A 57,671-nucleotide genomic window follows, 5' to 3' on the forward strand; every position below is an offset into this window, starting at 1 on the left:
TATAGCTCTTTAAAAATGACGAAGCTTGCGCTTCATTCAAAAATTGTAAAACTTATTTTTGCCTCATCGTTCAGTTTTCAAAGTTCGTCTGCCGCTCTTAGCGACTCATTAATAATAGCACCTGCTCTACTATTCGTCAACTATAAAAATAAAATATTTTAAAAGAATAAAAACGTGGTGTGTTCTCGGTCGCCACTATATAGAAGAAACACACCACAGATCATTGGAATGCAATGATTCGAACTTCATCTAAACGAGTCAAATCGTACATTTCTTGCGTCGGTTCAGATATGACAATCGGTTGTTCGACGTTCGGTGTATAGTTACGGATTGTACCTCGAACCCCACTACTCAACAACACGGTTCGACCGACTTCATAAAATCCAAGCAATGTCGCCAAAAGGGTAAGTGCTTCCCCATCGTAAGCTTCATTTTGCCACATATAGAAATATGCCTCTTCCGGTGTCAAAGCGTCTCGAAACGTTCGTGGGGCTGTCAACTGACAAAATCGATCTGCCACAATGAACAGCGGCGAGGCCGGATGGAGCGACCGCTCCTCGAGACGATTCGGAAAGCCAGAACCATCAAGACGCTCATGGTGTTCCGCAACCAATTTACTGACGCGCTGGCGCAACGTCTGATCTTGAGGCAACATCGCCATCGATACGAGTGGATGTTGATACAATAACTCTCGTTCCATTTTTGTGAAATAACGCATATGCGACCATTTTCGAATTTTTGCGTAGCTGGCGTCTGCAAAATACGAGGCGATGCCGTAGTCGAACTGGAGTCGATGTTCATCCCCCCGATACTTGGACAAGGTCCTTGCAACGAGTGCACGATAAATCGCATGATGAATGACGTGATTTTTTCGAAGTGGTTGTTTCGTGAAAAATGTAACGATAGCTGATAATGGATAATCACGACGAAACAATTGATGGATAAACTCTAAGGCTTCATAGGGATTCGGAGCAATCCGTTCCTCCCATTGATTATAGTGACGTTCATATTGGAGGATCTTCTCACACAAATCGCGTTCTTCTTCTTGCGTGAAGCGACGACGTTCCACAGGAGCAACTTCAATCGTCTCCACCTTTAAAAACCGAAGCAAGCGTAAATGTTCATTCGTCAGTCTAATGCCAGCCTCTAATGAAGAGACCGCTGTTTTTAGGACCATCCCTACGTGAACGTTTGAAATAGCGAGTCGCATGCTCATCCCTCCTGATCGTATGAAAACAGGTCGAACGGAAGCCCCGTTCGACCTGTTTCGCCTTATTCGGTCACTTCAGACGATAGGTCGGTTTCTGGTGCTTCACCATCAAATCCATTCTCCATCTCATCTGCTGATTCCTCTTCTAGCTCATCTTTTTTCAATTTTGCGATGGTCGCTAAGCGATCGCCGTCCTCGATGTTCATGACTTTCACGCCGCGCGTACTGCGACCCATTTGTGAAATCGTCTGTGCGTCAATTCGAATGGCGACACCAAGCTCGGTCATGAGCATGATATCGTCGTCCTCATCCACGACTCGCATACCGACGACGGTACCGCGGTCGGTCTTGATTCCGATGATTCCAGAACCACCTCGACCTTGCGTACGGAATTGCTCCATTGCGGTACGTTTTCCGTAACCTTTTTCCGTGATGATCAATACGTCTTGTGTCGGTCGTACGATTTCCATCGAGACAACTTGATCATCGTCCTTTTTCAATCGGATGGCACGAACGCCGCGAGCTGTACGGCCCATCGAACGCACTTCCCCTTCAAGTGGGAAACGAATCGACATCCCTTCACGCGTCACAATCAACATTTCGTCGTCGCTCTTCGCGAGACGAACGGTGACGAGTTCATCGGTGTCATTCAAACTGATGGCACGAAGTCCATTTTTATTGATGCGGGCATACGCCGAGAGCGGTGAACGTTTAACGAGTCCTTGTTTCGTAATGAATACGAGCGACAATTGCTCATCCGCCACTTCCGCTTCCGAGTCTTCAGTGCCATCCTCGACGATGGCCTTGTCCGCCAAGTAACTCTGGAAATCGACCGGAATCATCGTTTCGACTTTCTCGCCTTTATCGACTTGGAGCAAGTTGATAATCGGCATCCCTTTCGCAGTCCGGCTCATCTCAGGAATCTCATAGCCTTTCAAGCGGAAGACACGGCCGAAATTCGTAAAGAAGAGAATCGTATCATGCGTAGATGCAGACAAAAGACGTAACACGAAGTCTTCATCGTTCGTGCCCATTCCTTGTTTCCCTCGTCCACCACGGCGTTGCGTACGATATGAGTCACTCGGGATCGACTTGATGTATCCTTCACTCGTAAGTGTGATCATCATGTCACGGACCGGAATCAAATCTTCATCTTCGAGTTCGATGATGTCCGTACGGATTACCGTCCGACGTGGATCGCCGTAACGCTCTTTGATTTCTGTCAATTCGTTGCGGATGATTTGGAGCAAGAGCTCTTCGTCCCCTAAAATGGCACGAAGTTCTTCGATCAAGGCACGAATCTCACGATACTCGCCTTCGATTTTCTCACGCTCAAGTCCAGTCAAACGTTGAAGACGCATATCGAGAATCGCTTGTGTCTGCTCGGTCGATAACCCGAAACGGGCAATCAACTTCTCGCGAGCCTCGTCACCGGTCCGTGTACTACGGATGATGGCGATGACTTCGTCCAAATGATCGAGTGCCACGCGCAATCCTTCAAGGATGTGCGCACGTGCCTCAGCCTTGTCGAGGTCGAATTGTGTCCGGCGACGAACGACTTCTTTTTGGTGCTCGATATAGTAATAAATCGCCTGCTTCAAGTTGAGTGTCTTCGGTCGACCGCCGACGAGGGCGAGCATGTTGACACCAAACGTCGTTTGCATCGGCGTCTGTTTGTACAAGTTGTTCAAAATGACGCTGGCATTCGCATCGCGGCGTACTTCGATGACGACACGCATCCCGTTACGGTCTGATTCGTCACGAAGGTCGGTGATGCCTTCGATTTTCTTGTCGCGTACCAAATCGGCAATCTTTTCGACGAGGCGCGCTTTGTTCACTTGATACGGGATTTCATGAACGAGAATGCGCTCACGGCCATTTTTCAACACTTCGATCTCAGCTTTGGCACGCATCGTGATCGATCCACGACCCGTCTCATAGGCACGGCGAATTCCGCTACGTCCTAAAATCTCACCAGCTGTCGGGAAATCAGGACCAGGAATATGCTGCATCAACTCAGAAATCGTGATATCCGGATTATGCGTCAATGCAAGCACCCCATCAATCACTTCGTTCAAGTTATGCGGCGGTACGTTCGTGGCCATCCCGACTGCAATCCCGCTCGTCCCGTTGACCAAGAAGTTCGGGAACCGGGCAGGCATGACGACCGGTTCTTTCTCTTCCCCGTCAAAGTTCGGTTGGTAATCGATTGTATTCTTCCCGATATCACGGACGAGTTCCATCGCGATTTTCGACATCCGCGCTTCTGTGTAACGCATCGCTGCCGCCGAGTCACCGTCGACAGAACCAAAGTTTCCGTGGCCATCTACGAGTTCGTAACGGTAACTAAAGTCTTGCGCCATCCGAACCATCGTCTCGTAAACGGCAGAGTCACCGTGTGGGTGATACTTACCGATAACGTCACCGACAACACGCGCCGACTTCTTATGAGGCTTATCGGCACGAATCCCAAGCTCGTTCATCGCATAAAGAATGCGGCGGTGAACCGGCTTCAGACCGTCTCGTACATCTGGGAGGGCACGTGATACGATTACGCTCATCGCATAGTCCATGAACGAGGTGCGCATCTCTTGGCTAATATTTATATCCTTGATATTTTCTTGTTCTGCCATTCGTTATTGCCTACCCTTCTTTTTAAATATCGAGGTTTTTCACGTAATGCGCATGTGATTGGATGAAGTCACGTCGCGGCTCGACATTGTCACCCATGAGTGTTTCAAAGATCTCATCCGCCTCAATGGCGTCTTGAAGGTCGACACGAAGCATCGAGCGTGTCTCTGGATTCATCGTCGTGCTCCACAGTTGTTCAGGGTCCATCTCACCGAGACCTTTGTAACGCTGTACACTGTAACGAGCATTTTCTGGAAGCTGTTTAATCGCTTCTTGCAGTTCCCGTTCATTTTGGACGTAGGTGACGTCTTTTCCGTGCTTCAAGCCGTAAAGTGGCGGTTGCGCGATATACACATAGCCGCTTTCAACGAGCGGACGCATGTAACGGTAGAAGAACGTCAAGAGCAGTGTCCGAATGTGGGCTCCATCGACGTCGGCATCGGTCATGATAATCAATTTATGGTACCGCGCCTTCGCGAGATCGAACTCTTCCGCGATCCCAGTCCCGAGCGCCGTAATAATTGTACGAACTTCTTGGTTGGCTAAAATCTTATCGAGTCTCGCTTTTTCGACGTTGATGATTTTACCTCGAATCGGCAAGATCGCTTGGAAGTGACGATCGCGACCTGATTTTGCAGAGCCACCGGCCGAGTCACCCTCAACGATGTACAATTCAGACTTCGATGCATCTTTCGATGAACAGTCTGCTAGTTTCCCAGGCAATGAACTGACTTCGAGGATTCCTTTTCGGCGAGTCATTTCACGAGCACGTTTCGCTGCGAGACGAGCACGTGCCGCCATTAAACCTTTGTCGACAATCAATCGCCCGACAGACGGGTTCTCAAGCAAGAACTGCTCAAACGTGTCTGTGAAGAGCGAGTCTGTCGCTGTACGAGCGTCAGCGTTGCCGAGCTTTGTCTTCGTTTGACCCTCGAACTGTGGCGATGGGTGTTTGACCGAGACAATCGCCGTCAATCCTTCACGTACGTCATCCCCTGACAAGCTACCATCGGCTTCTTTCATGAGACCGAAGCGTTTTGCATAGTCGTTGATCGAACGAGTGAGTGCCGTTTTGAACCCTGTCTCGTGCGTTCCGCCCTCGTGGGTCGGAATGTTGTTCGTGAATGAATAGATGTTGCTCGCAAATCCTTCGTTGTACTGAAGCGCGATCTCAACTTCAATCCCATCCTTCGTGCCATGTACATAGACAGGCTCATCGTGGATTGAGGCTTTTGAGCGGTTCAAGTGTTCAACGTATGACTTGATCCCGCCCTCATAATGATAGTTGCGTTCAATCGTCTCATCACTGCGCTCGTCTTTTGCGACGATGCGAAGCCCTTTGTTCAGGAAGGCAAGTTCGCGCAGACGTGTGGCGAGTAAATCAAAATCGTATTCGAGCGTCTCCTCAAAGATATCGCCGTCCGGGAAGAAACGGACAGTCGTACCCGTCGTATCAGTCGTACCAACAATTTCGAGTTCTCCTTGTGGAACACCGCGTTTGAATGATTGGTAGTAGACGTTGCCGTTACGGCGAACGAACACTTCAAGTTTCGTCGACAAGGCGTTAACGACCGAGGCCCCGACGCCGTGCAAACCGCCTGAGACTTTATATCCGCCACCACCGAATTTACCTCCGGCGTGAAGGACCGTGAAAATGACTTCAACGGCTGGACGTCCCGTTTTCTTTTGAACATCGACCGGGATGCCTCGCCCGTTGTCTTCAACGACGACTGAGTTACCCGGCTCGACCGTGACCGTAATCGTGTCACAGTGTCCCGCGAGTGCTTCGTCAATCGAGTTATCGACGATTTCCCATACTAAGTGATGGAGTCCTCGTGAGCTCGTCGAACCGATATACATCCCCGGGCGTTTGCGAACAGCTTCTAACCCTTCAAGTACTTGAATCTGATCGGCACCATAATCTTGCATTTGTTTTTCGTTTTCGTTACTCATCGGTTTCATTCACCTACTATACATGAATTGGTGTTCATATGGATTGGTCTTACTTCATACAGATTCTGTTTCAACTTCGCCCTGTTTCACGTGAAACACCTTTGCTTGTTGAATCGTTTCGTGAGCGATCCCATCAATATTGGTTGTCGTGATAATCGTTTGGACTTTTTGGCCCATCGTATCGAGCAGATGGGTTTGGCGATGGTCGTCTAATTCAGATAACACGTCATCTAACAAGAGCAGCGGATATTCCCCGACCTCTTCGTGAATCAGTTCAATCTCCGCTAGCTTTAAAGACAAAGCCGCTGTGCGCTGCTGACCTTGCGAACCGAACGTTTGGACATTGCGATTGTTGACGTACAACTCAAAATCATCTCGATGCGGACCAAATAACGTCACACCTCGTCTTCGTTCGTTCTCTCTTATTTTATCAAACTTTCGACGATACGTTTCAAACATCGCATCTTTTGGGTAACGTTCTTTTTGGAATGTATCCGATACGTACTGAATCGTCAGTGTCTCCAAGTTTCGCGTGATGCCGGCGTGAATCGGCCCGGCCCATTTTTCGAGTTGATCGATGAAACGATGGCGCCGTGAAACGATTTTCACCGCAAGTTCAATCATTTGATCGGTGAGTACCTCGAGCAGTGTCTCATCCCCGCCTTTGATTGAGAGCTGTTTCAACAGGGCGTTTCGTTGCTTTAGCGTCTTCAAGTACTGGTTTAATTCATGTAGATAAACAGGACTCACTTGCCCGATCTCCATATCTAAAAACCGACGTCGTCCTTGCGGGCTGCCTTTGACGATGGCGAGGTCTTCTGGTGCGAACAGTACGACGTTGAAGGCCCCGACGTAGTCGCTGAGACGACGTTGTTCGAGATGGTTCAATTTCGCTTTTTTCCCTTTCGGTGAAAACGTGAGCGATTGGACCGTCTCACCGGTCCGTTTATGAATCCGCCCTTCGACCATCGCAGCATCCGCTTCCCAGCCGATCAGTTCACGGTCTTGCGTCGTCCGATGTGACTTCGCGAGCGCAAGTACGTAAATCGATTCGAGTAGATTCGTTTTCCCTTGGGCATTTTCCCCGATGAGAACGTTCGTCTGTTCTGAAAAATCTAGCTCGAGGGTTTCGTAGTTGCGGTAGTTTTGCAATCGGATCGACTTTAAGTGCACGTTAGTTCCCCTCGATTTGGAAGTCTCCGAAGCCTTCGACTTCGATCGTATCCCCATCCCGTAGTTTCCGTCCGCGACGTTGATCGACCTCGCCGTTCACTTTAATCTGAACGTCCTCTAAAAAGAACTTCGCTTGGCCTCCGCTTGAAATAATATCAGCCAACTTCAAAAATTGTCCGAGTGTTACATACTCGGTTGTAATCGACACTTTTTGCATGTCGTCACTTCCTTTCTTTCATACTTAGTACAAAAAATCGCCATACTTATTAGTTTATCGAAAAACGTCGAATAAGGCAAAAACGGGGATGATAAGGTGAAACACCTCATCATCCCCGAATCCGCTCCGTCAGATTTAAGACGTACGGACTGGCAAGATCAACTGAAGGACGCTATCCTGTTCGACCGGACGCAAGATGAACGGTCGCATCGAACCCGTAAACTGGATTTCGATTTCTGAAGCATCAAGCGCACGGAGTGCATCCATCACAAATTTAGAGTTGAATGAAATTTTTAACTCTTCTCCTTCAAGCGACAGGATGCTGACGCGTTCTGACACTTTCCCGACTTCTGGAGAGTGGGACGAAACTTCAACCGTCGTCGCTTCTTCCGCGACAAATTTAATGACGTTGTTGCGGTCGGCCCGGGCGAGCAGCGAGGCTCGGTCAATTGCCTGCAAGAAATCTTTAGCGTTCAAACGGACCGCTGTCCGGTATTCTTCCGGAATCAAACGTGATGTGTCCGGGTACGCCCCGTCTAAGAGACGTGAGAAGAACGAGATGTTTTTCATTCGGAATAAAATTTGTTGATCCGTCAAAACAATCTCGACTGGCAATTCTTCGCGGTCGAGCAATTTAGCGAGCTCGTTCAATGAGCGGCCCGGTACGACAACGTTTTGGAACGTCAAATCGTTGTCGGTCTCGAACCGTGCCCGACGGAGGGCTAAACGGTGGCTATCCGTGGCGACACAAGTCAAAAATCCTTTTTCAGCTGAGAAGTTGACCCCTGTAAGAACGGGACGTGTCTCTTGAGCTGATACAGCGAAGCTCGTCTGGCGGATGATTGTCTTCAACAAATCAGCCGGCAAGTAAAAACGACGCTCGCTTGAAAGCTCAGGAAGACGTGGGTATTCATCTGGGTCGAGTCCGTTCAAGTGGAATTCGGCTTGTCCTGACTCAATCCGCGTCATAAAGTTTGGAGACACTTCAAGTGTCACTTCATTCGTCGGCAACTTTTTAACAATTTCGCCAAGGAAGCGTGCATTGAGCACGACGCTGCCTGCTCGTTGGATTTGAATGAGTTCGATTCCGCCTTCTTCAATCGGGATTAAGCGTTCGATTGAAATCTCGGTATCACTTCCTGTGAGTGTCAACCCATCGGCATGAGCCTCAAGCTTTAAACCTGTGAGGATTGGAATCGTCGTTCTAGAAGCAACGGCCTTCGATACGTCTTGTACGGCTTGCATGAATACATCTCGCTGAATCGTTAAGTGCATGTGGATAATTCCTCCTAAGTGAACTGAGTCATATAGTTTAATAATAATAGTATTATTTAAGTCATAATAGTAATAAGGGCTGTGGATACTGGGGATAAGTCACTTGAACCACTGGTGTTGAGCCATTCTGCCTGTGAATAACATGTGGATAACTATGTGGGTTTATCCACAGGATATCCACAGCGAAACACAAGACGTTAGGACAAAGCCTTCTTTAGTGTCTGAATCGTCTCTTGCATCTCTGGATCATGCTTGAGTAACGTACTAATTTTCTCATGAGCGTGGATAACTGTCGTATGATCACGTCCGCCGAACTCTTCTCCTATCTTAGGAAGCGAGCTTTCCGTCATCTCACGGGACAAGTACATCGCGATTTGACGAGGGAATGCGAGCGTCTTCGTCCGTTTCTTCGCTTTCAGCTCGTCTACTTCAATATTAAAGTGACGACCGACGATCTCTTGAATGTCACGAATGACGATTTTCTTCGCTTCTTGGACCGGCATGATATTGTGCAACGCTTCGGCAGCGACATCCGGATCAATCGGACGACCGACGAGTTTGGCGTAGGCGACGACGCGCGTCAACGCCCCTTCGAGCTCACGAATGTTCGTGTCGATTTGATTGGCGATGTACAGCATGACGTCGTTCGCGATATCAAGCCCTTCTGCTGTCGCCTTCTTACGTAAGATGGCAATCCGCGTTTCGAGGTCAGGCGGTGTGATATCTGTGATAAGACCCCATTCGAACCGCGAACGAAGACGATCTTCGAGCGTCGGGATCTCTTTAGGCGGTCGGTCGCTAGAAATCACAATCTGTTTCTGGTCGTTATGAAGCGCATTGAACGTATGGAAGAACTCTTCCTGCGTCTGCTCTTTACCGGCCAAGAACTGAATGTCATCAATCAAGAGGACATCGATGTTCCGATAACGGTTACGGAACTCTTCGGTCTTATTGTCACGAATCGAGTTGATGAACTCATTTGTGAACTTTTCAGATGATACGTAAGCAATTCGTGCGCCAGGCTTTTGCCCTTTCACGTAATGCCCAATCGCATGCATCAAATGTGTCTTGCCGAGTCCGACTCCCCCATAAATGAAGAGCGGGTTATAGGCACGGGCCGGAGCTTCCGCCACGGCGAGCGAGGCGGCATGGGCAAACCGGTTTCCGGAGCCGATGACAAATGTCTCGAAAATGTATTTGTCATTCAGTTGTCCGAGGTTCCCTTCCTCTTTTGGCAGTACTGGAAGCGGCTGTTCTTTCATTTCTGTGGCAGCAATCGTTTCTTTCGATCCATCCGCAGGTGCATACTTGTGTGCTTGCGACTCCTCGATAAAATGAATCTCAAGCTTGTTGTTTGTCACTTCTTCAATCGTATCTTGTAACAATGACAAGTACTGACGTTCAAGCCAAGTCACAATGAAACTGGCTGGCGCGGATACGACGAGCGTCGTCCCCATCAACGAAATTCCTTCTGTTGATTTCAACCACATATCAAAGCTGGCTTTTGGCGTTCGTTCCTCTTCTTCAATCAGAGATAAAACATTTCTCCAAATCTCGCGAGCATTCTTCAATGAAAGACCTCCTTTACTCACATGTTGGCGAAACTTATTCACACGATATACACATTCACTATTCTATAGTAGATACTAGGGTTATCCCCAGAGAACAAAAACTGTGGATAACGTTATCCACATGGTGTTGATGTTGGGGATAACAGTTATCCACAGCCTGTGTATATCTTGGAATTGCTAAAAGTTCATCCACAAGTTTGTGCACATTCAGTTTATCAAAATAAAATAGACGTGGCAACGGTTTTTGATATTTATCCACAGACGACCAAAAGAATCCACAGGCAGTTATCCACATGCTGTGTACAGTGTGGATAAACTGTGGATATGTTGTGGATAATTGTTAGTAAGGAAAGTTGTGGTCAGAAAAGTTATACACAAAAGAGGAAGAAGGAATGGAGAAAAATATTTTTTTAAGAGAAGAAAATGAAAAATTAAAAAACGGTATGCTTAATTTGTTGAAAAAGAAGGAGTTATTCACATATAAGTGTGGATAACTCTTGGGATATGTGGATAAAATGGCTTAAGACAGCTGTTTGTAAAAAAGTCACTGTAAGATTGTTAATTCTCGATGTTACTTAACGCTTCCGTTTCTTCTAAATCGTGCCATCAAGAGATCGTCTTCTCCTCCCCTGGCAATTGATTTCGCCCTAATGGAAAACCTAACGAAAATTCATTGACAATCTGGGGAACTGTTTATATAATCTTAAAGACTGCCTTAAATGAAACTATAACTTGCTAATAGAGCGTTAACCTTGAGGAGGTGCTTTAACCATGAAACCAACTTTCAATCCTAACAACCGTAAGCGTAAGAAAGTCCACGGATTCCGTGCTCGCATGGCGACTAAAAACGGCCGCAACATTCTTGCAGCTCGCCGTCGTAAAGGCCGCAAAGCCTTGACTGTCTAATAAAGATCATGAGATTGCCCGAGGATTTTTCCTTGGGCAATCTTTTTTTATATCGTCACAGAAGTCACACAAACGGACGGAAAAAGCTGATTCGCCCTCGTTGAAACGAATGGGATATGGTATGATGTTAGTTGACGATTTTTGAAGTGAAGGATGGAGTGAGAATTTTGAAAAAAGAATACCGCCTGCAAAAGAATGAAGAGTTCCAAGCGGTGTTTCGTGAAGGACGCTCCGTGGCCAATCGTCAGTTTGTCGTCTACACGCAAAAAGCGGATCAAGCGCACTTCCGGGTCGGACTTTCGGTCAGTAAAAAGCTTGGAAATGCCGTGGAACGAAACCGGATGAAACGATTGATGCGTGAATCACTTCGCTTGCTCGAACCAAACGTGGCTCCGCACAATTACGTCATCATTGCGCGCAAACCTGCGACGTCCCTTACACAAGATGAAGTGACAGAAAGCTTGAAACACGTCTTTAAACGGGCTAAAGTTTGGAAGCAGAGACAAGTCGATCGATCGTAACAATCCGAGCTCGTTCTTTCATATATAACGCGAACTAATTAGGATTGACCGATAGACGTGTGATGAAACAAAAGAATCGATAAAGAAAGCGTAGGAGGAACTATGAGCAAAAAGCTAAAATTAGGATTGTTGGCCGTCATGACCGGCGTCATCATGTTGATGGCTGGTTGTGTCGACCCATCGACGATCCAAGGAGAGCCGATCACGGCTGAGACGGAAGGCTTCTGGTCGAAATACTTTGTTTGGCCATTGGCATGGTTGTTGAAAGAAGCGGCTTACTTAATCGGTGGGACGTGGCAGTACGGATACTCGATCATCGTTGCGACGATTATCGTTCGTCTCTTGATTTTACCGCTTATGATCAAGCAGACGAAGAGCATGGGTGCGATGCAAGTGTTGCAACCGGAAATGCTCAAGCTTCGTGAGAAGTACAGCTCGAAAGACCAAGAGACGCAACGCAAGCTTCAAGAAGAAATGATGAAGATGTATCAAGAGTATCAAATCAACCCGCTCGCGGGCTGCTTGCCAATCTTGATTCAAATGCCGATCCTCTTCGCGTTCTACGATGCGATCCGTCGGACACCTGAAATCTTTGAAGCGCAGTTCCTTTGGTTCGACCTCGGAGCACCAGATCCGACGTTCATCTTGCCGATTCTCGCGGCAATCTTGACGTTTGCACAGCAAAAAATTTCAATGGCGGGCCAAGAACAAAACCCACAATTGAAAATGATGCTCTACATCTTCCCGGTGATGATCTTCGTCATGTCGATTACCCTTCCGGCTGCCCTCTCGATGTACTGGGTCGTCGGTTACATCATCTCGATCATCGTGACGATGGCAATCATGCTCCCGATGCGTGAGAAGATGAAAGTTCAAGCTGAAGCGAAGATTGCGGCGAAAGAAGCAGAACGTGCCGCGCTTGCTGAAGAAGAGAAGAAGACGAAAAAGAAAAAACGTAAATAAATCCTAAGGCTGTGGATAACCAATCCACAGCCTTTTTTTGTCGCTTCGGATGGATAAGGGCCGAATACGGGAATAAAGGAAGAAGTGGTCTACTTCGTTACATCGGAAAGGGGTCTTTCAAATGGAGACGCTTATCAAACGGTTGGAACGGTCGACATTCATTCAGGCAGCACTTTATGTCATCATCGGTTTACTCATCATCTTATATCCACGTTTCTTTTTTGATGCGATTGTCTATGTGGTCGCTGCTTATTTTGCCATCATCGGTCTAATCGCCATCGTTCAAGGGTTGCGCCACAAACGAAACGGCCTCCCACCCGGCTTTTTTATGGGAATCATCTATCTATTGATCGCCTTGATCGTCTTTTTCTTCGCCGAGACGTTAGCGAGCCTGCTTCCAATCTTCATCGGTGCCCTCTTCTTGTTCGGGGGGATCATCCGGTTGATTCAAGCCGTCGGATTTCGCCGGACGATCGCCAATCGGTGGATGTACTTCATGCTGAGCAGTCTATTGTGGATTGGGATTGGCCTGCTCATGTTGGCGAACCCGTTCGATAGCCTGCTCGTCTTGTTCCAATTGTTCGGCGGTTTTCTCATCGCCGTCGGGGTGATCGAATGGGTGCTCTATTTCACGCTCCGCTCGTCGAGACGTCAGCAAGCATAAACGAAAGCCGCTCACATCAGGAGCGGCTTTTTTCACGGATGACGAGTCGGTCCAAAAACGGACGAATCACTTCGAACGCAACGGTCGTCTCGAAGAAGGGACGCTCGGCTTCGAGACGGGAGATATACCAGCGAGCGGCTGTCGCATGATGGTCGGGTGTCAACGCTTCATAAAAGGTCCGGATTTCAATCCGCTGCCGGGCGGCCACGTCTTTCAACCCGAGTGCGGCCCGTTCGGGTTCGTAATGAGCGGCAAGTGCGTAAGCGAAATGACTCATGCCTTGCCGGAGCATCTCGACGGCCCAGACATCGTTGCCGCGGTCACGGGCTTTCGTATATTGGAAAAAGAACCAAATCGCATCAAACACGTGTCCGCTCAAATCTTCAACCGATAAAGTGAGCGAACTCGGGTGATGTTGCAGTCGGTGTTCCGGATCGTACAGCACCGTAATTGTGTCTTGATGGTTCAACGTGTCCGCCGTCACCGTGAAGAAGTCGAGATGCAAGAAATCATCATAGACGACGATCAGTTGCGGGGCCACGATATCGATTTCGTCCTCGAGCAGGATCGGGCGATATGTGGCCAGATGGTCGCGGCGGCGCGGCAAGAACTCATTCAGGCTGTCAGGGGCGACCATGACGTACAAGTCGACATCGGAATGTTCGTCCGCTTCACCACGTCCGAACGATCCTTTCAAGAAAATGGCCTGCACATCCTTGTCGGAGATGAGGCTGTCGGTCAATGTGGCGATGGCATCTTGCTGTCGCATTTCATCACGTCCTCCATGGAAATATATTCCTTTATTGTACTAAAGTAATTCCTTGAAATGCAACCGTTGCTCGAGAGGTCGGACTCTTTCGTTCGAGACAAATATCGTGTATAGTAGGTGCGTTATGCATAAGATAGAGGAAGTAGTAAGAAGTATGGGAGGGAAAGATGATGCTAGAGTTTGACACGATTACGGCGATTTCGACGCCGATGGGTGAAGGGGCAATCGGAATCGTCCGCTTGTCCGGTGACCGCGCCGTCGAGACGGTGGGCCGTGTGTTTTCTGGAAAAGATTTGACGAAAGTGGAGTCACATACGATCCATTACGGAAAATTGAAACGTCCTGGCACGGACGAGGTCGTCGATGAAGTCATGGTGAGCATCATGCGCGCACCGAAGACGTTCACGCGAGAAGACGTCGTCGAAATCAATTGCCACGGAGGAATCGTCGCGGTCAATCGTGTCCTCGAACTGATTCTTGAACAACCGGACATCCGCTTGGCAGAACCGGGCGAGTTCACGAAACGCGCCTTTTTAAATGGACGCATCGATTTGTCGCAAGCCGAGGCCGTCATGGATTTGATTCGTGCCAAAACGGATCGGGCCATGAACGTCGCCATGTCACAAATGGAAGGACGTTTGTCACGGCTTGTCCGCGAGTTGCGTCAATTGTTGCTTGAGACGATTGCGGCGGTCGAGGTCAATATCGACTACCCGGAATACGACGCCGAAGAGATGACCCAGGCCATCGTCGAAGACAAGGCGGGCGAAGTGAAGCGTGTGCTCGAGCAACTGCTTGAGACGGCGCGACAAGGGAAAATCTTGCGGGAAGGTCTCGCGACAGCGATTATCGGTCGGCCGAACGTCGGCAAGTCATCGCTCATGAACACGCTCGTTCAAGAGACGAAAGCGATTGTCACGGAAATCGCCGGCACGACGCGCGATACGATTGAAGAGTATGTGAACGTCAAAGGCGTTCCGCTCAAATTGATTGATACAGCAGGGATTCGAGAGACGGAAGACATCGTCGAGCGGATCGGTGTCGAGAAGTCACGCAAGGCGCTCACGGGCGCGGACTTGATTTTGCTCGTCTTGAACGGGCACGAAGGTCTGACTGTCGAGGATGAGGCCTTGTTTGAGGCGATTGCTGGTATGAATGCGATCATCATCATCAATAAGACGGACTTGCCACAAAGTATGGATTCTTCTAAGCTGGAGAAACTAGCGGCAGGTCGCCCAATCGTGGCGACGTCTCTCTTATTAGAAGAGGGAATCGATGCATTGGAGAATGCAATCTCGAACTTGTTCTTCGCTAAAGGCGTCGAATCACAGGATATGACATATATCTCGAACGCACGACACATTCAACTCATCAAACGGACGATCGAACAAATCGATGAGGCGCTCGGAAGTGCCGTCATGAATTTGCCGATCGATATGGTCCAAATCGATTTACGACGGGCGTGGGACACGCTCGGCGAGATCAACGGGGACACCGTTCAAGAAAGTTTGATTGATCAACTCTTTTCACAGTTTTGTCTTGGGAAATAATAAGGAGGAACAACTATGGCTTACACGGCAGGCGAGTTTGATGTCATCGTCATCGGAGCCGGTCATGCAGGGATCGAGGCCGCACTGGCGTCGGCACGCATGGGCGCGAAAACGGCGATGCTCACGATGAATCCGGATATGGTCGGATTCATGTACTGCAACCCATCGATCGGTGGTCCCGCGAAAGGGATCGTCGTTCGCGAAATCGATGCCCTCGGCGGCGAGATGGCGAAGGCGATCGATGCGACGTACATTCAAATGAAGATGCTCAACACATCAAAAGGTCCAGCAGTGCGCGCATTACGGGCGCAAGCGGACAAATTCCAATACCAAAATCATATGAAGAAAGTGCTTGAAGACGAACCGAACCTATTGCTTCGTCAAGCGCTCGTCGAACGACTTCTCATCGAAGACGGGAAAGTCGCCGGTGTCGTCACGAATACCGGTTCGGAGTACCGCTCGAAAGCGGTCATCGTCACGACGGGTACGTTCATGCGCGGTCAAATCATCATCGGCGAATTGTCGTATGAGAGCGGTCCGAACAACCAGATGCCTTCGGTCGAATTGTCGAAGCATTTAGAAGAGCTCGGGCTCGAACTCGTCCGTTTCAAAACGGGGACACCACCACGCATCGACGGCAAGACGATCGATTACTCGAAGACGGAGATTCAACCAGGGGACGACAATCCGTCGCTCTTCTCTTACACGTCGAAAGACCTCGACCCGATCGAGCAAATCCCGTGCTGGCTCACCTACACGAGCGAGCGGACACACCAATTGATCGACGAGAACTTGCACCGTTCGCCGATGTACTCGGGTGCCATCAAAGGGACGGGCCCGCGTTACTGCCCATCGATTGAAGATAAAGTCGTCCGGTTTAACGATAAACCACGTCACCAAATCTTCCTCGAGCCAGAAGGTCGCGATACGGAAGAGATTTACGTTCAAGGCTTCTCGACGAGTATGCCGGAAGACGTTCAGCATCAAATGCTCCGGACGATTCCTGGACTTGAGAACTCAGAGATGATGCGCCCTGGATATGCGATCGAGTACGATGCGGTCGTGCCGACGCAACTTTGGCCGACACTCGAAACAAAGACGGTCGGCGGATTGTTCACGGCAGGTCAAATCAACGGGACGAGCGGCTATGAAGAAGCGGCCGGACAAGGAATCATGGCCGGAATCAACGCCGCATGCCAAGTGCTCGGCAAAGAGCCAGTCATCTTGGACCGCTCACAGGCGTATATCGGCGTCTTGATTGACGACCTCGTGACGAAAGGGACGAACGAGCCGTATCGCTTGCTCACATCCCGCGCCGAGTATCGGTTGCTTTTGCGTCACGACAATGCGGACCTTCGCTTGAGCGATATCGGTCACGAAGTCGGTCTATTGTCACCAGAGCGTCATGCCCACCTTGAAGACAAACGAGTCGCGATTGCGGCAGAAGTAAAACGTCTCAACGGACTCGTCATCAAACCGTCGGCTGACGTGAACGCTGTGCTCGAAGAAGTGGGCGCGAACCCGCTCAAAGAAGCGACGCATGCCAGCATTTTATTGAAGCGGCCAGAAGTGACGTACGCGACGCTCATGCGCTTGGCACCGGCCCCGATCGAAGTGCCGTTTGAAGTGGCGGAGCAAGTCGAGATTCAAGTGAAATACGAAGGCTACATCTCGAAGCAGCTCGAGCAAGTCGAGAAGATGCGTCGGATGGAAGAAAAACGGATTCCGGAGAAACTCGATTACGATGCAATCGGTGGTCTTGCGACGGAAGCGAAACAAAAACTAAAACAAGTTCGTCCGCTCTCGATTGGACAAGCGTCACGTATTTCCGGGGTAAACCCGGCGGACGTCTCGATCCTCCTTGTCTATATCGAGCAAGGACAATACGCGACAGTGGAGTGAAACGATGAACCAATCCCAATTTATTGAGGCGCTGCAGGCAGAAGGGTTTGAATTGAGCGAGAAACAACTCGCTCAGTTCGAACTGTATTTCGAGATGCTCGTCGAGTGGAATGAGAAGATGAATTTGACGGCGATCACAGATAAGGAAGAAGTGTATTTGAAGCATTTCTATGACTCGCTCAGTGCGGCGTTCCATTTCGACTTCGCAAACGTGGATACCGTCTGTGATGTCGGTGCCGGGGCTGGATTCCCGAGTTTGCCGCTCAAAATCCTATTCCCGCACCTTCATGTAACGATTATCGACTCGCTTAACAAGCGGATCACGTTCTTGAACGAACTCGCGCTCACGCTCGGGCTAGAAGGTGTCGCGTTCCATCATGGACGCGCCGAAGAGTTTGGAAAAAATAAAAAGTTTCGTGAACAATTTGATGTCGTAACCGCCCGTGCGGTTGCCCGGATGACGGTGCTCGCCGAGTACTGTTTACCGCTCGCAAAAGTCGGCGGAGCGTTCGTAGCGCTCAAAGCAGCGAAGGTTTCTGACGAGCTTGTCGATGCGAAAAACGCCTTGGCCGTGCTCGGTGGGGAAGTAAAAACGACACACCAGTTCCTATTGCCAGGAGAGATGAGTGAGCGTAATATCGTAATTGTAGATAAATTACGAAAAACGCCTGGGAAATATCCACGTAAAGCGGGTACTCCGGCGAAAGAGCCGCTAATCTGAGCAATAGTGTTTCACGTGAAACGAAAAGCAGATTCCGGTAGTGGAATCTGCTTATTTTTTACATAGAGGGGTGCCGACGTTGAAGAAAACATTTGCTAAACTGTTCGGAAGTCGTCCAGAAGTAGCCGTCACGGAACTGGCAGAAGTCAAATCGAATGATGCTGTCCAAGAAATTGCCTTATCGTTGCTTCTACCGAACCGTTATCAACCGCGTAAAGTATTCGAGCCGGCTAAAATTGAAGAATTGGCCGTCACGATTGACGAACATGGTCTTTTGCAGCCGATTGTCGTTCGCAAGGCGGAAGGGGATCGCTACGAGATTATCGCTGGGGAGCGTCGTTTCCGGGCCGTCAAGTCGCTCGGATGGTCTGTCATTCCGGCTATCGTCCGGGAGATGGATGACGATACGACAGCCGCCTTGGCGCTAATCGAAAACTTGCAACGGGAACAGCTCAGTCCAATCGAGGAAGCGGAAGCATATGATCGTTTGCTCGCCATGAACAGATTGACACAAGCCGCACTTGCGAAGAGTCTTGGCAAAAGTCAGTCGACAATCGCCAATAAATTGCGTCTATTAAAATTACCGGAAGATGTGAAGCAATGTTTGCGTGATCGTCAAATCAACGAACGACATGCCCGTGCACTCTTGCCACTCAAAGAGTCCGGTCTTCAAATCCAAGTGCTCATGGAAATTTTAGAGCAAGACTTCAACGTCAAAGAGACGGAAGAACGCGTCGAGTTTTTGACGACACCGATTGAGGAAGAAAAACGGAAACCGAAAAAACAGCGCCGTCGGACGAAAAGTTTCGCCAGAGATACACGAATCGCTATCAACACGATCCGGGACTCGGTCAGTTTGATCGGCAAAACCGGAATCGAAGTCCAAACCGAGGAAGTCGAAGAAGATGAATTTGTTGAAATTCGGATTCGAATCCCGAAAGCACGGCCACAAAAGTGAGCCCGTGCTTTTTTTGTAGCAATCAGATGGAATGGAGGAATCAGGATGGAACGGTTACCGATCAATCATATTCGCCCGAACCCGAACCAGCCCCGCAAACAGTTTGAGCCGGAAAAGTTAGACGAACTCAGGCAGTCGATTGAGCGTTACGGTGTGTTGCAACCAATCGTCGTCCGTAAAGCGAGTGGATTTTATGAAATCATCGCCGGCGAGCGCCGGTTTCAAGCTGCGAAGTTAGCCGGCAAGACGGATATCCCGGCGCTGATTGTTACAGCCGACTCGGACCGCGTCATGGAGCTGGCCTTGATTGAGAATATTCAACGCGCCGACTTGAACGCAATCGAAGAGGCACTCGCCTACGAACAGTTGATGCAGACACTCGGTCTGACGCAACAACAGCTCGCTGAACGTGTCGGCAAGAGTCGGAGCCATGTGACGAACAGCCTCAGACTGCTTCGGTTACCGAGTGCGGTCCAGCATGCGGTCATGGTCGGTGAGTTGACGATGGGCCACGCCCGGGCCATCACCGGCATGAAATCGGTTCAGGCGATGGAACAGATTGCCCGTCGCGTCATCGCCGAGCAATGGACGGTCCGACGGCTCGAGCGCTATTTACAAAAAGAGCGCATTGAAAAAAAGACGCTCAAGCGCTCGGACGCCGACGTGGAAGCCGTCGAGGCGGTGCTAGCGGAACGTCTTCAAATGGATGTATCGATTCGCCCGCGTCGAAAAGGGGGCGTCCTCGAGCTGAAGTATTTCTCGCAAGACGATTTGGAGCATTTGTTGACGCTTTTATCGCCTCAAGATTTCGATTCGTCGCGAGATTGACGAAGCCGGGTAATGGCTGCCTCTTCTTGATGGAGCCGTCCGATTCGTAAGTCGAATTCGGCAAAGCCATCGGTGATGAAACGGGCCAACTCGTAGACGAGATGTAAGCGTGTGTTCTGCAAAATCATCATCTCCATAAAGCCGCTCACGTTGACGACAGCTTTGATGTTGTATTCACCGACCGAAGGGAGCTCTTTTTGGACGCCGGCGCCAGGAGCGAGCGGCCCTTCCGAAAAGAAGATATACCCGACACTCGACAATCGGCCGAGACAGGCGTCGATTGCAATGATGAGGGGGCGGTGAAATCGTGTCTGAATCTCGTGGAGCGTCTCGACGAGGTTCAAGGCATGGACCGGTTTTGTCAGCGTCCCGTAAACATGGATATTGCGAACGGACCGTTCTTCGAGGAAGGTACCGACGAGCGGTCCGAGTGAATCCCCCGTGGAACGGTCGGAGCCGATACACACGAGGACGATGGGACGATGCGTCTCTTTCGCCAACTGGTCGTGCAGTTGATCGGCAAAGAGCTTGGATCCACTCCGTTCGGTATGTTCGATGAAGAAAGAGTATGGTTTATGAGGTTTTAGGCGAAACGGCATGAATCTCATCCTCTCTTCTAAGCTGCCTGCGTCTAGTTGCAATTGCGGAATGAAACCGTATTATCCCATTCCCGGAACACCGAAACTTATAACGTCCGGATGTAGGGTTTGAGAAAAGTCGTCAATTATGGTTTGATGAGTTAGAATCTATAACTTTAGAGGTGACAACATGGCTTCACAAAATACAGATACAGACTTGAGCACAGTGGCCGATGAGACGATTGATAACGTCAATCGGTTCGTCGCTTATTTCCAAGACACGGAGATGTGGATTGGGCTCGGCATTAAATTGACAGGTGTCGCGCTCATCATCTTGGCGCTTTATGTGGCGTCACGCATTTTGACGTCGATGGTGCAGCGCGTGTTCGCCTTGCGCAAAATCAAAGAAGATAATATCGTGGCCCAGCGCCAAAATGAGACGCTGTCAAAACTGGCTCAAAACACGATTCGGTACGTCCTTGGCTTGATTATGATTTTGACGGTGCTAGGCCAGTTCGGCGTCAACATCGCTGGTTTGATCGCATCGGCCGGGGTCGCCGGTCTCGCCATCTCGTTCGGGGCGCAGAACTTGGTGAAAGACGTCATCACGGGCGCCTTCATCATCTTTGAAAATCAATACAAGAACGGGGATTACGTCAATTTGAATCAACAAGTCGACGGGACCGTCATCGAAGTCGGGATTCGGACGACGAAGTTGAAGGGATTGAACGGGCAAGTGACGATCATCCCGAACGGACAGATCATGCAAGTGACGAACTACTCGCTCGAGAACAGCGTCGCGGTCGTCGATATCGGTGTCGCCTATGAAGAAGACATGGGCAAAGTCGAGAAGGCGTTGAAAGAGATCGCGAAGACGGTCGAAGAGAAGTATCACGACTTGTTCATCGAGCCGATCACGCTCGCCGGGGTCCAGTCGCTCGGACCATCGGAAGTCGTCTATCGTCTCATGGCCGAAGTGCCACCGACGCAACACTTCGCGGCCGGACGGATTTTGCATAAAGAGTTGAAAACCGGACTTGATGAGCGCGGAATCGAGATCCCGTATCCGCGGACCGTCATGATGCCGCCAACCACATCGACTAAAGGAGCGCCCGAAAATGCAGGCTAAATCGTATGAGTTGAACGATTTTGTAGAAATGAAGAAACCACACGCCTGTCAGACGAACCGTTGGCAGGTGACTCGGGTCGGGATGGACATTCGTATCAAGTGTCAAGGCTGCGGGGCGAGTGTACTCATGCCGCGCCGCGACTTTGATAAGCGATTGAAAAAAGTGCTTCCACAAGAGAACGCCGCTGAATAAGTGGCGTTCTTCTCTATGTTACAACCGTGAGTTGCGGTTTAATCGAGGACTAACTATAATTGTGAAGGATGTGACGGTGTGGTGTACTGAACGTACCCACTCCACAGACGGATCAACATTTCCCGGGAAAGCCGGATGAGGAGGAAATACAAGTGGGATTAACAGCAGGAATCGTCGGATTACCGAACGTCGGGAAATCGACATTATTTAACGCCATCACGCAAGCCGGTGTAGAGGCAGCCAACTATCCGTTCGCCACGATCGACCCGAACGTTGGGGTCGTCGAAGTACCGGACGCGCGTCTTGACCGGTTGACGGAACTCGTCAAACCGAAGAAGACCGTACCGACCGCATTTGAGTTTACAGACATCGCCGGAATCGTAAAAGGTGCGTCAAAAGGGGAAGGGCTCGGAAACAAATTCCTGGCTAACATCCGTGAAGTCGACGCGATTTCCCAAGTCGTCCGTTGCTTTGAAGATGACAACATCACACACGTCGCGGGTAAAGTCTCACCGATCGATGACATCACGACCATCAACCTCGAATTGATTTTGGCCGACCTTGAATTGGTCGAGAAACGCATCACACGCGTTCAAAAAATGGTCAAGTCGAAAGACAAAGGCGCAGCTCAAGAGCTCGAAGCACTTGAAATCGTTCAAGCAGTCCTCGAATCGGAGCGCCCGGCTCGTGTTGCTGAATTGACAGAGGATCAACTCGCTATCGTCAAACATTTCCAGTTGCTCACGATGAAGCCGATGCTTTACGTCGCGAACGTGAGTGAGGACGAAGTGGCTGACGCGGACCAAAATCCTTACGTCCAAGCAGTTCGTGAACACGCCGCGACAGAAGAGGCGAAAGTAATCGTCATCTGTGCTCGCATCGAGGAAGAAATCTCAGAACTCGAGCCAGAAGAGCGCCTTGAGTTCTTGCAAGACCTCGGCATCGAAGAGTCGGGGCTCGATCAATTGATTCGTGCCGCCTACTCGACGCTCGGTCTCGCCACATACTTCACGGCTGGTGAGAAAGAAGTGCGCGCCTGGACGTTCAAGCAAGGCATGAAAGCTCCACAATGTGCGGGCGTCATCCACTCTGACTTTGAACGTGGGTTCATCCGTGCCGAAGTCGTATCGTATGAAGACTTGTCAGCTGCCGGCAACATGACGGCAGTTAAAGAACAAGGGAAACTTCGCTCAGAAGGAAAAGAATACGTCTTCCAAGACGGCGATGTTGTCACGTTCCGCTTCAACGTTTAAGCCATTTTCCGCAAACGTATTGTAAAATGAACAGAAGTTTGATAGTATATTATGACGTGAGTAAAACAATTGTTTGCTCCTTGCTCCTACAACCGGTAGGAGCCGTTAGTCCAAGAGGAGGTGAAAGATAATGCGTAAATACGAACTTCTTTACATTATCCGTCCATCAGTTGATGAGGAAGCCAAGAAAGCTTTAATCGAACGCTTCAACAACGTCATCACTGAAAACGGTGGTACTGTTGATAAAACAACAGACATGGGTAAACGTCGTCTCGCTTACGAAATCAACAAGATGCGCGAAGGACACTACGTTCTTCTCAACATCACTGCTGAGCCTAAAGCGATTCAAGAAACAGAGCGTCTCATGAAGATCTCTGATGACGTTGTCCGTCAAATGACAACTAAAGACGAGCGTTAATTCTTAACGCTTCATATTGCGAAAGGGGAGCTTTGAGATGATTAACCGAGTTGTGTTAGTTGGTCGATTGACACGCGATCCAGAAATGCGTTATACGCAGAGCGGGATTGCCGTAACTCGCTTCACTCTCGCTTGCGATCGTCCATTCACTGGACAAGATGGGAAGCGCGAGGCGGACTTTATTGATTGTGTCGTTTGGCGCAAACAAGCAGAGAACGTAGCACAATATTTGAAAAAAGGCAGCATGGCCGGCGTAGACGGTCGCCTTCAAATCAGTAGTTACGAAGGTCAAGATGGCCAACGTCGTTACCGGGCAGAAGTCGTAGCCGATAGCGTACGCTTCCTTGAACCACGCGGTGCTTCAACGCAACGTGATACAGCACCGGCTGGAGATGTCTTCGGTGGTGGTGAGTCAAGTGGATCAGGATGGGGCGCAGCCGCTTCTTCGACTTCATCTCAGTCCTCGAACTCAAACAAAGGTTTTGAAGCTGACCCGTTCTCGGGTGGCGGAAAAATCGACTTATCGGATGACGATCTACCATTTTGATCGCGTCGATTCGAAACTAAACTAAAAAGGAGGTCTTCACATGGCACGTCGTCCAGGAGGTCGTCGTCGACGTAAAGTATGTTTCTTTACGTCGAACAACATCACTCATATCGATTATAAAGACGTAGAATTGCTCAAACGCTTCGTTTCGGAGCGTGGTAAAATTCTTCCACGTCGTGTGACTGGTACTTCAGCGAAATACCAACGTCCACTTACTGTCGCTATCAAGCGCTCACGTCAAATGGCTTTGCTTCCATACGTTGCAGAGTAATTTTTGACACACGGCTTATCCCTCGGGATAGGTCGTTTTTTGTTTTCCGAGCCGATGTAGGAGTGTAAGTGAAACGGACGGATATGGTATGATAGAGCAGAAACCATTTAGATATCATGGGTGGAACACCACTCATTTTAGGAGGCACACATGTACAGTGGTGAAGCAATAACATCAGTGAAGAACCAGTACGCGCGTCACGCCGTTCCATATGTGATTGGACTGCTTGTCGCGTTAGGATTGGCGTTCTACAGCATTGTGGCGGCAATCACCCTGTTCGTGGGTACGCTGATTTTTTTCATCTATCAGCAAGTGACGATTCGACGAGAACGCAAGGCGTGGGAACAATACGTCCATTCTTTGTCGCATCGAATCGAAGACGTCGGGAAAGAAGCGCTCACCGGCATGCCGATTGGGATTCTCGTCTTTGACGAAACTCGTCGCATCAGCTGGTTCAATGAACAGTCTCGACTCATCTTTGAGCTCGAGATGGAACTCGGGATCTCGATCGATTCGATTCACTCGGCGTTCACCGAGTTGATTGAGGAAGAAGAGGACGAGGCGACCATCGAAGTCGGAGACCGCGTTTATCGGGTCCTCTACAATAAGGAGTATCAGACCCTTTACTTGTTCGACATGACGGATGAGGCAGAGATTGAACAAAAATACTCGGAAACGCAGACGGTGATCGGCGTCTTATACTTAGACAACTATGACGAGATGTCAACCGCTGTGGATGAACAGGTCCGGAGTGAAATCAATCGACGCGTGACCGTCCTCTTGAACCAATGGGCTCAAAAATACCACATCTATATGCGTCGAACGGCAGCCGATCGTTTCTTTCTCGTGATGAACGAACGGACGCTCTCCGAACTCGAGAACAATCGATTCTCGATTCTCGATGAGGTCCGTGAGGCGACGAAAGAGCATAAAATTCCGCTCACACTCTCCATCGGGATCGGTTGTGGGGAGACGACGCTGACGGAACTGGGGAACTTGTCGCAATCGAGCCTTGATTTAGGGCTCGGACGCGGCGGGGATCAAGTCGTCGTCAAACGTCATAACGGGAAAGTCCGCTTTTTCGGCGGCAAGACGAACCCGACCGAGAAACGGACCCGGGTTCGCGCCCGCGTCATCTCGAACTCGATGCGTGATTTGATTCGCGAGTCGAGCCGTGTCCTGATCATGGGGCATAAAAACCCGGATATGGACTCGCTTGGAGCATCCATCGGCATCATGAAACTGGCTGAATTTGTCGGACGTGAGGCGTACGTCGTCATCCCGGCCGGCGAGACGAGCGTTGGGATCCAACGTCTCGTCAATGAAGTCGAAAACGACGAAGAGCTGTATAGCCGTTTTTTGACCGAGTTCGAGGCTCAACCCCTCATCGACGAACAGACGCTCCTCGTCGTCGTCGATACGCACCGGCCGTCGCTCGTCATCTCGCGGGATATTCTAGACCGCGCGGAACGGGTCGTCGTCATCGACCACCATCGCCGTGGTGAAGAGTTCATTGAAGATCCGGTCCTCGTCTATATGGAGCCGTACGCATCCTCGACGTGCGAACTCGTAACGGAGTTGATCGAGTATCAGGCCGGTACGCGCAAGCTATCGATTTTAGAAGCGACGTCGCTCCTCGCAGGTATGGTGGTCGACACGAAAGGATTCACCTTGCGGACCGGGTCGCGGACGTTCGATGCCGCTTCCTTCCTTCGGATTCAAGGGGCAGACACCGTGCTCGTCCAGCACTTCATGCGGCAAGACCTCGATTCGTATATCGAACAGTCTCATATTCTCGAAAACACGGACATCTATTCCGACGGCATGGCGATCGCCGTCGCCTCGGACGATGAAGTGCACCATCAAGTGTTGATCGCCCAAGCCGCTGACCAGCTCCTTAATATGGAGGGCGTCAAAGCATCGTTCGTCATCGCCGTCTTACCCGACGGCCGAACCGGCATTAGTGCCCGTTCGCTCGGTGATGTCAACGTCCAAGTCATCATGGAGATGCTGGACGGGGGCGGTCATTTGACGAATGCGGCGACACAATTGAACGTGAGCCGGGAACAGGCGAAAACGTTATTACAAGAAGCGATTGATCATTATATGACAGATGAAACAGAGGGAGAGGATTCTGAATGAAAGTCATTTTAAAAGTAGATGTTAAAGGTCAAGGTAAAGCTGGTGACGTCAAAGACGTCGCGGACGCTTACGCGAAGAACGTACTCTTTAAAAAGAACTTGGCGGTCGAAGCGACACCGGGTAACTTGAAGGCGTTCGCCGCAAGAGAGCGACGCGCCGAAGAAGCGGCTGAAGCAGAATTGAAACAAGCCCAGCAGTTGAAGGACAAGCTTGAAAAAGAGACGATCGTCGTCAAGACGAAGTCAGGTGAGGGCGGTCGCGTCTTCGGATCGGTCACGAGCAAACAAATCGGTGAAGCGTTGAAAGGGATGGGCTACAAGATCGACAAGCGTAAAATCGAGCTCGAACACCCAATCAAAGCGCTCGGGTTTACGAAAGTGCCGGTGAAGTTGCACCACGACGTCACGGCTATGTTAAACGTTCATGTTCAAGAAGCGTGAAGGTGAGGTAGACACGTATGAGTGATGCGATTCAAGTCAATACCCCGCCACATAGCGTCGAAGCGGAACAAGCTGTCCTCGGGGCCGTCATTCTCGATTCCGATCGGCTGATCACGGCCTCGGAACGGGTCGACCCGGACGACTTTTATCGTGTCAGCCATCAACGGATCTTTGAGGCAATGCTGAAAATCAATGACCGGGGCGAACTCGTCGATTTGGTCACGCTCAGTTCGGAGCTTCAAGCCCAAGGTATTCTCGATGAGATCGGTGGATTGAACTATTTGGCGGAAATCGCCGAGGCGGTTCCAGCCATCGGGAACATCGGGTATTATTTGAACGTCGTCGATCAAAAGGCGGCACTCCGCCGCTTGATTCGGACTGCGACGAATATCGTCTCGGACGGCTATGAACGCCAAGACGAGGTCGATGCCGTCCTGTCAGATGCTGAGCGGAACATTTTGAAAGTCTCGCAACGAAAAGGGCAGTCGAGCTTTCATCCGATCGGTTCGGTCTTATCGGACGCTTACTCGACGATTGAAAAACTGCACCAATCGAGCGGGGAGATTACCGGCATCGCGACCGGGTTCAGCGATCTCGACAAGATGACGGCCGGGTTTCAACGTAACGACCTCATTATCGTCGCGGCCCGTCCTTCCGTCGGGAAGACGGCCTTCGCCCTCAACATCTCGCAAAACGTGGCCGTCCGTACCGGCGAGAACGTCGCCATCTTCAGTTTGGAGATGGGTGCCGAGCAGCTCGTCATGCGGATGCTCTGTGCGGAAGGCAATATCGATGCCCAGCGTCTGCGGACGGGTCGGCTCGAGGCCGAGGACTGGGGGCGTCTCTCGCTCGCCATGTCGTCACTGTCACAAGCCGGTATCTATATCGATGATACGCCGGGTCTCCGGGTCAACGAGATCCGAGCCAAATGCCGTCGCTTGAAACAAGAGCACGGCCTCGGCATGATTATGATCGACTACTTGCAGCTCATCGTCGGGAACGGCAAGCCGGGCGAGAACCGGCAACAAGAAGTCTCGGAAATCTCGCGTACGCTCAAAGCGATCGCGCGTGAGCTTCAAGTGCCGGTCATCGCCTTGTCCCAGCTCTCACGTGGTGTTGAGAGCCGTCAAGACAAGCGGCCGATGATGTCGGATATCCGAGAATCCGGGGCGATTGAGCAAGATGCCGATATCGTCGCGTTCCTCTACCGGGACGACTATTACGATAAAGAGAGTGAAGACGCCAACACGATCGAGATCATCATCGCCAAACAGCGTAATGGTCCGACCGGCACGGTCAAGCTCTCGTTCCGAAAAGAATATAACAAGTTCGTCAACATGGAGACGCAAGCTTTTGCGCCACCGATGTAGGACGAGTCATTCCGCCAAAGGCGACGTCACGAGACGTCGCCTTTTTTGTCGGTCTTTGGACCTAAACGTATTCAATTTTTGAAGAATTCATTCGTTGGATGAGAAATGAGGCGTCAATAACGAACGAAAGGTTACAACATAAAAATATCGTTCGGTATTAGGTTGACTTTCGCGAGAAGCAAGTGTACACTTACGGATGGTTTGAATAGAACGTTTATCTACAAGGAGGATTCATTATGTCATCAGTAGTCGTAGTGGGAACGCAGTGGGGCGATGAAGGTAAAGGGAAAATCACGGACTTCTTATCGAAGCAGGCCGAGGTCGTCGCGCGTTATCAAGGGGGAGACAACGCTGGTCATACGATCGTCTTCAACGATACGAAGTATAAACTTCACTTGATTCCATCGGGGATCTTCTACTCGGACAAAACATGTGTCATCGGGAACGGGATGGTCGTCAATCCGAAATCGCTCGTCACGGAGCTCGCGTACTTGCACGAGCGTGGCGTGAGTACGGATAACCTCCGCATCTCGAACCGGGCCCACGTCATCTTGCCGTACCACCAGTTGCAAGACAAGCTCGAAGAGGACGCGAAAGGCGACGCCAAAGTCGGGACGACGCTCAAAGGGATCGGTCCTTGCTACATGGACAAAGCGGCGCGTATCGGGATTCGCATCGCCGACCTTCTCGACAAAGAAGTGTTCGCCGAGAAGCTCAAGACCGTCCTCACGATTAAAAACCGCATGTTCGTGAAGATGTATGAAGTCGATGCGATCGAATTCGATGACATCTTCGAAGAATACTACGCGTACGGCCAACAGTTCGCCAAGTACGTATGTGATACATCGGTCGTGTTGAACAACGCGCTCGACGAAGAACAGAAAGTGTTATTTGAAGGCGCACAAGGTGTGTTGCTCGACATCGACCATGGAACGTACCCGTTCGTCACATCATCGAACGCAGCTTCAGGCGGCGTATCGAGCGGTGCCGGAATCGGACCATCGAAGATCCATCACGTCGTCGGCGTCTGTAAGGCGTACACGTCACGTGTCGGAGACGGCCCGTTCCCGACCCAGCTTGACGATGCGATCGGTCACACGATCCGTGAGGTCGGAAAAGAGTACGGTACGACGACAGGACGTCCGCGTCGCGTCGGTTGGTTCGACTCGGTCGTCGTCCGTCACTCACGCCGCGTCAGTGGGATCACAGACCTTTGCCTCAACTCGATTGACGTGTTGACAGGTCTTGAGACGCTCAAGATCTGTACAGCCTACGAGTTCGAAGGCAAGCTCCTCGACGAGTACCCGCCGAACTTCCGCGTGCTCGAACAGTGCAAGCCGGTGTTTGAAGAGCTTCCAGGCTGGACAGAAGACATCACAGGCGTTCGCAAGTTCGAAGACTTGCCGGTGAACGCGCAGAACTATGTCAAGCGCATCGAAGCGTTGACAGGTATCGAATTGTTGACGTTCTCGGTCGGACCGGCACGTGAGCAAACGGTCATCTTGCGTGATATTTACAAAGCATAAGACAGAGAGCCCTCGTGGCTCTCTTTTCATTTCCACGGAAATGGACCACGCTTTCTAACCTATAGAAAAAGAGTTACAATGTAGACATGTACGTTTAACGATAAGAGGAGGACTCACTGAATGGATCGTACGATTTTAGTGGTAGATGACGAACAACCAATCGCAGATATATTGAAGTTTAAGCTTGAAAAAGAAGGTTACCAAGTCCACGTCGCCTATGACGGGGAAGAAGCGCTCGTGAAAGTCGAAGAAGTCAAACCAGATTTGATTTTGCTCGACATCATGTTGCCGCTCAAAGACGGTATGGAAGTATGCCGTGAAGTCCGGAAGAAGTACGATATGCCGATCATCATGTTGACGGCGAAAGACTCTGAGATCGATAAAGTGCTCGGACTCGAGCTCGGTGCTGACGATTACGTCACGAAGCCGTTCAGCTCGCGCGAGCTCTTGGCCCGCGTCAAGGCGAACATGCGCCGTCATGCAACGGCCCCGGCCCCAGAAACGAAAGGTGCCAACGCCAATGATATCGTCATCGGTGACTTGACGATTCATCCGGATTCATACATGGTCACGAAGCGGGAAGAGAAAATCGAACTGACACACCGTGAGTTCGAGCTCATCCATTATCTTGCCCAAAACATCGGGCAAGTCATGACGCGTGAGCATTTGCTCCAGACGGTATGGGGCTATGACTACTTCGGTGACGTCCGTACGGTCGATGTGACGGTCCGACGTTTGCGTGAGAAAGTCGAAGACAACCCATCGACGCCGACGTATATCATCACGCGCCGTGGTGTCGGTTACTATTTAAAAGCAGGAGAAGAAGACTAAACGATGAAACGGACGAACTTCTTTAAATCTATCCAGTGGAAGCTCGTCGTCATCTATGCGCTGCTCATTCTTGTTGCGATGCAAGTCATCGGAGTGTACTTCGTGCGCTCCCTCGAACGACAATACATCAACAACTTCTCGCAGTCGCTCGTCGATCGCGCCAACCTTCTGAGCTATAACGTCAGTGAAGGGATCGCATCGAACGGCGGTGACTCGACCTCGGACCAGCAGTTGAACCAGGTACTGGATCAACTGCTGTCTGAGTTTACGGAGAGCACGACGCTAGCTGATGACATTCGCGAAGTCCAGATTATCGACACGAACAGTGTCGTCCGGGCGACGTCGAATCCGAATAACCAAAGTCTCGTCGGACAACGGACGGCGAACTCGTTTATTCAAAAATCGTTTGCGACGAGCGGAGCGCAAGAGACGCTCGTCTATGAAGACTCGAACGAACGCATGCGTGTCGTCGCCGTCCCGGTCAAATCCGAGGTCGATGGGACGACGACCGGTATGATCTATATCGAGGCCTCGATGCAGTCCATCTATAACCAAATGGAACAAGTGACGAGGATTCTCGCGACCGGGACGCTCATCGCTCTCATCATCACATCGATCTTGGGAGTGTTGCTGTCACGGACGATCACGCGACCGATTGCGGATATGCGTCGTCAAGCCGTCGAGATGCGAAAAGGGAATTTCTCGCGGAAAGTTAAAGTCTATTCCGACGACGAGGTCGGCCAACTTGCTTACGCCTTCAACGAATTGACCGATGAACTGATGGAGGCGAACGCAACGACGGAAGCCGAACGGCGCCGCTTGACGAGCGTCCTCGAGAACATGTCGGACGGGGTCGTCGCGACGGATCGCTCCTTGCGCGTCATCTTGATGAACGACCAAGCCCGCGATATGATCGGGCTCGCTGAAGAAGAAGCGATGGGGGCGAACCTACAGAACTTGCTCGAATTCGATGACGAGATCGTCATCCCGGAAGACGGGACGATGCCGCCAAAACTGATCGACCTCAGTACGGACGAAGAACTATTCCTCGTCCGCGCCTACTTCTCACCGATCCAAAAGCATAGCGGACCAATCACCGGTCTCATCGTCGTTCTGCACGATGTGACCGAGCAAGAACAAGTCGAGCAAGACCGCCGCGAGTTCGTCGCGAACGTCAGCCACGAGCTGCGGACGCCGCTCACGACGATGCGGAGTTACCTCGAAGTGCTCGCGGAAGGCGCATACAAGGACGATGAGCTCGCCCCGCGCTTCCTCGAGACGACCCAGAATGAGACGGAGCGGATGATTCGCCTCGTCAACGATCTGTTGCAGCTATCGAAGATGGACAGCAAAGAGTATACGATGCAAAAAGTGAAGTTCGATTTTATCCAGTTCTTCAACGACATCATCGACCGGCATGAGATGACGAAAGGCGAGACGATCCAGTTCCGCCGGAAGCTCATGAAACGCCGGGTATACGTCCACGCCGATCAAGATAAGATGACGCAGGTCATCGACAACATCATTACGAACGCCATCAAGTTCTCGCCAGAAGGCGGGACGATCACGTTCCGGACGATGCTCCGTGCCAAGCGACTCGTCATCGGTATTAAAGATGAAGGGGTCGGCATTCCGAAATCGAATTTGAAGAAAATCTTTGAACGGTTCTACCGGGTCGATAAGGCTCGGGCCCGCAATATCGGCGGGACCGGACTTGGTTTGTCGATTGCCAAAGAAGTCGTTTCCGCCCATGGCGGCGACATTTGGGCCGAGAGTGAGTTCGGACGCGGGACGACGATTTACTTCACCATCCCATTCGATACGATCGTGGAGGTGAATGACTGATGGAACGACCACGCTTCTTGGCGAAGCCAGAACTAGTGAAATCGCTCGTCTTGCTCACCTTGATCGTCACGTCCATCGTCCAAACGGTCATCCTCTGGGACTACCATCCGAAGTATCAGTCGGTCCAGTCTGAGACGCAAGTCGCGACGGTGGATGAGTCGCTTCAGCGACAACCGCGCCAAGTCATCGTACCGGCCCAGACGGTCGTCCACAAGAACAACGCCGTCTTCGCCACGAAAAACTCGCCGAAACAGATTATGCGTGTCATCCGGGAGTCGTTCGAGGCGAGCGAATTTAAACCGCTTGCCGTCAAGAACGTCCCGAGTTTGTATGCGGGTGTCGATGAGGCCGTCGAATTGATTTTACCGGAGCCGTATTATGCGGATACGCTCAGCTACATGCTTCCGGGCTCATACAGCTTGTCCGGGAAAGTGCCACAGCGGGCCCTCATCTTCATGGAGGACGACACGTGGCGCATCCGCACGATCATGAGCGACCAATCACTTTGGGAAGGGCGTTTGTCGAAAGTCGGTCAAGGGGACGTCAACAGTCTGTTCTTGAAAGACTCAGACCGATCGATGCGTCGTGTCACGTACACGGATGAACGCGTCAACTACATTCCCGTCGTCGGACCGGAGATGAACGAGCTGTTCGCTTACGACGTGTCTCAGATTCAAATCTCGGCCCGTCTTGATTGGATGCGCGATACGTTCTTCCCGGGCGACCCGAATGTACAAGAAGTCGATCCGGCCAGCTCCGTGGGCGCACTCACGAACGGGATTAGCGTCGCCGAATATGATGCGAACCTGAACGCGAGCCGTTATCGAAACTTATCACGCAACAGTTCGGAACAGGAGTCGGTCATCGGACTCGACACGATCGTCGAGTTCGTCAACTTCCACGGAGGTTGGGTCGATGAGACGTCGGAGAGCCAAGGTTTGTCGCTTCGGTTTGATGCGATCACCCCGGCCAACAAAGGTTTTGAAACGACCGTGTTCCGGTTTCACGTGAAGGGTTTCCCGGTGTTCAGTCAACGGGAGGCGTTTATCAATAACGATGCCGTCGACTTATCGACGCTGCGTGTCGAGAACGACGGGACACAAGTCCGGTCGATCACTCGGCACCATCTCGAGATCGATCGCTTGATCTCGGTCGGGACGACACAGCTCGCGGACGGACAAGATGTGGTCGATACGCTCGTCAATGCCGGACGATTTGAAAACGTGACCGAGATTCGACTCGGTTATGAGATTGAATACAATGAAGACACGAGCCGTTACGTCACGTTCTCCCCGAACTGGTTCGTTCGGGAAGCCGGAAGATGGATCCCATTCGATCAACCGGATGACTGGACAGAAAGGATGATGTATCGTGGATTGGAGTAAAGCGAAAACGATTCTTCTCTTCGCCTTCCTCGCGCTGAACATCTACCTGTTGTTCCAGCTTTTGACGGAAACGTGGGCGACAGAGGTCGTGACGAACGACAATACGTCGATCGCGCAAATCTTGGACCAACGAAACGTCGATGCGTCGAAGTTGCCGCGGATGGGTCGGGATATCGGTTATTTGACGGGGTCGTCGGAACAGATGTCGGCCTCGATGATCACGAAGAACCGGGAAGCCCAGCTGGCGACGACGCTCGACAATATGCAACTCGAAGTCGAGCTCAAACAGCCGGTCCCGCTCGATCAAGACGATTTACGGACGACCGCGTCGACGTTCGTCTCCGAGTATGTCCCGTTCGGTTCCGAGTATGCGTACTGGCGCTATGACGCCGAGACGCGTCAAGTCGCCTTCGTGCAGACGTATGAGAACAATAAGATCTTCTCGAACCCCGAGATCGATGGGGAGACCGAGCAGTACATCGGTCCGTCGCTCCTGTTGCTTCAATTGAACGAAGCGCTTGAAGTGACCGACTATAAACAACGTCATTTGACGAACTTGTCCTCGAAGTCGCAAGACGATCTCGTCTTGACGGCGAGCGAGGCGATCTCGCAACTCGCGGCCCGGAAGTACTTCCAGCCGAACCAAGAGATGCGGGCCATCAATACGGGCTTCTATAGCCTGCCGCTCGACAGTTCCGGCAGCTTGATCATCATGCCGCCGCTCTGGTCGATCACGATTGACGAGGACGTCTACTTCGTCAATGCGATCGATGGGACCGTCGAACGGGTCGAATTTGATTCAGAAGAATGAAAGGAGTGATCGAGTGACTTTACGCTATAGTGTGCTTGCGAGCGGTTCGACCGGGAACGCCCTCTACATTGAGACGGAACGGGCGAAATTGCTCGTCGATGCCGGATTGACCGGGAAGGCGATGCAACAACGCATCACTGAGATTGGACGATCGTTTGATGGGATCGATGCACTGCTCGTCACGCATGAGCACTCCGACCATATTAAAGGTGTCGGGATTCTCGCTCGAAAATATAACTTACCGATTTATGCGAACGCGAAGACGTGGGACGCGATGGAATCGTTGATTGGAAAAGTCGACCCGGCCTTGAAGTTTCACTTCGAGGTAGGGGAGATTAAACAGTTCGGGGATATCGAAATCGAGTCGTTCAACGTCAGCCATGACGCAGCCGACCCGATGTTCTACCAGTTCGCGCATGACGGCAGACGCCTCGCCCACATCACCGATACGGGCTATGTGTCCGATCGGATGAAAGGCGTCATCCGCGGGGCCGATGATTTTATTTTCGAATCGAACCATGACGTCTCGATGCTCCAAATGGGACGGTACCCGTGGAGCGTCAAACGACGGATTCTCGGGGACTACGGTCACGTCTCGAACGAAGACGCGGCCATCGCGATGAGCGAGGTCATCGGAGACCAGACGAAACGGATTTATTTGGCTCACCTCAGTAAAGACAACAATATGAAAGAACTCGCTCAAATGAGCGTCTCCCAAACACTCGGGATGCGCGATGTCGACCTCGGTCGCATCAAATTGTGCGATACCGACCCATCGACCCCCACTTCGCTCGTTTCTTTATAAGCGAACTTGGGAAAAGACAGATAACACACTGTCTTGAAGGGGGGACGCGTCGTGAATGAAGAGAGACACCATGAGTATGAACCTCAAGACGTCGAACCTTTAGAGCACGAAGCAGATACAATGAACGATGTAAAACCGACGTACCCATCTCGCAGCGAGTGGCGCCCGAAACAAGAAGAACATGTGCGCCATAAGCCGCGAATGAACTTAAAACCGTTGTTACTCGGAGGGGTTGGCGGATTCTTAGGAGCGGCTTTGTTCTTTTTGGCGATGATGCTCTGGGATTCCCCAACCTCTCGTTTTGTGACAAATGAACTGATTCGGACGGAACAAGCCGTCACCATCACGGAATCCGACATCACGAGCGCTGTGACGGGTGCTAAAACGTCCGTCGTCAGCATCACGAACATCCAGCGGGCGTTCACCTCGGACTCGCAGTGGGAGGCCGGAGCGGGCTCTGGTGTCATCTATAAGGTCGACGGCGACACGGCGTATATCGTCACGAACTTCCACGTCATCGAAGAAGCGGACGAGATCAACGTCGCGTTTTCTGACGGACAAGTCGCTTCGGCGACGATTCTCGGCGAGGACCCGCTCAACGATTTAGCTGTCGCATCGGTCGAACTGCCCGCCAATATCGATGTCGCTCCGATTACGCTCGGGGACTCGACCGTGCTTCAAGCAGGCGAGACCGTCATGGCGATTGGCAATCCGCTCGGCGTCTTTTCAAACTCGGTCACCCGTGGTATCGTCAGTGGTGTCGAACGCACCGTGCCGGTCGATACGAACAGTGACGGCCTCATGGACTACAATGCCGAGGTCATCCAGACCGACGCCGCCATCAACCCGGGGAACTCCGGCGGGGCACTCATCAACATCCGCGGCGAGCTCGTCGGCATCAACTCGATGAAAATCGCCGAGGCGAGCGTCGAAGGGGTCGGCTTCTCGATTCCCGTCAACGTCGCGCTGCCGGTCATCGATATGCTCGAGCGTGATGGCAAAGTGACGCGGGCCCAGCTCGGCGTCACGATTCAAGAAGTCATCGCCGTACCGGGTAACGTCCGGGAAGAGTATGGGATTAGTTTTGACAACGAAGACGGGGTGTTCGTCGAGGCAATCACGCCCGGCAGTCCGGCCGAAGAGGCGGGCCTCCGCGTCGGTGACGTCATCGTCAAAATCGGCGACCGCGACATCAAACGTTACGTCGATTTGCGGGACGCGCTGTATCGTGATGCCACGGTTGGCGATAACGTCACGATTGAATATACGCGACGCGGCAAGGCAGGCAAGACCGAGGCAACATTAACTGAAGCAACCTAAAGGAGCGGCGACGCTTCTTTTTTAAGGAGGAAACATTGTGGAAAAAAAAGTATGCAAGGAACATGTTGAAATCGCTTTAGATATCATTGTCGATGAGACGGGGGAATACCCGTTGCTCGAAGAACTATCCACAAGTGGACAAGTGACATGTGAGTTCTGCGATGCCGACGCAACATATGTTGTGTCAAGCAAAAAATGATTATCAACATGTGGATTTGTGGATAACTCTGTGGATAACCCTATGGATAACTCCAAAAAAACTGTGGAAAAAGGAAGAATTGGATGAATATTTCAATTATCACGGTCGGCAAACTAAAAGAGAAGTATTTGAAACTAGGGATTGCCGAGTACACAAAACGCCTGTCGGCCTATGCGAAAGTGCAGGAAATCGAGGTCGCGGACGAGAAAGCGCCCGAGCATTTGAGTGAAGCGGACATGATTCTAGTAAAACAAAAAGAAGGCGAGCGGATTTTAGCGAAAATCAGTCCGGACACGCATGTGATTGCTTTGGCCATCGACGCCAAGCAACGGACGAGCGAAGAGTTCGCCCGTGAGCTCGACCACTTGGCGACATACGGCAAGAGCAAAATCGCGTTCGTCATCGGCGGTTCGCTCGGTTTGTCGGACGACGTCATGAAACGCTCGGATGATACGATCTCCTTCTCGAAGATGACGTTCCCGCATCAGTTGATGAAGCTCGTCTTGTGTGAGCAGATTTATCGGGCATATCGGATCAACCGGAATGAGCCTTACCATAAATAAATGAGGTCTAATAAAAGGTTGATGAGCCAACGCTCATCAACCTTTTATTTTGCCTTGAAAAGACGAATATTTTTCAGTTGTTCAATCAAGTGTTCTTTCATTACTGCGCCATTGGACTGGAATTGTTGCGGATAATATTTAGGCATGAAGATCGGGGCCCCTTTTGCAATCCATGCTTGGCGATACATCGCGTGAGTCTCTTCTCGTTTCATAAACAAGCCATTTTCAAGTTCGACGTCATCGTCGTCTCCGAATTGAAATTGGCAACATAGACAAATCTCAAATGAAGGATCATGAAATTCGTTGTAAGCAGGTTCGTCTAATCCATCAAACCCGCATATGGGACAGATATATGTCATTGGCTATTCCTCTTTTGCTGATAAAATCAATCTTTGGTCAGTATTTAAAGTAAGAGAAGAAGAAAAATGTCAGATACTAAATTTTTCCTCCTTTTTTTATATTAAAAATAGTATGATTTATCCATAGATATTTAAATGTTTACATACAAAATCTAGTATCAAATTTTCAAATTACTGTATGACAAATCATTGATGATTTCAAAGAAGAAAAGTTGAATCCGTGAGTGGCCAAAACGAAAACCACTAATAGTGCAGGAGGAAAATCGAATGGACAAAAGAAGTGAAGAGTCATCACAATTTGCACGTACATCAAAACAACAAGAGCCTAATAAAAGAAAATGGTACGGAACAATTATAGGTAGTGCATTTCTTATCGTACTTCTCGCTTCAATGGCAACTTGGTTTTTCGTTGGAAATGCATCTAAGGATAAAAGCTCTGTGACAGTTAATCAAATTCGTGAAATCGCGACGCTTGCAACGGCTGAAGCGCATATCGAGACAACTATTGAAGAAGAGAATAATGAGTTGTTAGGCATAAAATTGCCATTTAATTTAGCCGGAACAAAACAAAAAATTTTACTCGTTGTTCCTGGTACAGTCATAGCAGGAGTTGATTTGAAAGAAATAACGTCTGAAGACATTGACGTTAATGAAGAGGAAAAGAAATTAGATATCGTCTTACCCAAGGCAAGTTTTCTTCAAGAACCGGCAATCGATATGAATGACGTATCCTATGTTTCAGATGAAGGATTCCTTCGTGGAGAAGTTACATTTGACGAGGGGACCGATTTAATGAAGAAGGCACAAAAAAATATTAAGGATGAGGCTGTTGAGATTGGTTTATTAGTTACAGCGGAACAAAATGCCGAAAAATTTTTGATTGGCTTCTTTGATAATCTTGGTTATGAGGTAAGTGTAACCTTTGAATAATAAAGAAAAGGAGATCTAAACAGCGATGCTACAGATCTCCTTTTTGCTTGGTGTCAAATCACGAAACAATCTCACTCATCAACGCATGCGTATTCCCCTCAGAATCCTTGAAAAAAGCCATCCACGTCTCGAGGTTCTCCATTTTCGCGACGAGGTGCGGCTGGTCGATAAACTGAACATCTTTCGCCAAAAGCTGTTCATACGCCTCGATGAGATGGTTCACTTGGAGATATAGCACAGAGCTCGCTTTCGCAAAGTCTTCATTCTCGGGACGCGACAGCATGAGCCGCACTCCGCTACATTCTAAAAAGGCGAGGTTGCCTGTTTGGAATAAGAGCGGAAGTTGAAGCGTGTCCCGATAGAAACGTACCGCGCGATCCAAGTCGTGCACCGGTACATAGATTTGTCTGATTTGCTGAATGAGATTCAAACGACATCCCTCCTGAATTAGGTTCTATCACGAGTGTAGCGAATTTATCCTGGATTCCCTTCCTGTTTAACGAGTTTGGCGAATCCGTTGAACCATGAATAGTCCGAGCGCCAAAATGACGGTTAGGACAATGAACGTGAATCCCAAATAGAAGGGTGAACCGGTCGTCCCGATGGCCACCTCGTTTTGAAGCATAGTGACGTTATCCGCCTCGGCGATGATGTCGGGTTCATAATTGAGCGTGCGGATGAAGCCGATTCCGAAGGTGGCGACAACATAAATCAGATGGAGTGCTGTGGATAGAAGAAGAGCGAGTCTGATTGTTTTCAAAATGGTGCTCCTTTTTGGATATAATCATGTATAACGATAGTATAACTAGAATTGCCTAAACCTGACAGACAAGGAGTGAGACTGATCGAAACCGTTTATTTAGCAGGTGGTTGCCTCTGGGGCGTCCAAGCGTTCATCAAGACGTTACCCGGTGTCATCGAAACAGAGGCCGGACGGGCGAACGGGGCGAAGGATACGCTTGACGGAGAGTATGACGGCTACGCCGAATGCGTCAAAACGACGTTCGATTCGAGCATCGTCACGATGAAGGATTTAATGAAGTACTTGTTTGAAATCATCGACCCATACAGCGTCAATCGTCAAGGCGAAGATGTCGGCGAAAAGTATCGGACCGGCGTCTATAGTACCGACCCGCGCCACTTGGAAGTCGCGCGCACGTTTATCAATAGTCGGAGCGATGCGAAGCAAATCGCGGTCGAGGTATTACCGCTCACGAACTACATCCGAAGCGCGGACGAGCATCAAGACCGGCTCGCACGATGCCCGGACGATTACTGCCATATCCCGAAGACGTTATTAGACAAGTACAAACAATGAGCCGACACGGCATCGTGTCGGCTCATTTGTTATGCCCGCTCGAGGACGTTCACGAGCAAGCGATGCACGACCTCGTGGTCACGCACGTCATGCAGTTTGTAATCTTTCCCCGGTAACGTATACCACTCGGCCGCCCCGACGTACGTGATGGCGAGCTCGAGCGTGCCGTCTTCCTGACATGTCGTCCGTAATTCAAGTTCTCCACTGATGACGCCGACTTCCTCGGTCATGACGCCGTGGGAGGCTTTAAATACTGAAGATTGCTCGTTCATAGCGAACTCCTTTCTGAATCAATAGATGCAGGCGTTGATGGCCGTTTGCAAGGCCGTCTTTTCTGTGGATTGGAGGTTGAGGCCCCAACGGCTCTTCGTCTCGACCCACATCTTCGCGTAGGCACAGCGCGCACCGGTACGGGGAGGCTGCCATGTCGACGGGTCTTGGTCCCCTTTCGAACGGTTCGAGCTGGCCGAGACGGCGATGAGCTGTGGCCCATTCAAATCGTTGGCGAAGCTTTGGCGCTTCGTCGTCGTCCAGCTGCTTGCGCCTGAACGCCATGCTTCGGCCAAAGGTACGACATGATCGATGTCGATGTCAGACGCTGATGTGAATGTGATGCCGTCATAGTAACTGTACCACTTACCTGTGGTGACCGGACACTCATCGACGACCGAGTCGGCGTCGCGTTTCAAGACGATGTGCCGCGTGTTACACCCGTTCCCTTGGCTGCTCCAATGGGGGAATAAGTCACGACTATAGCCGGTCATCGACCCTTCATTTTTCACCGTCAAGGCGTTTAATTTAGATAACGCCATTGACTTAGATGGGATACCTGGCGGGAGCGCCGAAGCGGTTGGCGTCGTGAAGTGAAGCGTTGTGATGACCAAGATGATGGCGAATAACGAACTGATGCATTTTTTAAGCATGTTTGTGCCTCCTATTATGTATGACGACTGGACGACGTGCATCGTAAACGCACGATGCACCTCGAATATACATGGCAAGGAAGTGAGAAATACGCAAATTTACGAAAAATGAATCTAACGATTATAAAACTTGAGGTCAGGGACATGATACATGACATCAGACGTCCCGGCTTTAGCACTACTGACATACGCGTAGGCACCAACTATTGGTATAATGAAGGCGGTTTGTAGTAAAGGACGAAGGAGTTGGGATGAATGAATCAAAAAGACATCGCGGCGATTCGCAAGCATTTCAAGTTGAATGCGGAAGCGGTCAAAATCGCTGACATTTATAATATTTATATTCGCCAAGACAGCAACGAGATTTTCCATGAGGAGTTGCGCTCGTTCCCGTTCGTCGAGCAGGAGCATCAAGAGCTGTTCCTCGCCAACTTCAAGAAAGTGCTCGGCGGCAAGATTGACGAGAAGTTGTTCGAAGTGAAGTTTCAGCATCCAGAAGCAGGTCAGACCGATCATACGCAAACGTTATTGTATGAGGCACTCCGGACAGATGACATCGAAGAATGGGCCGGCATGATGCAGCGGGTCGCACTCAAGATGGTGCAGGACGCACCGTTCGAGAAAGACATGGTCATCACGTTCATCCGCTTCAAATACAATAAGCCGACGCGTCGCCATTCGGAGGAGACGGAAATCGATATGCGTGACGAGGTATGGACATCGCGGTTCATTCTCGGCAGCATCAACCAGACCGAGCTTCCGAAACAGTCACTCGTGTTCGACTATATCGAGCGAGAGTTCAAATCGAACATCTTTATCAACCCGGTCATCAAGCTTGACGCCCCGGTCGGCGGCTTCTTGTTCCCGTGTTTCACGGACAACGCGGCCGACGTCAACCATATCTTATATGCGGCGCAGAAGGCGCACCAACCGGACTTCGGATTCATCGAGAACGTCTTGAACGGGACCGAGATCGTGACGGCCGTCGAGGAGAAGGCGATGTTCGAGGAAGTCGTCAAGACGGTCATCGGCGAAGAAGTGAACGTCGGGACGCTCGCCACCGTCTATGATGAAATCAATCAGATGATCCTGGCCGAAGCCGAGCGCAAGGACGAGGACGAGACGGTGCCGATGATTGACGCCCGCACCGTCGAAATCGTGTTGAAGGCGAGCGGGGTCGAGGACGTGACGACGGAGAAGGTCGAGCAGGCGTTCCAACAAGTCGTCGACGACCGCCAATATGAGATGAAGGCGAGCAGCGTCGTCCCGAAATACACGTCGAAGTCGATTAAAATCAATACGAAAGTCGCCAATATCTCGATCAGTCCGCAAGACCTGAAGTACGTGAGACAAGTGAACGTGAAAGGGAAACGGTGCCTGTTGATTGAATTAGAAGAGGATACGGAGATTGAAGGATTCAAGTTGATCTCGGAAGAACTGCTCGACTAATAAATTTCGACTGGAGGACATCGAGTGCATCCGATAGAGCTGATTGAACATTTGATGGCAGCTGTTATGGTTACGCTGATTTTTGCGGCGTCCTATGTATTTCGTGGGAAATGGCGGACGATGATTCGCCTGTTGGCTGTAATCTGCATCATCGCGTATGCGGTGTTTTATGCGATTCGCCCGTCTTTAATCGAGGACCGGGTCGCGGCAGATGTCATCATTCTTGAAGACGAACTCGAAGAACGATATCCGAATGAAACGTTCACCGTCACGACGATCCCGTTTCGGACAGAGGGGTACGAGAGCACGGATCCATACACGATATATGTGACGTTTTCGAGTGAGCCTGACGCGGAGTATTATTATCGGGTGACAGACCAAGGTGAAGTCGAGCAACGAGGGTATAGTTCGACAATCGAAGGGAAAATGGATTTTCTACATTGAAAAGACGAATGCTCAGGCGCAACGCCTGAGCTATTTTTATGACAATCAGGTGAGGAAGGTTGAATTCAAGACTGGTTATCGGTATGATTTTGTTGAAAGCGTTCTCTCAACAACGTTGTTTTTTTTAACAGTTTCCGAAAGCGCTTTCGATAATGTTGGTTAAACACAAAAAAGGTCCGGAGAGATCATCCTCTCCGAAACCTGGATTGTTTACTTATGGGCTTTACTAACTTTTAGCTTTTTACCTTTGATTGGCGTTGATTCCATCGCCTGAAGGACGAGTGAGCCTTTGCCGTTCAAAATGTCGACGTACGTCATTTGGTCGTTGATTGTGATGATACCGATATCGTCTGCCGTCACACCAGGAATTTTGGCGATTGTACCGACGAAGTCGATGGCGCGGAGTTTTTTCTTCTTCCCGCCGCTGAAGTGGAGCTTCATGATGTCTTGGTTGATGCGGGCCGTCTTGTTGTTGCGAACGACGCGTCGTCCGCTCAACTTCTCTTCGAAAGCGGCTTGGTTGCGCGCGACTTCTCTTTCAGTCGGTGCATCCATTTCCGGGATGTCGAACTTGATGAACGCTTCGATGGCGCGAACGAACTTGCCTTCATGCGGCGTCGCGAGCGTGATCGCTTTTCCGGCGTTGCCGGCACGGCCTGTGCGTCCGGTCCGGTGCACGTAGCTCTCTTTTTCCATCGGCACGTCATAGTTGATGACGAGGTTGACGTTATCGACATCGATTCCGCGCGCTGCGACGTCGGTCGCGACGAGATAACGGAAGTTACCCATCTTGAAGCCTTCCATAACGGCGAAGCGGTCTTCTTGCTCGAGGCCACCGTGGAGGCGTTCACACGAGTAACCGGCTTGATCGAGTTCGCTGTACACCGTGTCGACGTGTTCTTTCGTCCGGCAGAAGATGAGGCAGCTGTCTGGATTTTCGACGACCGTCAAATCTTTCAGTACGGCGAGCTTGTCTTCGCGGCGCACTTCAATCAAGCCATGTTCGATCGTCGAAGCGGTGACACCGCTCGATTCGATAGCCACACGGATTGGTTCGTTCATGTGCTTTTGGCATAAACGCTCGATGTCGTTCGGGAACGTCGCTGAGAACACCATCGTCACGCGGTCGCGCGGCAATTCTTGAAGAATCGCCTCGACGTCAGCGAGGAAACCGCGGTTCAACATCTCGTCGGCCTCATCGATGATCAAATAATCGATTTTATCGAGGACGAGCGTCTCCCGTTCGATGTGGTCCATGACGCGTCCTGGTGTCCCGACGACGACGTGCGTCTTCTGTTTCAATTCATCACGTTGCTTCGAGAACGGTTCTTTGCCGTAAACGGCAGTCGCCTTGATGCGTTTGAAACGACCGATGTTCGTCATATCCTCACGGACTTGGACGGCGAGTTCGCGCGTCGGTGTGAGAATCAGCACTTGCGGCTTGTTTTCTTCCCATTCGATGAGTTCCGTGACTGGAATCCCGAACGCCGCTGTCTTACCACTCCCGGTTTGGGCTTTGACGACCAAGTCTTGACGCTCGAGTGCGAGCGGGATGACTTTCTGTTGGACCTCGGTCGGTGATTCGTATTTCATGATGCCTAGTGCGCGTTGGATATCTTCGCTTAGGCGATAGTCTGAAAAGCTTGGTTGATTCATAGGTTTACCTCATTTTCGTGTAAGAAACTTCTATTCGAGAAATTTTCATTAGCAATTTGTATTACGCTTCATTATACACGAAAGCAACCCGTTCGTCGTTCATCCCGAAAATCGGTCGAGTGTGAAGCTGGACAAGTCGAACGGACTTTTTATAGCCAACGTGCGTTCAGCAGGAGCCTGTGCATGTCATTCCTCATGAAGCAACCGCTGCATATACGGTTCAAGTTTGAATTGCGGATGGTCTTCCAAACAGGCTGAGAATAAAGTGTGAATCGATTGCTTGGCGCGTTGGATTGATACCGGATCGATGGAAGCGGGATACGTCCGTAAATAATCCTCAATGAACGAACTTTTCAACGTGTGATACGCCTTGAATTGATGAACTTTTCGCCCCTCTTTCAATGTCTGGGCCGTCAACGTCAACTCGCGCAACGTCTCGAGCATCTTCAATGCATAGATAGGATTGTTTCGCTTCAACTCTTTCTCAAGTGCCAGCGAAGCATAGATAAACTCGAAGGGAACGTCGCTAGTCTCGTACCTGATTGGGCTGGCGATGAACCGTTCATGTTCGGTTTCCATGTGTTGGAGAAGTTGCCCGTTCCGATCGACCACGACGTTCCAAAGCGGGGAACGAACCGGGAGTATTTCAAGCGGGGCGATGGAGACGTTAAACTCTAAGCGGTTCTCAAGCAGGACAATCAATAAATAGATATCTGGTCCGAACTGCTTTTCTTTAATGAAAACCGGGGATAACTGTAGAAAGTATTCGGCCAAATGCCGCTTGATTGATTGGGGGTCAACGCCAGTGCGGGCAGCCACCATTAAATCGATATCGGAATAACGGTCCTGATATCCTGCGGCACCAGAGCCGAGCTGAACAACACCTTGAACGCCTGTGTCGGTTTGTAGGTGATTAAGAACGTGCTGGAAGTGTGTGTCTCTTTCAACTGTACTGTACATAGAATGACCTCGTTTTCGTAGATGATAAATCCTTATTCTACCAATCGAGGGCAAACCCTTTAATCACATAAGGAGGATGCAGTGATGAAACAAACTTATGCACAACTGGTGAGGCTCTTGAGCCAGTCTCAAAACATGAATCATGAGAACGGCGTCGAAACAATCATCAAACCCGTCCCGGACACTGATGTGACCGGTGATCTCGACCCGCGCGTCCTGGCTGTCATCCAAGGATATGCCGCATCCGAGCCGGAAACGTCATTCGACTTGGCGTCGGCCCGTGCCAGCATGGGCTGGCCGAACCGTGACGTGACGACGATGGACATCACGACAGACCACGTTTTGATTCCGAGCGCTGACGGCGACATCCCGGCGCGCCTGTATCGGCCGCGCACGGAAGAGACGTTACCGGCCATCCTGTTCTTCCATGGCGGCGGTTTCTTCGGCGGGACGCTCGATACGGTCGAGAACCCGTGCAAACTGCTCGCCGAGAAAGCGAACGCCCTCGTCGTCTCGGTTGATTACCGGCTCGCGCCGGAGCATCCGTTTCCGGCAGGACTGAACGACTGTTACCGGGCGCTCGAATGGGTGCACGAGCGTGCCGATGACCTCAGAGTGTCACGCGACGACATCGCGGTCGCCGGCGACAGTGCTGGTGGGAACTTGGCGACGGCGTGTTGCTTACTCGACCGATCGAACGAGAGAAACATGATTCGTTTCCAGGCGCTCATTTATCCGGTCGTCAATCTGGGATCGATTCCGACAGACGACTATGAATGGAAGCTGGACAACTATGAAATCAAACATCATCACGACTTGATTCGCGGAGTCGTCCGGGCGCTCGCTGACAATGAAGGATTCTTCAACCAGCTTTATTTACAGGGAAAGGCCGAGCTGACCGACCCGCTCGTGTCGCCGTTGTTCGCGGATGATGTGAACGGCTTACCGCCTGCTTTGATTGTCACGGCCGAATACGATTACCTTCGTCTCGAAGGTGAGGCGCACGCGCGTAAACTCGCACGCGACGGCGTACCGACGCGACTGATTCAATATCGCGGGATGGACCACGCCTTTATGGACAAGCTCGGCGACTTTCCGCAAGCCGAAGACTGCATGATCGAAATCGCAAATGGAATGAAGGAGATGACACGATGAAGACTTACACATTGAACTGGGATACATATAAACAACTGGCGCGGACAGCCGTCGCAGAAGGGGCCGTCCTCTTGAAGAACGAACACGCGACGCTTCCGATTCAAGCGGGGACGACCGTTTCCGTATTCGGGCGCAGCCAATTCAACTACTACAAGAGCGGCACAGGATCAGGCGGGATGGTCAACGTCTCGCATGTGACGAGTCCGCTCGAGGCGCTTCAGGCGACAGAAGGCATTCAATTGAACGCGTCGCTTCTTGAGACGTACGAGACGTGGGTCGAGGCGAATCCGTTCGACCAGGGTGTCGGTTGGGCCGGTGAGCCGTGGTCGCAGCCAGAGATGGAAGTGACGGACGAGCTCGTCACAAAAGCGGCCGCAGCTTCTGATTTGGCACTCATCTTCATCGGACGCACGGCCGGTGAGGACCGAGATAACACGGCCGACCCGGGCAGCTATTTGTTGACGGACATCGAGCAGGCGTTGATCGAGAAAGTGTCCAAACAATTCGCGAAAACGGCCGTCGTTTTGAACGTCGGCAATATCATCGACATGGACTGGGCGCACCAACCGAGCGCAATCCTTTATACGTGGCAGGGTGGAATGGAAGGTGGGACCGGGCTCGTCGACGTCTTGACGGGTGCTGTCACGCCATCTGGTAAGTTGACCGATACGATTGCCAAATCGATTGAGGACTACCCATCGACGAAAAACTTCGGACATGCGGACAAGGGCATCTATCAAGAAGACATCTACGTCGGGTACCGCTATTTCGAGACGTTCGCCAAAGATTCGGTGCTCTATCCGTTCGGCTTTGGCTTATCGTATACGACGTTCACGACCGACGTCGCGACGGCGAGCGAACAGGATGGCGTGATCACGGTGACCGTCGATGTGACGAACACAGGCGCCGTTGAAGGAAAAGAAGTTGTCCAGCTGTACGTCGAGAAGCCACAAGGCACGCTCGGCAACCCGGCTCGTTCACTCGTCGCCTTCAATAAGACGGACACACTCGCACCGGGGGAACGGACGACGCTCACACTCAGCGTCCCAGTCACGGACTTCGCGAGCTATGACGATAACGGCGCGACAGGGCACGTATCAAGCTTCGTTCTCGAGGCCGGGACATACGAGCTTCACCTTGGGACGGACGTCCGCACGGCGCGACCTGTATTTACGTATAATGTAGATTCGCTTCAAGTCATTGAAACGCTCAGTGAAAACATGGCCCCGGTCACTCCGTTCGACCGCATCAAGCCGGTCGTCGGTGAGAATGGCTATTTGGTCGAATACGTGCCGACGCCGCTCCGTGCGGTCGATGTCGAGGCACGCTATCTCGCCGAACGTCCGCTCTCGCGCGACTACGTCGGTGACAACGGCTTAACACTGAAGGACGTTTACGCCGGCAAGGCCGAACTCGAGACGTTCCTCGATCAGTTGACGGATGCAGACCTCGCCTGCATCGTCCGTGGACAAGGGATGAACTCGCCGCGCGTGACACCGGGAACGGCCGCCGCGTTCGGTGGGGTATCGGACCGCTTGAACGACCTCGGCATCCCAGCAGCATGTTGCGCGGACGGCCCGTCCGGCATCCGGATGGACATCGGGACGAAGGCATTCGCCCTTCCGAACGGGACGCTCCTCGCTTCGACGTTCAACGTCGAATTGGTGGAAGACCTGTTCGAGATGACCGGACTCGAGATGCGGAAAAATCGTGTCGATACGCTCCTCGGACCTGGGATGAACATCCACCGCAACCCGCTGAACGGCCGGAACTTCGAGTACTTCTCGGAAGACCCCCACGTAACCGGTAAGATGGCGATTGCTCAATTGAACGGGATGCATCGCGTCGGCGTGACGGGAACGCTCAAACACTTCAGCGCCAACAACCAAGAGGCGCACCGTCACGATATCGACTCGATCGTTTCGGAGCGGGCGCTGCGTGAGATTTACTTGAAAGGGTTCGAGATGGCCGTCAAAGAAGGCAAGGCGACATCAATCATGACGACGTATGGCGCCGTCAACGGCGTCTGGACGGCTGGACTCTATGACCAGAACACACGTATCCTCCGGGACGAGTGGGGCTTTGACGGCATCGTCATGACCGACTGGTGGGCGAAAGTGAACCACCATGAAGACGAGCCGGCGAACCGTCAGAACACGGCGGCGATGGTCCAGTCGCAGAACGACTTGTATATGGTCGTCGACCGTCCGGACACGAACTCGTTCGATGACAACACGGGCGCGGCTCTCGCGGCCGGGTCGCTCACGCGCGGTGAACTGCTCCGTAGTGCGGCGAACATCTGTCGTTTCGTCTTGCAGTCACCGGCGATGGAGCGCGAGCTCGGCATTCACGACGGGACGGTCGAGGTGATCGGGCTCGACGAGGAAGCCGGACAAGCCATCGACTTTGATGTGACGTATCGCCATCTCGAAAACGGGGAGAGCGTCAGTTTGAGTGACGCCGACACATCGACGGGGAACACGCATGTCTTTGCCGTCTCGGTCAATGAGACAGGGACGTACGACGTGACGATCACGGCGAAGTCGGACGCAGGCGAACTCGCCCAGATGCCGGTCACGTTGTTCGCCAACAACATCCCGGGCCCGACGTTCACGTTCAACGGCACGGACGGGGAATGGGTGACGCAGACGAAGCAAGTGTTCTTCTTGAACCAACACAACTATTTGCAGCTCTACTTCGCGCTCGGCGGTCTCGACGTGAAAGACATCACGTTCACGCTCGTCGACTCGTTCAGCATGAAAAACGGCTGATGAGCCCGATCGCTTCATCGTATACGTCTGGCCGCCTTTCACACATCACGAGCTATTCTGTATAATGAAGTCAACATCTTGTGATTGGAAAGGGGGGCGCATATACGTGGAAAATCGTTTGAGATTTTCTAAGTCTTCAATCACTCATGCAAAGCCAGTTGTCACAAAGGCGATCATTTGCATGGGGCAGAACGGTTAATTTGATCGCAATCTAGTCTTTTACAACAATGGCTTTGCTTCCTTATTGTCGGATTTTTTATAAGGAGCGAGCAGAGATGAAGTACGTAAATGCGCAACAGATTCTTCCAGAGAAGTTGCTTCAGGAAGTTCAACGATACGTCCAAGGGGAGACACTTTACGTTCCCCGGACCGGTCAAGACAAGAAGCGCTGGGGAACGGTCAGTGGTGGGAAACAGCTGCTTGAAAAACGGAATGAAGCGATTCGAACATCCTTTGCGAAGGGGACTCGGGTCGAGCAGTTGGCCGCTGACTATCATTTAGCGGTCACGACCATTCGGAAAATCGTCTACTCTTCACAGTAACTAGCGGTACAGCGCATTTTTTGCGACTGTACCGTTTTTGTATAGAACAGTTCTAATTCAAAGTCGGTACAATCGGGTCGTCCAAAATCCTTTACACTGAAAGGAGTCAGGATTGAGAAAGGATGACTGAATATGCAAGAGCGTTTTATTGAGAACCACCAATTTAATTTCATTCGAGAGCAAGTCGAGACGATTCGAGATAGTCGAAAGAAAAGTTTACCGTCTTCCGTGTTACAAGCCGTCATCGATTTGGCAAATGCCAAAATTGCTTTTCTGTTTCCTGAAGCGACACCAGCTCGGCTTGCCATGTTGGACGTATCAAAGTTACAAACTGACGAAGCCTATGATGGGTTTATAGATGAGTTAAGACCTCACGTCCGGTCGTTTCCGCAAGTGTCGGTACAGCAAGTGAAAAAAATGTTTCCCAAACAGAAAAAACTGAGACTTCCAGACCGAGATGATCTCAATGTGAATCGGATATCTTATATGAGCTGGAACGACCTGCGCTCCAATCGGAAATATATCGTTTGCGAGAAGGACCATCAGCTCATGGGAATCGAGCTTAAGGCAAGCTCGAATGCGAAGAAAAATATTTGCGCCTTCTGTAACCAGTTGGCAGAAGTCTCGTACTGTGTCACCATCACAAAAGCGAAACAAGCGAAAAATCCTGACTATTATAAAGCGATTGGGACGTATATTTGTACAGACAGTGCCTCATGCAACGAGAACATGACGAATCTTGACGCCTTGATGACGTTCGTCGAAACGGCGTTAAAAGAGTAAACGGAGAATCGACCATGCGTCGATTCTTTTTTGTGGAGCTTAAAACCAAGCGCATTTTGTTGTCTTTACAAAACCTATACAGGATTGACTCGGTGTTGAAAAAGCTTCTTAACAAATTTCCTTTAGTCTACAAAAGTCTAGAAACGCAGTACATATTCGGGAGGGACTAAGGAAATGAAGAAATCGATGAAAAAAGTGATTCCATTGGCGGTCGTGTCGACACTTGCACTTGGTGGGCTGATTGGGATGCAACAAAATGAGGCCGAAGTACAGGCGAAAGAAGGAAAGAACGGCAAGGCGAAAAACGTCATCTTTATGATTGGGGACGGGATGGGTGTGCCGTACACGACGGCGCTTCGTTATATGAACGATACAGAAGGGGTAGATATGCCGCAGACGGCATTCGACCCTCACTTGGTCGGATTACAGTCGACGTATCCTGAAGATGAAGAAGAGAACGTGACAGACTCTGCGGCAGCGGCCACGGCGATGAGCGCCGGTGTCAAAACGTATAACAATGCCATCGCGGTCGATAACGATAAGACGGATGTGAAAACCGTCCTCGAGCAGGCAAAAGAGAACGGCATGTCGACGGGGATCGTCGCCACGTCTGAAATCACGCATGCGACACCGGCCTCGTACGGTGCCCACGAAGAAGAGCGCAAGAGTGAGAACGCCATCGCTAACGATTATTATGATGATTTAATCAATGGGGAACATAAAATTGACGTCATGCTAGGCGGTGGGACCGAATTCTTCGAACGCTCGGACCGCAATATCGCGAAACAGTTTCAACAAGATGGATATAGCTATGTAAAATCGGCAGAAGAGATGAAGCAGGACAATAATGAACAAGTGCTCGGCTTGTTCGCCGAGGTCGGACTCGACAAGATGATCGACCGGGACGACAGCCAGCCGAGCCTGGCTGATATGACGACGTCGGCGCTCGATCGCTTAGAGGACAACGAAGATGGATTCTTCTTGATGGTCGAAGGCAGTCAAATCGACTGGGCCGGTCATGACAACGATGTCGTCGGCGCGATGAGTGAAATGAAAGACTTCGAGAACGCATTCACAGTCGTTGAAGACTTTGCGAAAGAAAACGGGGAGACGTTGGTCATCGTCACGGCCGACCATTCGACCGGAGGCTTCTCGATCGGATCGGACGGGAACTATAACTGGGACCCGGCTGCGATTCAAGCTGCAAAACGGACGCCGGACTTCATGGCGAAACAGATTGAAGCAGGAAAAGATGTGGAAACCGTCTTGAACGAATGGATCGACCTTGAGCTGACGGATGCTGAAATCAAATCGGTCCAGCAAGCTGCCGAAACGAAAGACGTGACGAAGATTGACAATGCGATTGAAAAAATCTTCGACGTCCGCTCAGGAACGGGTTGGACGACGGACGGTCACACTGGGGACGACGTACCGGTCTATGCGTACGGTCCTCAAAAAGAGCAGTTCACGGGCATGATCGATAACACGGATCAAGCCGCTCGCATTTTTGAGCTGTTAGAAAATCGTGGGAAAATCAAATAATAAAATTGGATTTATAGATGACGCGGACAGTTGCCGCGTCGTCTTTTTGTTTAGATTTAGCTTGTATGTAGCACTTTGATTGCGTGTCGCAACGTCTCGACGTCCTCGTTTCTCCAGCCGAGTCGATCCACGGCATTGATGAACTGACGTGTCGCTTTGATGAGGGCATCTTTCAATTCCTCAAGCGATACAGTCCCCATAGGCGTCTTAGCATGACCATCTTCTACAAAGGTGAGCTCAACTTCTGTGGCGGTCACCTTTTTAGTGGCTATCCGGATCGGGCCGTCCATGAATTGAAACGAGTATGTCTCATGCAATGGGGCGAATAAGAGGGCGCGGGCATTAGCAATCCACCAGTTCAAGACGACGGCGACGAAATCAGACCATCCTTGTCCCGGGAAATAAGCATAAGCATCGATGACGAAGGCAATATTGCCGATGATATGTGTCTCATAAATTAAAGAGTCGAGATCTACTTCGATTGAAACTTGACTGTTCATAAAAACTCCTCTCAACGATCAGCACAGAAAAATACAATGAACTGAACCATAGTTGGGTAAATACTCGTATACATGGTACCACACACAATCGGAGGGATGACGATGAACACGCTCTACATGAAACAAAAGGTTTTCAGCCTGCGCGGACGTTTCACCATCAAGGATGCGGATGAGAACGATTTGTATTTCGTCGAAGGAAGCTTCATGAAGCTTCCGAAGTCGTTTACCATCTCGGACAAAGACGGCCATGAGATTACCACAATCACGAAAAAGACGTTCAGTTTCTTGCCGAAGTTCTATGTCGACGTCGAAGGCCAAGAGACGGTCACGATTTCGAAAGAGTTTACGTTATTCAAACCGCGTTATACGATTGATGCGGCCGGAATCGATGTGCAAGGCAACTGGTGGGACATGGACTTCCAAGTGATGCAGAACGGCCAAGTCATCGGCAGCGTCCAAAAGAAATGGTTGTCATGGGGTGACAGTTACGAGATTCAAGTGATGGACGAGACGATGGAGCACATGCTCATCTCAATCGTCGTCGCCATCGATTGTGCGAAGTCAGACCAAGCCGCAGGTGCTAGCGCGGCGACATAAAGGGGATGGAACGATGGAGTTTTGGGATGTGTATGATGTGGACCGCAAGAAGACCGGGCGGACGTGGCAGCGGGGCAACCGTCTCGAGAACGGCGATTATCATCTCGTCATCCACGTCTGCATTTTCAACAAGGACGGACAGATGTTGATTCAGCAGCGCCAACCGTTCAAAGACGGTTGGGCGAACATGTGGGACATCACCGTCGGTGGCAGCGCCACGGTCGGTGATACGAGCCAACAGGCGGCGATGCGCGAGCTCGAAGAAGAGATCGGGCTGAAAATCGATTTATCCCACACAAGGCCTCATTTGACGGTCAACTTTGACGAGGGGTTCGATGATATCTATCTTGTCGAGGCAGAAGTCGACCTCGACGAGTTGACGTTACAGGAATCAGAAGTGCAGGCCGTAAAGTGGGCGGATGAGGCGACGATTCTCGACATGATCCGTTCAGGTGAATTCATCCCGTATCATGAACCGATGATTCCATTGTTGTTCGCGATGCGAGGCCAGTGGGGAGGAATCAATCATGTGGCAGCAGTACACGTGGATCAATGAACCTAATGAAGTGAGCGCAGGTGAGAGCCTGACGTTCCAGACAGCACCAGACACCGACTTTTGGCGAAACACCCACTACGGATTCAACCGGATGACGGCGCACGCGTTGGTGACGGCCGTTTCGGCCGAGCGGTTCACGTGCCGGGCGACGATTGAGATGGGGCCGAGCCATACATATGACCAGGCCGGGATCCTGCTGTACGTTAACGACGACCATTGGCTCAAGACGGCCGTTGAATATATCCCGGACGGACCGTCACACCTCGGGGCCGTCGTCACATCCTTTGGCTATTCGGATTGGTCGACGCGTGATTTCCCGAACAAGGATATTCACGGACGGTTGACGTTCGAACTCGTCTATACAGATGGAGATGTCGAGGTGTTCTTCGAATACGAGGGAGGTGCGCGTGAGCAGTTGCGAATCGCTCATCTCCATGATGTGTCGACGTTATGCGTCGGACCGTACGCTTGCAGTCCGGATCCGGAGGCGCCTGGATTCAACGTCACGATTTCAGATTGGACCGTCACGGAAGCATCGACTTGAGTCATCAGTCGATGCTTTTTATCAAAATTAGGCGAGAATACTCCCGCTTCTAAACGTCGCGGGCGAAGCCCTAGTGAAAGTGGGCTATGAATCGCCAACCTCTCTTTTGGGTATAAATACCTAAGGGAGGTGAACATCTTGTTGAAGCATAAAGCGTATAAATTCCGGATCTATCCGACAACGGAGCAGGAGATTCTGATTGCCAAGACGATTGGTTGTTCACGCTTCGTCTTCAACCACTTCTTGACGAAGTGGGAAGAGACCTACGAGGCGACAGGAAAAGGACTGTCCTACGGTTCCTGTTCGAAAAAAATCCCTGTACTCAAGCAAGAGTTCGACTGGCTGAGGGAGGTCGATAGCACATCTGTCCAAACCAGCGTCAAGCACCTCGCCGAAGCGTTTGACCGCTTCTTCAAGAAGCAGAACGAACGGCCCCGGTTCAAATCGAAACGGAACCCCGTCCAATCCTATAAGACGAACATCCAAGGCAAGTCTCAACTTCCTGAGGTGTCGATCGTCGGCAACCGGCTTAAGCTGCCGAAGTTGAAGTGGGTCCGGTTCGCCAACTCGAAACAAGTCGAGGGCCGAATCCTCAGCGCCACGATCCGACGGAACGCGACGGGCAAATACTTCGTCTCCCTGTGCGTCGAGCAGGAGATCGACGAACTGCCAAAGACCGGCTCAACCGTCGGCGTCGACGTCGGACTGAAGCATTTCGCCGTCCTGTCCGACGGCACGGTGTACCAAAACGACCGCTATTTTCGCACGCTCGAGAAGAAACTGGCGCGCGAGCAACGAAAACTCTCCCGTCGTCAGCTCATCGCCCTGAACAAGAACATCAAGCTGTCCGAGGCGAAGAACTACCAGAAACAAAAACGCAAGGTCGCCCGCATCCATGAGAAGATCGCGAACAAACGTACCGACTTCCTGCACAAGGTGTCGACCGAGATCGTCAAAAACCACGACGTCATCGGCATCGAGACCCTGCAGGTGAAAGACATGCAACAGGACCGCAAGTTCAGCAAAGCCATCTCCGATGTCAGTTGGTCGGTGTTCTTCCACATGCTCGAGTACAAAGCGGACTGGTACGGCAAGACCGTCGTGAAGGTCGGGAAGACCTTCGCCTCGAGCCAGCTCTGTTCAAGTTGCGGCCATCGACACAGAGACGTGAAGCATCTCGGTTTGCGTGAGTGGACATGCCCGGGTTGCGGGACCCACCACGACCGCGATGTGAACGCAGGACTGAACCTCAAACGAGAGGCCGAACGCATCCTCGCCTCTTCAACCGTCAGGACGACGGGGCTAGCCTGATCAGGTTTCGACTGTTAGGTCGGATCACTCAGGAATCCTCCACCTCCAAGCGAAGCGTAGGTGGGGGTAGTTCAAGTCATTTTCATTTCACTTTAAGAAAATGGTTGAATCGAGGCATGGAAAAATTTATAATTACGTTAACGAAAGCGCTTTCGGAAAGCGTTTTCAATTTGTACGTCACTCAATAAAGGCAAGGTCGATCGCGTCGTCCCTGCCTTCATTCATGCCAAGGGAGGAAATGTAATGAAGAAATGGGTCGCACTTGCACTCGGGACCGGTCTTGTCTTATCTGCCGCACAAGGCGCATCTGCCGAAAAACCGGAGAAAAAAGACAACACGAAATGGAAGCTCGTCTGGTCGGATGAGTTCAACCAATCAAAAATTGACCAAACGAAGTGGAATTTTGACACGGGGAACTGGTTGAAGGACCAAGACGGTACGCCGGTCACACCAGGCTGGGGAAACAATGAGAAGCAATTTTACACGGACAAAAACGAAAACGCTTTCGTAAAAAACGGGAACCTCGTCATCCGTGCAAAAAAAGAACAAGTGACAGACGAACTCGGGTCATACGATTACACGTCGGCGAAGTTGACGACCAAAGGCAAGTTCAGTCAAACGTATGGCCGCTATGAGATGCGGGCGAAGCTCCCGACTGGCAAAGGGCTATGGCCGGCGTTCTGGATGTTGCCAGAACAGGACCGCTACGGTGCCTGGGCCGCGTCTGGTGAAATCGACATCATGGAATCATGGGGCAGTCAGCCGGATAAGGTCGCCGGAACGATCCATTACGGCGAGAACTGGCCGAACAATAAATATACGGGTAAAGACTATCACTTTGAAGAAGGCGACGGCATCGACAAATGGCATACATATGCGGTCGAGTGGGAACCCGGCGAGTTGCGCTGGTACGTCGATGGGGAATTGTACCAGACTCAAAACGATTGGTACTCGAAAGGCTTGAACCAAGCGACAAAATATAGCTATCCGGCACCGTTCGATCAAAACTTCTATTTGATTATGAACTTGGCCGTCGGCGGCTGGTTTGATGGAGACGTCGATGCGACGACACCATTCCCGGCCGAGATGAAAGTCGATTATGTCCGCGTCTTCGATTTGAAAAACCGCGACTATCGAGAAGCGGTCGAACCGGTGTATACGGATGAAACGATCGTGCTTCCGGACGGGGCGAAACAACCGACTGAAGACGGCAATCTCGTCTACGATCAAGATTACACTGAGCCAATCACGACCGTGACGAACGGTTCGCAGGCGCTCGACCCTGTGAATTGGAACTATGTGGCGTTACCCGATTTTGGTGGGGCCGGATCCATCGACGTGATTGAGCAGGCAGGTTCACGCTTCGCGGATATCTCGATCACGCAAGCCGGCAGTCAGCCTTACTCGCACCAATTGATTCAAAACGTGTCACTCGGCAAAGGCGGTCACTATAAAGTGACGTTCGATGCGAGTGCCGACTCGGCCCGTTCGATTGCTGTCAAAGTCGGCGGCGGACCAGACCGCGGTTACGCCAAGTATTCGGATGAAGGCTCGTTCGATTTGACGACCGACGTCCAGACGTACTCGATGACGTTCGACATGACGGAAGACACAGATCTCGCGGCACGCCTCGAGTTCAACGTCGGACTCAGCACGGCAGGCGTTCAAATCGGGAACGTCCGTGTCGAACAGACACCGCGTGAAGCACTCGACCCGAATGCGACGAAACCGGTGCTCGGAGACGGGAACCACGTCTATAACGGCACGTTCGACCAAGGGGCGATGGACCGGTTGACGTACTGGCAGTTCGACCCAGGCGCGACGAAAGGGACAGGCACAGTTGACGAGGAAGCCCGTCATTTTGAGTTCGTCACGAACAAGAAAAAAGGCCAA

58 protein-coding genes (1 of these 58 running past the window's edge) are annotated in these 57,671 nt (G+C 51.0%); 41 read left to right on the plus strand and 17 right to left on the minus strand.

Annotated elements, in window-relative coordinates:
* Window positions 1-220: 220 nt before the first annotated feature.
* The 7 genes from KNP78_RS10185 to dnaA all read right to left on the minus strand — a co-directional run bounded on the left by KNP78_RS10185 (window position 221) and on the right by dnaA (window position 10,030).
* The gene (locus tag KNP78_RS10185; RefSeq protein WP_214755128.1) at window positions 221-1,210 is read right to left on the minus strand and encodes an HD-GYP domain-containing protein; all 990 of its coding nucleotides are present in this window, start codon (window positions 1,208-1,210) and stop codon (window positions 221-223) included.
* A gap of 62 nt (window positions 1,211-1,272) precedes the next feature.
* Window positions 1,273-3,843 (minus strand): DNA gyrase subunit A, encoded by a 2,571-nt coding sequence (gyrA, locus tag KNP78_RS10190; RefSeq protein ID WP_034780292.1) that lies wholly within the window; start codon window positions 3,841-3,843, stop codon window positions 1,273-1,275.
* Between the two features lie 22 nt (window positions 3,844-3,865).
* Window positions 3,866-5,794 (minus strand): DNA topoisomerase (ATP-hydrolyzing) subunit B, encoded by a 1,929-nt coding sequence (gyrB, locus tag KNP78_RS10195; protein ID WP_034780293.1) that lies wholly within the window; start codon window positions 5,792-5,794, stop codon window positions 3,866-3,868.
* A 54-nt stretch (window positions 5,795-5,848) separates the two neighbouring features.
* The gene (gene recF / locus KNP78_RS10200; RefSeq protein ID WP_214824046.1) at window positions 5,849-6,967 is read right to left on the minus strand and encodes a DNA replication/repair protein RecF; all 1,119 of its coding nucleotides are present in this window, start codon (window positions 6,965-6,967) and stop codon (window positions 5,849-5,851) included.
* A gap of 1 nt (window position 6,968) precedes the next feature.
* Window positions 6,969-7,184 (minus strand): S4 domain-containing protein YaaA, encoded by a 216-nt coding sequence (gene yaaA / locus KNP78_RS10205; RefSeq protein WP_034780295.1) that lies wholly within the window; start codon window positions 7,182-7,184, stop codon window positions 6,969-6,971.
* Window positions 7,185-7,319: 135 nt separating this feature from the next.
* Complete coding sequence (dnaN, locus tag KNP78_RS10210; protein ID WP_034780296.1) at window positions 7,320-8,459, minus strand: DNA polymerase III subunit beta; 1,140 nt, start codon at window positions 8,457-8,459, stop codon at window positions 7,320-7,322.
* A 197-nt stretch (window positions 8,460-8,656) separates the two neighbouring features.
* Window positions 8,657-10,030 carry a chromosomal replication initiator protein DnaA gene (dnaA, locus tag KNP78_RS10215; RefSeq protein WP_021067847.1) on the minus strand — a complete coding sequence of 458 codons (1,374 nt, stop codon included), beginning with the start codon at window positions 10,028-10,030 and terminating at the stop codon, window positions 8,657-8,659.
* Between the two features lie 771 nt (window positions 10,031-10,801).
* Here dnaA and rpmH point away from each other — a divergent pair.
* The 4 genes from rpmH to KNP78_RS10235 all read left to right on the plus strand — a co-directional run bounded on the left by rpmH (window position 10,802) and on the right by KNP78_RS10235 (window position 13,084).
* On the plus strand, window positions 10,802-10,936 hold the full coding sequence (rpmH, locus tag KNP78_RS10220) for a 50S ribosomal protein L34 (protein ID WP_015880216.1): 135 nt from the start codon (window positions 10,802-10,804) through the stop codon (window positions 10,934-10,936).
* Window positions 10,937-11,103: 167 nt separating this feature from the next.
* On the plus strand, window positions 11,104-11,457 hold the full coding sequence (gene rnpA, locus KNP78_RS10225) for a ribonuclease P protein component (protein WP_034780297.1): 354 nt from the start codon (window positions 11,104-11,106) through the stop codon (window positions 11,455-11,457).
* Between the two features lie 102 nt (window positions 11,458-11,559).
* The gene (gene yidC, locus KNP78_RS10230; RefSeq protein ID WP_034780298.1) at window positions 11,560-12,420 is read left to right on the plus strand and encodes a membrane protein insertase YidC; all 861 of its coding nucleotides are present in this window, start codon (window positions 11,560-11,562) and stop codon (window positions 12,418-12,420) included.
* Between the two features lie 121 nt (window positions 12,421-12,541).
* On the plus strand, window positions 12,542-13,084 hold the full coding sequence (locus tag KNP78_RS10235) for an HdeD family acid-resistance protein (protein WP_138860250.1): 543 nt from the start codon (window positions 12,542-12,544) through the stop codon (window positions 13,082-13,084).
* A gap of 16 nt (window positions 13,085-13,100) precedes the next feature.
* On the opposite strand, the gene KNP78_RS10240 is transcribed toward KNP78_RS10235, so the two are convergent.
* Window positions 13,101-13,853, minus strand: coding sequence for a nucleotidyltransferase domain-containing protein (locus KNP78_RS10240; protein ID WP_214824047.1), 753 nt, complete (start codon window positions 13,851-13,853; stop codon window positions 13,101-13,103).
* Window positions 13,854-14,023: 170 nt separating this feature from the next.
* Here KNP78_RS10240 and mnmE point away from each other — a divergent pair, with 170 nt between their 5' ends.
* From mnmE to KNP78_RS10265, 5 genes are all read left to right on the plus strand, one after another.
* Window positions 14,024-15,403 (plus strand): tRNA uridine-5-carboxymethylaminomethyl(34) synthesis GTPase MnmE, encoded by a 1,380-nt coding sequence (gene mnmE / locus KNP78_RS10245; protein ID WP_214824049.1) that lies wholly within the window; start codon window positions 14,024-14,026, stop codon window positions 15,401-15,403.
* A 15-nt stretch (window positions 15,404-15,418) separates the two neighbouring features.
* A complete protein-coding gene (gene mnmG / locus KNP78_RS10250; RefSeq protein ID WP_214824051.1) occupies window positions 15,419-17,305 on the plus strand; it encodes a tRNA uridine-5-carboxymethylaminomethyl(34) synthesis enzyme MnmG in 1,887 nt (628 codons plus the stop codon).
* Window positions 17,306-17,309: 4 nt separating this feature from the next.
* The gene (rsmG, locus tag KNP78_RS10255) at window positions 17,310-18,026 is read left to right on the plus strand and encodes a 16S rRNA (guanine(527)-N(7))-methyltransferase RsmG (protein WP_214824053.1); all 717 of its coding nucleotides are present in this window, start codon (window positions 17,310-17,312) and stop codon (window positions 18,024-18,026) included.
* 79 nt (window positions 18,027-18,105) lie between these two features.
* Window positions 18,106-18,984 (plus strand): nucleoid occlusion protein, encoded by an 879-nt coding sequence (gene noc / locus KNP78_RS10260; protein WP_214824056.1) that lies wholly within the window; start codon window positions 18,106-18,108, stop codon window positions 18,982-18,984.
* Between the two features lie 45 nt (window positions 18,985-19,029).
* Window positions 19,030-19,812 (plus strand): ParB/RepB/Spo0J family partition protein, encoded by a 783-nt coding sequence (locus KNP78_RS10265; protein WP_214824058.1) that lies wholly within the window; start codon window positions 19,030-19,032, stop codon window positions 19,810-19,812.
* Here the strand turns inward: KNP78_RS10265 and yyaC are convergent.
* The gene (yyaC, locus tag KNP78_RS10270) at window positions 19,785-20,411 is read right to left on the minus strand and encodes a spore protease YyaC (protein ID WP_034780311.1); all 627 of its coding nucleotides are present in this window, start codon (window positions 20,409-20,411) and stop codon (window positions 19,785-19,787) included. The two genes, KNP78_RS10265 and yyaC, sit on opposite strands and share 28 nt — an antisense overlap.
* A 169-nt stretch (window positions 20,412-20,580) precedes the next feature.
* Between yyaC and KNP78_RS10275 the strand changes: the two genes are divergently transcribed.
* The 18 genes from KNP78_RS10275 to rlmH all read left to right on the plus strand — a co-directional run bounded on the left by KNP78_RS10275 (window position 20,581) and on the right by rlmH (window position 37,438).
* A complete protein-coding gene (locus KNP78_RS10275; protein WP_138860244.1) occupies window positions 20,581-21,519 on the plus strand; it encodes a mechanosensitive ion channel family protein in 939 nt (312 codons plus the stop codon).
* Window positions 21,509-21,712 (plus strand): DUF951 domain-containing protein, encoded by a 204-nt coding sequence (locus tag KNP78_RS10280; protein ID WP_034780313.1) that lies wholly within the window; start codon window positions 21,509-21,511, stop codon window positions 21,710-21,712. The genes KNP78_RS10275 and KNP78_RS10280 overlap by 11 nt, the downstream gene beginning before the upstream one ends.
* Before the next feature lie 152 nt (window positions 21,713-21,864).
* A complete protein-coding gene (ychF, locus tag KNP78_RS10285) occupies window positions 21,865-22,965 on the plus strand; it encodes a redox-regulated ATPase YchF (RefSeq protein ID WP_214824066.1) in 1,101 nt (366 codons plus the stop codon).
* 130 nt (window positions 22,966-23,095) lie between these two features.
* The gene (gene rpsF, locus KNP78_RS10290; protein ID WP_021067861.1) at window positions 23,096-23,383 is read left to right on the plus strand and encodes a 30S ribosomal protein S6; all 288 of its coding nucleotides are present in this window, start codon (window positions 23,096-23,098) and stop codon (window positions 23,381-23,383) included.
* A 37-nt stretch (window positions 23,384-23,420) separates the two neighbouring features.
* A complete protein-coding gene (gene ssb, locus KNP78_RS10295; RefSeq protein ID WP_024371077.1) occupies window positions 23,421-23,930 on the plus strand; it encodes a single-stranded DNA-binding protein in 510 nt (169 codons plus the stop codon).
* A gap of 40 nt (window positions 23,931-23,970) precedes the next feature.
* Window positions 23,971-24,201, plus strand: coding sequence for a 30S ribosomal protein S18 (gene rpsR, locus KNP78_RS10300; RefSeq protein WP_015880232.1), 231 nt, complete (start codon window positions 23,971-23,973; stop codon window positions 24,199-24,201).
* Window positions 24,202-24,351: 150 nt separating this feature from the next.
* On the plus strand, window positions 24,352-26,343 hold the full coding sequence (locus KNP78_RS10305) for a DHH family phosphoesterase (protein ID WP_214718798.1): 1,992 nt from the start codon (window positions 24,352-24,354) through the stop codon (window positions 26,341-26,343).
* Window positions 26,340-26,783, plus strand: a complete 444-nt coding sequence (gene rplI / locus KNP78_RS10310; RefSeq protein ID WP_214824068.1) for a 50S ribosomal protein L9 — start codon at window positions 26,340-26,342, stop codon at window positions 26,781-26,783. Before KNP78_RS10305 ends, rplI begins: the two co-directional genes overlap by 4 nt.
* A gap of 17 nt (window positions 26,784-26,800) precedes the next feature.
* Entirely contained in the window at window positions 26,801-28,153 is a 1,353-nt protein-coding gene (dnaB, locus tag KNP78_RS10315; RefSeq protein ID WP_021067865.1) for a replicative DNA helicase, read from the plus strand.
* Window positions 28,154-28,389: 236 nt separating this feature from the next.
* Window positions 28,390-29,679 carry an adenylosuccinate synthase gene (locus KNP78_RS10320; RefSeq protein ID WP_214824070.1) on the plus strand — a complete coding sequence of 430 codons (1,290 nt, stop codon included), beginning with the start codon at window positions 28,390-28,392 and terminating at the stop codon, window positions 29,677-29,679.
* Between the two features lie 120 nt (window positions 29,680-29,799).
* Window positions 29,800-30,510 carry a response regulator YycF gene (gene yycF, locus KNP78_RS10325; protein WP_034780323.1) on the plus strand — a complete coding sequence of 237 codons (711 nt, stop codon included), beginning with the start codon at window positions 29,800-29,802 and terminating at the stop codon, window positions 30,508-30,510.
* A gap of 3 nt (window positions 30,511-30,513) precedes the next feature.
* The gene (gene walK, locus KNP78_RS10330; protein WP_214824072.1) at window positions 30,514-32,355 is read left to right on the plus strand and encodes a cell wall metabolism sensor histidine kinase WalK; all 1,842 of its coding nucleotides are present in this window, start codon (window positions 30,514-30,516) and stop codon (window positions 32,353-32,355) included.
* Window positions 32,355-33,740, plus strand: coding sequence for a two-component system activity regulator YycH (gene yycH / locus KNP78_RS10335; RefSeq protein WP_214824075.1), 1,386 nt, complete (start codon window positions 32,355-32,357; stop codon window positions 33,738-33,740). Before walK ends, yycH begins: the two co-directional genes overlap by 1 nt.
* The gene (locus tag KNP78_RS10340) at window positions 33,727-34,551 is read left to right on the plus strand and encodes a two-component system regulatory protein YycI (protein ID WP_214708201.1); all 825 of its coding nucleotides are present in this window, start codon (window positions 33,727-33,729) and stop codon (window positions 34,549-34,551) included. Before yycH ends, KNP78_RS10340 begins: the two co-directional genes overlap by 14 nt.
* A 13-nt stretch (window positions 34,552-34,564) precedes the next feature.
* A complete protein-coding gene (locus tag KNP78_RS10345; protein ID WP_034780331.1) occupies window positions 34,565-35,356 on the plus strand; it encodes an MBL fold metallo-hydrolase in 792 nt (263 codons plus the stop codon).
* 51 nt (window positions 35,357-35,407) lie between these two features.
* Window positions 35,408-36,676, plus strand: coding sequence for a S1C family serine protease (locus KNP78_RS10350; protein ID WP_214824078.1), 1,269 nt, complete (start codon window positions 35,408-35,410; stop codon window positions 36,674-36,676).
* A 37-nt stretch (window positions 36,677-36,713) separates the two neighbouring features.
* Entirely contained in the window at window positions 36,714-36,875 is a 162-nt protein-coding gene (locus KNP78_RS10355; protein ID WP_021067873.1) for a CxxH/CxxC protein, read from the plus strand.
* A gap of 83 nt (window positions 36,876-36,958) precedes the next feature.
* A complete protein-coding gene (gene rlmH, locus KNP78_RS10360; protein WP_214797332.1) occupies window positions 36,959-37,438 on the plus strand; it encodes a 23S rRNA (pseudouridine(1915)-N(3))-methyltransferase RlmH in 480 nt (159 codons plus the stop codon).
* Between the two features lie 44 nt (window positions 37,439-37,482).
* On the opposite strand, the gene KNP78_RS10365 is transcribed toward rlmH, so the two are convergent.
* On the minus strand, window positions 37,483-37,797 hold the full coding sequence (locus KNP78_RS10365) for a hypothetical protein (RefSeq protein ID WP_214824081.1): 315 nt from the start codon (window positions 37,795-37,797) through the stop codon (window positions 37,483-37,485).
* Window positions 37,798-38,064: 267 nt separating this feature from the next.
* Between KNP78_RS10365 and KNP78_RS10370 the strand changes: the two genes are divergently transcribed.
* On the plus strand, window positions 38,065-38,727 hold the full coding sequence (locus KNP78_RS10370; RefSeq protein WP_214824083.1) for a DUF4230 domain-containing protein: 663 nt from the start codon (window positions 38,065-38,067) through the stop codon (window positions 38,725-38,727).
* Between the two features lie 58 nt (window positions 38,728-38,785).
* On the opposite strand, the gene KNP78_RS10375 is transcribed toward KNP78_RS10370, so the two are convergent.
* Window positions 38,786-39,157, minus strand: a complete 372-nt coding sequence (locus KNP78_RS10375) for a VOC family protein (protein WP_214824086.1) — start codon at window positions 39,155-39,157, stop codon at window positions 38,786-38,788.
* A gap of 66 nt (window positions 39,158-39,223) precedes the next feature.
* Window positions 39,224-39,487 carry a hypothetical protein gene (locus KNP78_RS10380; protein ID WP_138860225.1) on the minus strand — a complete coding sequence of 88 codons (264 nt, stop codon included), beginning with the start codon at window positions 39,485-39,487 and terminating at the stop codon, window positions 39,224-39,226.
* Window positions 39,488-39,571: 84 nt separating this feature from the next.
* On the opposite strand from KNP78_RS10380, the gene KNP78_RS10385 reads away from it, so the two are divergent.
* The gene (locus KNP78_RS10385) at window positions 39,572-40,045 is read left to right on the plus strand and encodes a peptide-methionine (S)-S-oxide reductase (protein ID WP_214824220.1); all 474 of its coding nucleotides are present in this window, start codon (window positions 39,572-39,574) and stop codon (window positions 40,043-40,045) included.
* 29 nt (window positions 40,046-40,074) lie between these two features.
* Here the strand turns inward: KNP78_RS10385 and KNP78_RS10390 are convergent, their stop codons facing one another.
* The gene (locus tag KNP78_RS10390; protein ID WP_214824088.1) at window positions 40,075-40,317 is read right to left on the minus strand and encodes a hypothetical protein; all 243 of its coding nucleotides are present in this window, start codon (window positions 40,315-40,317) and stop codon (window positions 40,075-40,077) included.
* A gap of 18 nt (window positions 40,318-40,335) precedes the next feature.
* Window positions 40,336-40,968, minus strand: coding sequence for an HNH endonuclease family protein (locus KNP78_RS10395; protein WP_214824090.1), 633 nt, complete (start codon window positions 40,966-40,968; stop codon window positions 40,336-40,338).
* 255 nt (window positions 40,969-41,223) lie between these two features.
* Between KNP78_RS10395 and KNP78_RS10400 the strand changes: the two genes are divergently transcribed.
* Window positions 41,224-42,417: a DUF4317 domain-containing protein gene (locus tag KNP78_RS10400; RefSeq protein WP_214824092.1), complete on the plus strand. Its 1,194-nt coding sequence runs from the start codon at window positions 41,224-41,226 to the stop codon at window positions 42,415-42,417.
* A gap of 24 nt (window positions 42,418-42,441) precedes the next feature.
* On the plus strand, window positions 42,442-42,861 hold the full coding sequence (locus KNP78_RS10405) for a hypothetical protein (RefSeq protein WP_214824094.1): 420 nt from the start codon (window positions 42,442-42,444) through the stop codon (window positions 42,859-42,861).
* A 210-nt stretch (window positions 42,862-43,071) separates the two neighbouring features.
* Here the strand turns inward: KNP78_RS10405 and KNP78_RS10410 are convergent, their stop codons facing one another.
* The gene (locus KNP78_RS10410; RefSeq protein ID WP_214824096.1) at window positions 43,072-44,517 is read right to left on the minus strand and encodes a DEAD/DEAH box helicase; all 1,446 of its coding nucleotides are present in this window, start codon (window positions 44,515-44,517) and stop codon (window positions 43,072-43,074) included.
* Window positions 44,518-44,703: 186 nt separating this feature from the next.
* Window positions 44,704-45,477, minus strand: a complete 774-nt coding sequence (locus tag KNP78_RS10415; RefSeq protein WP_214824098.1) for an aminoglycoside 6-adenylyltransferase — start codon at window positions 45,475-45,477, stop codon at window positions 44,704-44,706.
* An 84-nt stretch (window positions 45,478-45,561) separates the two neighbouring features.
* Between KNP78_RS10415 and KNP78_RS10420 the strand changes: the two genes are divergently transcribed.
* From KNP78_RS10420 to KNP78_RS10440, 5 genes are all read left to right on the plus strand, one after another.
* Window positions 45,562-46,632: an alpha/beta hydrolase gene (locus KNP78_RS10420; RefSeq protein ID WP_214824101.1), complete on the plus strand. Its 1,071-nt coding sequence runs from the start codon at window positions 45,562-45,564 to the stop codon at window positions 46,630-46,632.
* On the plus strand, window positions 46,629-49,403 hold the full coding sequence (locus KNP78_RS10425) for a glycoside hydrolase family 3 protein (protein WP_214824104.1): 2,775 nt from the start codon (window positions 46,629-46,631) through the stop codon (window positions 49,401-49,403). The genes KNP78_RS10420 and KNP78_RS10425 overlap by 4 nt, the downstream gene beginning before the upstream one ends.
* A 275-nt stretch (window positions 49,404-49,678) precedes the next feature.
* Window positions 49,679-49,945, plus strand: coding sequence for a CD3324 family protein (locus KNP78_RS10430; protein ID WP_214797341.1), 267 nt, complete (start codon window positions 49,679-49,681; stop codon window positions 49,943-49,945).
* A 132-nt stretch (window positions 49,946-50,077) separates the two neighbouring features.
* On the plus strand, window positions 50,078-50,728 hold the full coding sequence (locus KNP78_RS10435) for a FusB/FusC family EF-G-binding protein (RefSeq protein WP_214797342.1): 651 nt from the start codon (window positions 50,078-50,080) through the stop codon (window positions 50,726-50,728).
* 174 nt (window positions 50,729-50,902) lie between these two features.
* The gene (locus tag KNP78_RS10440; protein ID WP_214797343.1) at window positions 50,903-52,270 is read left to right on the plus strand and encodes an alkaline phosphatase; all 1,368 of its coding nucleotides are present in this window, start codon (window positions 50,903-50,905) and stop codon (window positions 52,268-52,270) included.
* 56 nt (window positions 52,271-52,326) lie between these two features.
* Here KNP78_RS10440 and KNP78_RS10445 read toward each other — a convergent pair whose 3' ends face one another.
* On the minus strand, window positions 52,327-52,770 hold the full coding sequence (locus KNP78_RS10445; RefSeq protein ID WP_029596418.1) for a hypothetical protein: 444 nt from the start codon (window positions 52,768-52,770) through the stop codon (window positions 52,327-52,329).
* A gap of 102 nt (window positions 52,771-52,872) precedes the next feature.
* Here KNP78_RS10445 and KNP78_RS10450 point away from each other — a divergent pair, with 102 nt between their 5' ends.
* The 5 genes from KNP78_RS10450 to KNP78_RS10470 all read left to right on the plus strand — a co-directional run.
* Window positions 52,873-53,367, plus strand: coding sequence for an LURP-one-related/scramblase family protein (locus KNP78_RS10450; protein ID WP_214797344.1), 495 nt, complete (start codon window positions 52,873-52,875; stop codon window positions 53,365-53,367).
* A 13-nt stretch (window positions 53,368-53,380) separates the two neighbouring features.
* On the plus strand, window positions 53,381-53,923 hold the full coding sequence (locus KNP78_RS10455; RefSeq protein WP_034780368.1) for an NUDIX hydrolase: 543 nt from the start codon (window positions 53,381-53,383) through the stop codon (window positions 53,921-53,923).
* Complete coding sequence (locus KNP78_RS10460; RefSeq protein ID WP_214824106.1) at window positions 53,895-54,467, plus strand: DUF1349 domain-containing protein; 573 nt, start codon at window positions 53,895-53,897, stop codon at window positions 54,465-54,467. The genes KNP78_RS10455 and KNP78_RS10460 overlap by 29 nt, the downstream gene beginning before the upstream one ends.
* 138 nt (window positions 54,468-54,605) lie before the next feature.
* Window positions 54,606-55,778, plus strand: coding sequence for an IS200/IS605 family element RNA-guided endonuclease TnpB (tnpB, locus tag KNP78_RS10465; RefSeq protein WP_214824123.1), 1,173 nt, complete (start codon window positions 54,606-54,608; stop codon window positions 55,776-55,778).
* A gap of 243 nt (window positions 55,779-56,021) precedes the next feature.
* Window positions 56,022-57,671 carry the 5' portion of a carbohydrate binding domain-containing protein gene (locus tag KNP78_RS10470; RefSeq protein WP_214824127.1) on the plus strand. It continues 741 nt past the right edge of the window, so only the first 1,650 of its 2,391 coding nucleotides appear in the window; the start codon lies at window positions 56,022-56,024; the stop codon falls past the right edge of the window.

Origin of the sequence: Exiguobacterium sp. s28, assembly GCF_018618135.1 — a bacterium.
Taxonomy (GTDB): Bacteria; Bacillota; Bacilli; order Exiguobacteriales; family Exiguobacteriaceae; genus Exiguobacterium; species Exiguobacterium mexicanum_A.

What these genes read in the sequence shown, in the direction of transcription:
- gyrB (WP_034780293.1), bottom strand. Translation starts at nt 5,794, where the DNA reads ATGAGTAACGAAAACGAAAAACAAATGCAAGATTATGGTGCCGATCAG.
- KNP78_RS10445 (WP_029596418.1), bottom strand. Translation starts at nt 52,770, where the DNA reads ATGAACAGTCAAGTTTCAATCGAAGTAGATCTCGACTCTTTAATTTAT.
- yyaC (WP_034780311.1), bottom strand. Translation starts at nt 20,411, where the DNA reads ATGCCGTTTCGCCTAAAACCTCATAAACCATACTCTTTCTTCATCGAA.
- KNP78_RS10430 (WP_214797341.1), top strand. Translation starts at nt 49,679, where the DNA reads ATGAAGTACGTAAATGCGCAACAGATTCTTCCAGAGAAGTTGCTTCAG.
- mnmG (WP_214824051.1), top strand. Translation starts at nt 15,419, where the DNA reads ATGGCTTACACGGCAGGCGAGTTTGATGTCATCGTCATCGGAGCCGGT.
- mnmE (WP_214824049.1), top strand. Translation starts at nt 14,024, where the DNA reads ATGCTAGAGTTTGACACGATTACGGCGATTTCGACGCCGATGGGTGAA.
- KNP78_RS10275 (WP_138860244.1), top strand. Translation starts at nt 20,581, where the DNA reads ATGGCTTCACAAAATACAGATACAGACTTGAGCACAGTGGCCGATGAG.
- yycF (WP_034780323.1), top strand. Translation starts at nt 29,800, where the DNA reads ATGGATCGTACGATTTTAGTGGTAGATGACGAACAACCAATCGCAGAT.
- KNP78_RS10420 (WP_214824101.1), top strand. Translation starts at nt 45,562, where the DNA reads ATGAAACAAACTTATGCACAACTGGTGAGGCTCTTGAGCCAGTCTCAA.
- yycH (WP_214824075.1), top strand. Translation starts at nt 32,355, where the DNA reads ATGGAACGACCACGCTTCTTGGCGAAGCCAGAACTAGTGAAATCGCTC.
- KNP78_RS10370 (WP_214824083.1), top strand. Translation starts at nt 38,065, where the DNA reads ATGGACAAAAGAAGTGAAGAGTCATCACAATTTGCACGTACATCAAAA.
- KNP78_RS10450 (WP_214797344.1), top strand. Translation starts at nt 52,873, where the DNA reads ATGAACACGCTCTACATGAAACAAAAGGTTTTCAGCCTGCGCGGACGT.
- rlmH (WP_214797332.1), top strand. Translation starts at nt 36,959, where the DNA reads ATGAATATTTCAATTATCACGGTCGGCAAACTAAAAGAGAAGTATTTG.
- yaaA (WP_034780295.1), bottom strand. Translation starts at nt 7,184, where the DNA reads ATGCAAAAAGTGTCGATTACAACCGAGTATGTAACACTCGGACAATTT.
- KNP78_RS10235 (WP_138860250.1), top strand. Translation starts at nt 12,542, where the DNA reads ATGGAGACGCTTATCAAACGGTTGGAACGGTCGACATTCATTCAGGCA.
- KNP78_RS10395 (WP_214824090.1), bottom strand. Translation starts at nt 40,968, where the DNA reads ATGCTTAAAAAATGCATCAGTTCGTTATTCGCCATCATCTTGGTCATC.
- KNP78_RS10435 (WP_214797342.1), top strand. Translation starts at nt 50,078, where the DNA reads ATGCAAGAGCGTTTTATTGAGAACCACCAATTTAATTTCATTCGAGAG.
- dnaN (WP_034780296.1), bottom strand. Translation starts at nt 8,459, where the DNA reads ATGCACTTAACGATTCAGCGAGATGTATTCATGCAAGCCGTACAAGAC.
- rplI (WP_214824068.1), top strand. Translation starts at nt 26,340, where the DNA reads ATGAAAGTCATTTTAAAAGTAGATGTTAAAGGTCAAGGTAAAGCTGGT.
- KNP78_RS10240 (WP_214824047.1), bottom strand. Translation starts at nt 13,853, where the DNA reads ATGCGACAGCAAGATGCCATCGCCACATTGACCGACAGCCTCATCTCC.
- KNP78_RS10305 (WP_214718798.1), top strand. Translation starts at nt 24,352, where the DNA reads ATGTACAGTGGTGAAGCAATAACATCAGTGAAGAACCAGTACGCGCGT.
- KNP78_RS10280 (WP_034780313.1), top strand. Translation starts at nt 21,509, where the DNA reads ATGCAGGCTAAATCGTATGAGTTGAACGATTTTGTAGAAATGAAGAAA.
- KNP78_RS10455 (WP_034780368.1), top strand. Translation starts at nt 53,381, where the DNA reads ATGGAGTTTTGGGATGTGTATGATGTGGACCGCAAGAAGACCGGGCGG.
- KNP78_RS10440 (WP_214797343.1), top strand. Translation starts at nt 50,903, where the DNA reads ATGAAGAAATCGATGAAAAAAGTGATTCCATTGGCGGTCGTGTCGACA.
- rpsF (WP_021067861.1), top strand. Translation starts at nt 23,096, where the DNA reads ATGCGTAAATACGAACTTCTTTACATTATCCGTCCATCAGTTGATGAG.
- KNP78_RS10415 (WP_214824098.1), bottom strand. Translation starts at nt 45,477, where the DNA reads ATGTACAGTACAGTTGAAAGAGACACACACTTCCAGCACGTTCTTAAT.
- KNP78_RS10460 (WP_214824106.1), top strand. Translation starts at nt 53,895, where the DNA reads ATGTGGCAGCAGTACACGTGGATCAATGAACCTAATGAAGTGAGCGCA.
- KNP78_RS10400 (WP_214824092.1), top strand. Translation starts at nt 41,224, where the DNA reads ATGAATCAAAAAGACATCGCGGCGATTCGCAAGCATTTCAAGTTGAAT.
- rpmH (WP_015880216.1), top strand. Translation starts at nt 10,802, where the DNA reads ATGAAACCAACTTTCAATCCTAACAACCGTAAGCGTAAGAAAGTCCAC.
- KNP78_RS10320 (WP_214824070.1), top strand. Translation starts at nt 28,390, where the DNA reads ATGTCATCAGTAGTCGTAGTGGGAACGCAGTGGGGCGATGAAGGTAAA.
- KNP78_RS10265 (WP_214824058.1), top strand. Translation starts at nt 19,030, where the DNA reads ATGGAACGGTTACCGATCAATCATATTCGCCCGAACCCGAACCAGCCC.
- KNP78_RS10365 (WP_214824081.1), bottom strand. Translation starts at nt 37,797, where the DNA reads ATGACATATATCTGTCCCATATGCGGGTTTGATGGATTAGACGAACCT.
- yidC (WP_034780298.1), top strand. Translation starts at nt 11,560, where the DNA reads ATGAGCAAAAAGCTAAAATTAGGATTGTTGGCCGTCATGACCGGCGTC.
- gyrA (WP_034780292.1), bottom strand. Translation starts at nt 3,843, where the DNA reads ATGGCAGAACAAGAAAATATCAAGGATATAAATATTAGCCAAGAGATG.
- ssb (WP_024371077.1), top strand. Translation starts at nt 23,421, where the DNA reads ATGATTAACCGAGTTGTGTTAGTTGGTCGATTGACACGCGATCCAGAA.
- KNP78_RS10425 (WP_214824104.1), top strand. Translation starts at nt 46,629, where the DNA reads ATGAAGACTTACACATTGAACTGGGATACATATAAACAACTGGCGCGG.
- KNP78_RS10410 (WP_214824096.1), bottom strand. Translation starts at nt 44,517, where the DNA reads ATGAATCAACCAAGCTTTTCAGACTATCGCCTAAGCGAAGATATCCAA.
- walK (WP_214824072.1), top strand. Translation starts at nt 30,514, where the DNA reads ATGAAACGGACGAACTTCTTTAAATCTATCCAGTGGAAGCTCGTCGTC.
- rpsR (WP_015880232.1), top strand. Translation starts at nt 23,971, where the DNA reads ATGGCACGTCGTCCAGGAGGTCGTCGTCGACGTAAAGTATGTTTCTTT.
- dnaB (WP_021067865.1), top strand. Translation starts at nt 26,801, where the DNA reads ATGAGTGATGCGATTCAAGTCAATACCCCGCCACATAGCGTCGAAGCG.
- KNP78_RS10390 (WP_214824088.1), bottom strand. Translation starts at nt 40,317, where the DNA reads ATGAACGAGCAATCTTCAGTATTTAAAGCCTCCCACGGCGTCATGACC.
- rsmG (WP_214824053.1), top strand. Translation starts at nt 17,310, where the DNA reads ATGAACCAATCCCAATTTATTGAGGCGCTGCAGGCAGAAGGGTTTGAA.
- KNP78_RS10185 (WP_214755128.1), bottom strand. Translation starts at nt 1,210, where the DNA reads ATGCGACTCGCTATTTCAAACGTTCACGTAGGGATGGTCCTAAAAACA.